At 68.8% G+C, this 56,656-nt stretch carries 54 protein-coding genes and 2 pseudogenes (2 of these 56 only partly in view); 31 read left to right on the forward strand and 25 right to left on the reverse strand.

The features are described 5' to 3' along the window. The 11 genes in view from OG844_RS10390 to OG844_RS10440 are tightly spaced (at most 45 nt apart) and all read left to right on the forward strand, a layout consistent with a single transcriptional unit that may run on beyond the window. Positions 1–177, forward strand: partial view of a DUF5947 family protein gene (locus OG844_RS10390; protein ID WP_406389600.1) — the 3' portion only. 474 nt of this gene lie to the left of the window's left edge; the window shows 177 of its 651 coding nt (coding positions 475–651); its start codon lies beyond the left edge, outside the window; it ends in the stop codon at positions 175–177. Next, positions 174–815: a DUF6084 family protein gene (locus OG844_RS10395; RefSeq protein WP_406389601.1), complete on the forward strand. Its 642-nt coding sequence runs from the start codon at positions 174–176 to the stop codon at positions 813–815. Before OG844_RS10390 ends, OG844_RS10395 begins: the two co-directional genes overlap by 4 nt. Continuing rightward, positions 812–2,215 carry a hypothetical protein gene (locus tag OG844_RS10400; protein ID WP_406389602.1) on the forward strand — a complete coding sequence of 468 codons (1,404 nt, stop codon included), beginning with the start codon at positions 812–814 and terminating at the stop codon, positions 2,213–2,215. The genes OG844_RS10395 and OG844_RS10400 overlap by 4 nt, the downstream gene beginning before the upstream one ends. After that, positions 2,212–2,331: a DUF6893 family small protein gene (locus OG844_RS10405; RefSeq protein ID WP_406389603.1), complete on the forward strand. Its 120-nt coding sequence runs from the start codon at positions 2,212–2,214 to the stop codon at positions 2,329–2,331. Before OG844_RS10400 ends, OG844_RS10405 begins: the two co-directional genes overlap by 4 nt. A 35-nt stretch (positions 2,332–2,366) precedes the next feature. Then, positions 2,367–2,579 carry a hypothetical protein gene (locus tag OG844_RS10410; RefSeq protein ID WP_406389604.1) on the forward strand — a complete coding sequence of 71 codons (213 nt, stop codon included), beginning with the start codon at positions 2,367–2,369 and terminating at the stop codon, positions 2,577–2,579. A gap of 7 nt (positions 2,580–2,586) precedes the next feature. Then, positions 2,587–3,117: a hydrogenase maturation protease gene (locus OG844_RS10415; RefSeq protein ID WP_406389605.1), complete on the forward strand. Its 531-nt coding sequence runs from the start codon at positions 2,587–2,589 to the stop codon at positions 3,115–3,117. Between the two features lie 2 nt (positions 3,118–3,119). After that, positions 3,120–5,678: a carbamoyltransferase HypF gene (hypF, locus tag OG844_RS10420; RefSeq protein ID WP_406389606.1), complete on the forward strand. Its 2,559-nt coding sequence runs from the start codon at positions 3,120–3,122 to the stop codon at positions 5,676–5,678. A gap of 45 nt (positions 5,679–5,723) precedes the next feature. After that, the gene (locus tag OG844_RS10425; protein WP_406389607.1) at positions 5,724–6,020 is read left to right on the forward strand and encodes a HypC/HybG/HupF family hydrogenase formation chaperone; all 297 of its coding nucleotides are present in this window, start codon (positions 5,724–5,726) and stop codon (positions 6,018–6,020) included. Beyond that, positions 6,017–7,120, forward strand: a complete 1,104-nt coding sequence (gene hypD, locus OG844_RS10430) for a hydrogenase formation protein HypD (protein ID WP_406389608.1) — start codon at positions 6,017–6,019, stop codon at positions 7,118–7,120. The genes OG844_RS10425 and hypD overlap by 4 nt, the downstream gene beginning before the upstream one ends. Continuing rightward, a complete protein-coding gene (gene hypE, locus OG844_RS10435) occupies positions 7,117–8,226 on the forward strand; it encodes a hydrogenase expression/formation protein HypE (protein WP_406389609.1) in 1,110 nt (369 codons plus the stop codon). Before hypD ends, hypE begins: the two co-directional genes overlap by 4 nt. Continuing rightward, a complete protein-coding gene (locus OG844_RS10440) occupies positions 8,227–8,949 on the forward strand; it encodes a DUF6390 family protein (protein ID WP_406389610.1) in 723 nt (240 codons plus the stop codon). It abuts the gene before it with no gap. Between the two features lie 949 nt (positions 8,950–9,898). Here the strand turns inward: OG844_RS10440 and OG844_RS10445 are convergent. The 6 genes and pseudogenes from OG844_RS10445 to OG844_RS10470 all read right to left on the reverse strand — a co-directional run bounded on the left by OG844_RS10445 (position 9,899) and on the right by OG844_RS10470 (position 12,785). Continuing rightward, entirely contained in the window at positions 9,899–10,267 is a 369-nt protein-coding gene (locus tag OG844_RS10445) for a DUF6193 family natural product biosynthesis protein (RefSeq protein WP_406389611.1), read from the reverse strand. A gap of 122 nt (positions 10,268–10,389) precedes the next feature. Next, positions 10,390–10,538, reverse strand: a pseudogene (locus tag OG844_RS10450) (transposase family protein); the annotation flags it as partial. Between the two features lie 3 nt (positions 10,539–10,541). Next, positions 10,542–11,066, reverse strand: coding sequence for a hypothetical protein (locus OG844_RS10455; protein ID WP_406389612.1), 525 nt, complete (start codon positions 11,064–11,066; stop codon positions 10,542–10,544). Between the two features lie 181 nt (positions 11,067–11,247). Beyond that, entirely contained in the window at positions 11,248–12,009 is a 762-nt protein-coding gene (locus OG844_RS10460; protein ID WP_406389613.1) for a PIG-L deacetylase family protein, read from the reverse strand. A 120-nt stretch (positions 12,010–12,129) separates the two neighbouring features. Further along, positions 12,130–12,543, reverse strand: coding sequence for a hypothetical protein (locus OG844_RS10465; protein ID WP_406389614.1), 414 nt, complete (start codon positions 12,541–12,543; stop codon positions 12,130–12,132). Beyond that, a complete protein-coding gene (locus tag OG844_RS10470) occupies positions 12,540–12,785 on the reverse strand; it encodes a hypothetical protein (RefSeq protein WP_406389615.1) in 246 nt (81 codons plus the stop codon). The genes OG844_RS10465 and OG844_RS10470 overlap by 4 nt, the downstream gene beginning before the upstream one ends. A 161-nt stretch (positions 12,786–12,946) precedes the next feature. Here OG844_RS10470 and OG844_RS10475 point away from each other — a divergent pair, with 161 nt between their 5' ends. From OG844_RS10475 to OG844_RS10485, 3 genes are all read left to right on the forward strand, one after another. Continuing rightward, positions 12,947–13,402, forward strand: a complete 456-nt coding sequence (locus OG844_RS10475; protein WP_406389616.1) for a hypothetical protein — start codon at positions 12,947–12,949, stop codon at positions 13,400–13,402. 8 nt (positions 13,403–13,410) lie between these two features. Continuing rightward, complete coding sequence (locus OG844_RS10480) at positions 13,411–14,928, forward strand: M48 family metalloprotease (protein WP_406389617.1); 1,518 nt, start codon at positions 13,411–13,413, stop codon at positions 14,926–14,928. A gap of 610 nt (positions 14,929–15,538) precedes the next feature. Beyond that, positions 15,539–16,147, forward strand: coding sequence for an IS5 family transposase (locus OG844_RS10485; RefSeq protein WP_406389618.1), 609 nt, complete (start codon positions 15,539–15,541; stop codon positions 16,145–16,147). Positions 16,148–16,896: 749 nt separating this feature from the next. On the opposite strand, the gene OG844_RS10490 is transcribed toward OG844_RS10485, so the two are convergent. Continuing rightward, positions 16,897–17,277, reverse strand: coding sequence for a hypothetical protein (locus tag OG844_RS10490; RefSeq protein ID WP_406389619.1), 381 nt, complete (start codon positions 17,275–17,277; stop codon positions 16,897–16,899). Positions 17,278–17,372: 95 nt separating this feature from the next. On the opposite strand from OG844_RS10490, the gene OG844_RS10495 reads away from it, so the two are divergent. Further along, positions 17,373–17,660 carry a hypothetical protein gene (locus OG844_RS10495; RefSeq protein WP_406389620.1) on the forward strand — a complete coding sequence of 96 codons (288 nt, stop codon included), beginning with the start codon at positions 17,373–17,375 and terminating at the stop codon, positions 17,658–17,660. Positions 17,661–17,847: 187 nt separating this feature from the next. Here the strand turns inward: OG844_RS10495 and OG844_RS10500 are convergent, their stop codons facing one another. Beyond that, positions 17,848–18,978: a PP2C family protein-serine/threonine phosphatase gene (locus OG844_RS10500; protein WP_406389621.1), complete on the reverse strand. Its 1,131-nt coding sequence runs from the start codon at positions 18,976–18,978 to the stop codon at positions 17,848–17,850. A gap of 493 nt (positions 18,979–19,471) precedes the next feature. Here OG844_RS10500 and OG844_RS10505 point away from each other — a divergent pair, with 493 nt between their 5' ends. Next, complete coding sequence (locus OG844_RS10505) at positions 19,472–20,077, forward strand: GPP34 family phosphoprotein (protein ID WP_406389622.1); 606 nt, start codon at positions 19,472–19,474, stop codon at positions 20,075–20,077. Positions 20,078–20,295: 218 nt separating this feature from the next. Here the strand turns inward: OG844_RS10505 and OG844_RS10510 are convergent, their stop codons facing one another. After that, a complete protein-coding gene (locus OG844_RS10510) occupies positions 20,296–21,042 on the reverse strand; it encodes a phosphotransferase family protein (protein WP_406389623.1) in 747 nt (248 codons plus the stop codon). A gap of 277 nt (positions 21,043–21,319) precedes the next feature. Between OG844_RS10510 and OG844_RS10515 the strand changes: the two genes are divergently transcribed. After that, positions 21,320–22,207 (forward strand): LLM class F420-dependent oxidoreductase, encoded by an 888-nt coding sequence (locus tag OG844_RS10515; protein ID WP_406389624.1) that lies wholly within the window; start codon positions 21,320–21,322, stop codon positions 22,205–22,207. Between the two features lie 363 nt (positions 22,208–22,570). Here the strand turns inward: OG844_RS10515 and OG844_RS10520 are convergent, their stop codons facing one another. The 3 genes from OG844_RS10520 to OG844_RS10530 form a co-directional block, all read right to left on the reverse strand. Further along, the gene (locus tag OG844_RS10520) at positions 22,571–22,879 is read right to left on the reverse strand and encodes a hypothetical protein (protein WP_406389625.1); all 309 of its coding nucleotides are present in this window, start codon (positions 22,877–22,879) and stop codon (positions 22,571–22,573) included. 274 nt (positions 22,880–23,153) lie between these two features. Next, a complete protein-coding gene (locus OG844_RS10525; protein ID WP_406389626.1) occupies positions 23,154–23,846 on the reverse strand; it encodes a response regulator in 693 nt (230 codons plus the stop codon). Next, complete coding sequence (locus OG844_RS10530; RefSeq protein ID WP_406396073.1) at positions 23,843–25,138, reverse strand: sensor histidine kinase; 1,296 nt, start codon at positions 25,136–25,138, stop codon at positions 23,843–23,845. The genes OG844_RS10525 and OG844_RS10530 overlap by 4 nt, the downstream gene beginning before the upstream one ends. 230 nt (positions 25,139–25,368) lie before the next feature. Between OG844_RS10530 and OG844_RS10535 the strand changes: the two genes are divergently transcribed. The 4 genes from OG844_RS10535 to OG844_RS10550 all read left to right on the forward strand — a co-directional run bounded on the left by OG844_RS10535 (position 25,369) and on the right by OG844_RS10550 (position 29,755). Beyond that, positions 25,369–26,076 carry an ABC transporter ATP-binding protein gene (locus OG844_RS10535; RefSeq protein WP_406389627.1) on the forward strand — a complete coding sequence of 236 codons (708 nt, stop codon included), beginning with the start codon at positions 25,369–25,371 and terminating at the stop codon, positions 26,074–26,076. After that, the gene (locus OG844_RS10540) at positions 26,073–28,430 is read left to right on the forward strand and encodes an ABC transporter permease (protein WP_406389628.1); all 2,358 of its coding nucleotides are present in this window, start codon (positions 26,073–26,075) and stop codon (positions 28,428–28,430) included. Before OG844_RS10535 ends, OG844_RS10540 begins: the two co-directional genes overlap by 4 nt. Positions 28,431–28,703: 273 nt before the next feature. Further along, a complete protein-coding gene (locus OG844_RS10545) occupies positions 28,704–29,252 on the forward strand; it encodes a GNAT family N-acetyltransferase (protein ID WP_406389629.1) in 549 nt (182 codons plus the stop codon). 158 nt (positions 29,253–29,410) lie between these two features. Then, the gene (locus OG844_RS10550; RefSeq protein WP_406389630.1) at positions 29,411–29,755 is read left to right on the forward strand and encodes a nuclear transport factor 2 family protein; all 345 of its coding nucleotides are present in this window, start codon (positions 29,411–29,413) and stop codon (positions 29,753–29,755) included. A 201-nt stretch (positions 29,756–29,956) separates the two neighbouring features. Here OG844_RS10550 and OG844_RS10555 read toward each other — a convergent pair whose 3' ends face one another. Next, positions 29,957–31,039, reverse strand: coding sequence for a hypothetical protein (locus tag OG844_RS10555; RefSeq protein ID WP_406389631.1), 1,083 nt, complete (start codon positions 31,037–31,039; stop codon positions 29,957–29,959). Between the two features lie 235 nt (positions 31,040–31,274). Then, entirely contained in the window at positions 31,275–31,580 is a 306-nt protein-coding gene (locus OG844_RS10560; protein ID WP_406396075.1) for a barstar family protein, read from the reverse strand. A 309-nt stretch (positions 31,581–31,889) separates the two neighbouring features. On the opposite strand from OG844_RS10560, the pseudogene OG844_RS10565 reads away from it, so the two are divergent. Beyond that, positions 31,890–32,431 (forward strand): annotated as a pseudogene (locus OG844_RS10565) (GNAT family N-acetyltransferase). Between the two features lie 440 nt (positions 32,432–32,871). Further along, positions 32,872–35,088, forward strand: a complete 2,217-nt coding sequence (locus tag OG844_RS10570) for an MMPL family transporter (RefSeq protein ID WP_406389632.1) — start codon at positions 32,872–32,874, stop codon at positions 35,086–35,088. Between the two features lie 170 nt (positions 35,089–35,258). Here the strand turns inward: OG844_RS10570 and OG844_RS10575 are convergent, their stop codons facing one another. The 3 genes from OG844_RS10575 to OG844_RS10585 form a co-directional block, all read right to left on the reverse strand. Then, positions 35,259–35,519, reverse strand: a complete 261-nt coding sequence (locus OG844_RS10575; RefSeq protein WP_406389633.1) for a hypothetical protein — start codon at positions 35,517–35,519, stop codon at positions 35,259–35,261. A gap of 603 nt (positions 35,520–36,122) precedes the next feature. Continuing rightward, on the reverse strand, positions 36,123–37,505 hold the full coding sequence (locus OG844_RS10580) for a lipase family protein (protein ID WP_406389634.1): 1,383 nt from the start codon (positions 37,503–37,505) through the stop codon (positions 36,123–36,125). Between the two features lie 21 nt (positions 37,506–37,526). After that, complete coding sequence (locus OG844_RS10585; protein ID WP_406389635.1) at positions 37,527–39,125, reverse strand: GMC oxidoreductase; 1,599 nt, start codon at positions 39,123–39,125, stop codon at positions 37,527–37,529. Positions 39,126–39,434: 309 nt separating this feature from the next. Here OG844_RS10585 and OG844_RS10590 point away from each other — a divergent pair, with 309 nt between their 5' ends. From OG844_RS10590 to OG844_RS10605, 4 genes are all read left to right on the forward strand, one after another. Then, positions 39,435–40,049: a TetR family transcriptional regulator gene (locus tag OG844_RS10590; RefSeq protein ID WP_406389636.1), complete on the forward strand. Its 615-nt coding sequence runs from the start codon at positions 39,435–39,437 to the stop codon at positions 40,047–40,049. A 270-nt stretch (positions 40,050–40,319) separates the two neighbouring features. Beyond that, complete coding sequence (locus tag OG844_RS10595) at positions 40,320–41,192, forward strand: FAD-dependent oxidoreductase (protein WP_406389637.1); 873 nt, start codon at positions 40,320–40,322, stop codon at positions 41,190–41,192. Continuing rightward, a complete protein-coding gene (locus OG844_RS10600; protein ID WP_406389638.1) occupies positions 41,192–41,773 on the forward strand; it encodes a hypothetical protein in 582 nt (193 codons plus the stop codon). The genes OG844_RS10595 and OG844_RS10600 overlap by 1 nt, the downstream gene beginning before the upstream one ends. 174 nt (positions 41,774–41,947) lie before the next feature. After that, positions 41,948–42,496, forward strand: coding sequence for a tellurite resistance TerB family protein (locus tag OG844_RS10605; RefSeq protein WP_406389639.1), 549 nt, complete (start codon positions 41,948–41,950; stop codon positions 42,494–42,496). A 415-nt stretch (positions 42,497–42,911) separates the two neighbouring features. Here the strand turns inward: OG844_RS10605 and OG844_RS10610 are convergent, their stop codons facing one another. From OG844_RS10610 to OG844_RS10620, 3 genes are all read right to left on the reverse strand, one after another. Continuing rightward, entirely contained in the window at positions 42,912–43,400 is a 489-nt protein-coding gene (locus OG844_RS10610; protein ID WP_406389640.1) for a hypothetical protein, read from the reverse strand. A gap of 206 nt (positions 43,401–43,606) precedes the next feature. After that, the gene (locus OG844_RS10615; RefSeq protein ID WP_406389641.1) at positions 43,607–43,900 is read right to left on the reverse strand and encodes a hypothetical protein; all 294 of its coding nucleotides are present in this window, start codon (positions 43,898–43,900) and stop codon (positions 43,607–43,609) included. Between the two features lie 335 nt (positions 43,901–44,235). After that, on the reverse strand, positions 44,236–44,526 hold the full coding sequence (locus OG844_RS10620) for a hypothetical protein (protein ID WP_406389642.1): 291 nt from the start codon (positions 44,524–44,526) through the stop codon (positions 44,236–44,238). Between the two features lie 62 nt (positions 44,527–44,588). Here OG844_RS10620 and OG844_RS10625 point away from each other — a divergent pair, with 62 nt between their 5' ends. Beyond that, positions 44,589–45,221 carry a TetR/AcrR family transcriptional regulator gene (locus OG844_RS10625; RefSeq protein ID WP_406389643.1) on the forward strand — a complete coding sequence of 211 codons (633 nt, stop codon included), beginning with the start codon at positions 44,589–44,591 and terminating at the stop codon, positions 45,219–45,221. Positions 45,222–45,336: 115 nt separating this feature from the next. Here the strand turns inward: OG844_RS10625 and OG844_RS10630 are convergent, their stop codons facing one another. Continuing rightward, entirely contained in the window at positions 45,337–46,167 is an 831-nt protein-coding gene (locus OG844_RS10630) for a class I SAM-dependent methyltransferase (protein WP_406389644.1), read from the reverse strand. Positions 46,168–46,349: 182 nt separating this feature from the next. Between OG844_RS10630 and OG844_RS10635 the strand changes: the two genes are divergently transcribed. After that, the gene (locus OG844_RS10635; RefSeq protein WP_406389645.1) at positions 46,350–47,045 is read left to right on the forward strand and encodes a winged helix-turn-helix transcriptional regulator; all 696 of its coding nucleotides are present in this window, start codon (positions 46,350–46,352) and stop codon (positions 47,043–47,045) included. A gap of 133 nt (positions 47,046–47,178) precedes the next feature. Here OG844_RS10635 and OG844_RS10640 read toward each other — a convergent pair whose 3' ends face one another. The 4 genes from OG844_RS10640 to OG844_RS10655 form a co-directional block, all read right to left on the reverse strand. Continuing rightward, on the reverse strand, positions 47,179–47,673 hold the full coding sequence (locus OG844_RS10640; RefSeq protein ID WP_406389646.1) for an SMI1/KNR4 family protein: 495 nt from the start codon (positions 47,671–47,673) through the stop codon (positions 47,179–47,181). A 422-nt stretch (positions 47,674–48,095) separates the two neighbouring features. Next, the gene (locus OG844_RS10645) at positions 48,096–48,725 is read right to left on the reverse strand and encodes a DUF6368 family protein (RefSeq protein ID WP_406389647.1); all 630 of its coding nucleotides are present in this window, start codon (positions 48,723–48,725) and stop codon (positions 48,096–48,098) included. A 244-nt stretch (positions 48,726–48,969) separates the two neighbouring features. After that, on the reverse strand, positions 48,970–51,144 hold the full coding sequence (locus OG844_RS10650; RefSeq protein WP_406389648.1) for a discoidin domain-containing protein: 2,175 nt from the start codon (positions 51,142–51,144) through the stop codon (positions 48,970–48,972). Positions 51,145–51,369: 225 nt separating this feature from the next. Then, entirely contained in the window at positions 51,370–53,559 is a 2,190-nt protein-coding gene (locus OG844_RS10655) for a discoidin domain-containing protein (protein ID WP_406389649.1), read from the reverse strand. A gap of 903 nt (positions 53,560–54,462) precedes the next feature. Between OG844_RS10655 and OG844_RS10660 the strand changes: the two genes are divergently transcribed. Together OG844_RS10660 and OG844_RS10665 are read left to right on the forward strand one after the other, a co-directional pair. Next, complete coding sequence (locus OG844_RS10660) at positions 54,463–55,344, forward strand: phosphotransferase enzyme family protein (protein WP_406389650.1); 882 nt, start codon at positions 54,463–54,465, stop codon at positions 55,342–55,344. Between the two features lie 182 nt (positions 55,345–55,526). Further along, positions 55,527–56,656, forward strand: partial view of an ABC transporter ATP-binding protein gene (locus OG844_RS10665; RefSeq protein WP_406396077.1) — the 5' portion only. It continues 637 nt past the right edge of the window; only the first 1,130 of its 1,767 coding nucleotides appear in the window; its start codon is at positions 55,527–55,529; its stop codon lies beyond the right edge, outside the window.

A 56,656-nucleotide genomic window follows, 5' to 3' on the forward strand; every position in this document is an offset into this window, starting at 1 on the left:
CAGGACGGCGGCGCATCGTGTCACCTCGTGCCGATCGACGCCTGTTACGAGTTGGTGGGCCGGCTCCGCACCCTGTGGCGGGGTTTCGACGGCGGCTCCGAGGCGCGTGCAGCGATGGACTCGTTCTTCGCGCAGGTGGCGGACCGCAGCCGGCCCGCCGGGATCGGGGCACCATGAGCGACTTCACGTTCTCCGTGCTGGGCCTCGCCGCCGATCCGTACGCGGCCGCGCCGCAGCTGACCGCGCGGCTACGGATCGAGGAGCGGACGGGTCTGCGGATCCATGCCGTCGCCCTGCACTGCCAGGTGCGCATCGAGCCGCAGCGGCGCCACTACGACGAGGCAGAACAGAGCGGCCTTCAGGGGTTGTTCGGTGGCCGGGAACGCTGGACGGACACCTTGAAGCCGTTCCAGTGGATGAGCTGTGACACGACGGTGCAGGGGTTCAGCGGCGCCACCGAGGTCGATCTCGCCCTGCCGTGTACGTACGACTTCGATGTGGTCGGCTCGCGTTATCTGCATGCGCTGGGCGAGGGTGCGGTACCGCTCGCCCTGATGTTCTCCGGCACGGTCTTCACCCGGGGAAGCGAGGGCTTCGGCGTCGAACGGGTGCCGTGGGACTGCGAGGCCCGGTATCAGATGCCGGTCGCGGTGTGGCGGCACATGGTGGCGTCGCACTTCCCGAACACCGGCTGGATCAGGCTGGACCACGACGTGCTCGCACGCTTCGCGGACTTCCGGGCCCGGCGCGGGCTGATCAGCTGGGACGAGACGGTCCAGGCCCTCCTGGCCGAGCACGACAAGGTGGTCCTGTGAGTCTTGACGAGGTGCGTACGATCGCCGACGCCGTGCTGTACGAGGGGTATCTCCTCTACCCGTACCGCGCCAGTTCGCACAAGAACCGCTCGCGCTGGCAGTTCGGCGTCCTCGGGCCGCCGCATGCCACGGCGGAGAGTTTCGGCGAGGAACCCGGGATGGAGATGCAGTGCCTGCTGGCACCGCAGGACGGGCCGGCGGACGTCACCGTACATCTGCGCTTCCTCCAGCTCCAGGTCCGCGAGGTGCGGAGCGCGGGTGAGGACGGGGCCGAGGTACCGGTGGACCGGCTCACCGTCGACGGGGTCTCCGTGATGTCCTGGGACGAGGCGGTGGAGCGGGAAGTCGTCCTGGCGGCGATGCCGTTGGACGAGCCGGCCGACTCCGTGCACGAGGTGGCGGGCGGCGAGGAATCCGAACCGATCACCGACGCGCGGGGCGCGGTGGTGGGCCGGATCGTGCGGCGGCGGCTGCCGCTGGCGGTCCGTATCCGTGCGAATGCCGTCATGGACGACGGCTGTGTACGCCTGACCGTGAGCGTCACCAATGAGCACCCGGAGCCGACCGACACCAAGGACGCCGCGATCCGGGCCTCGCTGATCGGCGCGCATCTGCTCCTGAGCGCGCACGACGCCGCGTTCGTCTCGCTGCTCGAACCGCCCGCCGAAGCGGCGGCGGCCGCCGGGCGGTGCCGGCAGCGCAGATGCTGGCCCGTGCTGGCCGGCCCGAAGGGAGCGACGGACACCCTGCTCGGTGCGCCGATCATCCTGTACGACTACCCGGAGGTCGCCGAGCAGAGCCCGGGCGCCCTGTTCGACTCGACCGAGATCGACGAGATCCTGACCCTCCGCGTGATGACCATGACGGAGGAGGAGAAGGCGGAGGCCCGCGCCACCGACCCCCGGGCCAGGGAGATCATCGACCGGTGCGACGGGATGTCACCCGCCGATCTCCAGCAGCTGCACGGCCTGCTGCGCGACCCGCACGCCCCCCGGCCAGCCGCTCTCGTGGGCCCGCCCGGCGATGTGCGGGACGTGGAGCCCGCGGACTTCGACACCGCGGGCGCGCCCTGGTGGGATCCGGCGGCCGACGCCTCGGTCCGGCCGGAGAGCGACGCGGTGGTCATCGACGGGGTGCGGGTGGCCAAGGGCAGCCTGGTCCGCGTCCATCCCTCCCGGCGGGCGGACGCACAGGACCTGTTCTTCGCCGGCCAGGTGGCCCGGGTGACCGCGGTGCTCGCGGACGTGGACGGCGGTACGCACATCGCCCTGGTCCTCGTCGACGACCCGGCGTCCGACCTGCACGACTGGTACGGCCGCTATTTCTACTTCGCGCCCGACGAGCTGACACCCCTGAGCGTCGACGAGTCGGCGCCGTACCGAGAGGAGAACCGATCGTGAAGAACCTGGGCATCATCACCGCCGTCGTGGGGGCGGCCGTGGGGGTCGTCGCCGTGGGGGTCGCGATCAGGTCGATCCCCGACATCCGCCGCTACCTGCACATCCGTTCGATGTGAGTCCCGACCCGATTGATATGAGCGAGGAGCACCCCATGGCGGACACACCGGAGAAGAACAGCCAGGTCGAGGAGGAGCCGCAGGAGGAACGGGGCCCGATGGGGTCCCGCGACACCGGATCGGACCAGCCCGAAGGCGGACCGGTCGACCGGCCGTCGGGCACCTCGGACGAGCAGTCCGACACCTCCGTACAGCCGAAGAAGGCCGAGCACCCGAAGGCGCCGCGCCTCCAGTCCGGTGGCGGCTGAGCCGAGCATGACGGACGCACCGCACACAGCCGCCCGGGTACTGGTGGCGGGCATCGGCAATCTCTTCCTGAGCGACGACGGCTTCGGCCCGGAGGCCGTACGGCGGCTGGCAGCCGAGGGCGGACTGCCCCCGCAGGTCCGGGTGGTGGACTACGGAATCCGCGGTATGCATCTCGCGTACGACCTGCTGGACGGGTACGACGCGCTGGTGCTGGTCGACGCGTACCCGGGTGGCGGCGCGCCCGGGGAGGTGACGGTGCTCCGCATCGGCCCGGAGGACCTCGGTACGGGTGAATTCGACGCCCATGGCATGAATCCGGTCGCTGTACTGGCAAATCTGGACCAATTGGGCGGTACTCTTCCGCTCACCTTCCTCGTCGGCTGTATGCCCGCCGGGGTCGAGGAGGGCATCGGGCTCAGCGAAGCCGTCGGCCGTGCGGTGCCCGAGGCGGTCCAGGCAGTGCACACCCTGGTCCGGCAGCTCGCCCCCGCCGTACCGACCGCGTCCGTGAAGAGCGCCGAACTCCGGAGATCCTGATCATGTGCCTAGGCATTCCTGGCCGCGTCGTGGAGATCGTGGACGGCTATGCGGGCCAGCTGGCCCTGGTGGATGTCGAGGGCGCCCGACGACGCGTCAACATCGGAATGCTCGACGATCCGCCCGGCCGCGACGACTGGGTCCTGCTCCACATGGGCTTCGCCGTCGAGCTCATCGACCGGGCGAAGGCCCGGGAGGCCCTGTCGGGCCTGGAGATGATGGGGCGCGGCCGGGCGGAGCGGGTGCGCCGCAGGTTCGAGGTGCGCGGCGTCGTGCAGGGCGTGGGTTTCCGGCCCTTCGTGTATGTCACCGCCTCGGAGCTGATGCTCAGCGGCACGGTGACGAACACCGGCGACGGGGTGCTCACCGAGGTCGAGGGACCGGCCGGCGCCGTGGAGGAGTTCGGCCGCAGGCTGCGGGCCGACGCCCCGCCGCTCGCGCTCGTCGAGGACGTACGGACGAGCGAGCTGCCGACGCGCGGTGGCGCGGGCTTCACCATCGAGCACTCCAGCACGGCCGACCGGGCCAGGACACTCGTCCCGCCCGACGTCGCCACCTGCCGTGACTGTCTCGACGAGCTGGCCGACCCGTCGGACCGGCGCTACCGCCACCCCTTCATCACCTGTACGCACTGCGGTCCCCGGTTCACGATCGTCACCGGCCTGCCGTACGACCGGTCCGCGACCACGATGGCGGACTTCGAGATGTGCGCGGCCTGCCGGACGGAGTACGAGGACCCGGGCGACCGGCGCTTCCACGCCCAGCCGGTCGCCTGTCCCGAATGCGGGCCCCGGCTCGAACTGGTCGGCTGCGAAGGGGTGACCCTGTCCCGTGACGAAGACGCGCTGCGCACCGCCCGCAAGCTCCTCGCCGACGGCGGGATCATCGCGGTCAAGGGACTCGGCGGGTACCACCTGGTGTGCGACGCCCGCAACGCGGCGGCCGTGACCGAACTGCGTCGGCGCAAGCGGCGCGGTGGCAAGCCGTTCGCGGTGATGGTCCCGGACCTCGACGTGGCGCGGCAGCTGGTGACCGTCACGGCGGACGAGGAAGAGCTTCTGACCGGTGGCCGACGCCCGATCGTGCTCCTGCCCCGGCGTCCCGCCGGGCCCGGCGCCGGTGCCGGGGTGTCCGACGCCGTGGCGCCCGGCTGTCCCGACCTCGGGCTGCTGCTTCCGTACACGCCTCTGCACGTTCTGCTCTTCGGGCTCGGTGACGACGACCCCGGCCCGGACGCACTGGTGATGACGTCGGCCAACCTCTCGGGCGAGCCCATCGTCACCGACGACGGCGACGCGCTGACCGTACTCGCGCCGCTGGTCGACGCCTGGCTGCGGCACGACCGGCGGATCCACGTGCCGTGCGACGACTCGGTCAGCCGCTACGTGGCGGACGCGGAGCTGCCGCTGCGCCGATCACGCGGGTACGCCCCGCTGCCGCTCGCGCTGCCCTTCGACGTACCGCCGACGCTCGCCGTGGGCGCGGACCTGAAGAACACCTGCGCCCTGGGCGAGGGCCGATATGCCTGGCTGAGCCAGCACATCGGCGACATGGACGACCTGTCCACGGTCGACGCCCTGACCCGCACGGAGAAGCACCTCGAGGAGCTCACCGGGGTGGAGCCGGCCCTGTTGGTCGCCGACCGCCATCCCGGCTACCACTCCGGCGACTGGGCCCGCAACCGTGCGGCCGGGCGGCCCGTGCGCACCGTGCAGCACCACCACGCGCACATCGCCTCGGTCATGGCGGAGCACGGCCTGGGCCGGGACGAGCAAGTGATCGGCGTCGCCTTCGACGGCACCGGCCACGGGGACGACGGCGCGGCCTGGGGCGGTGAGGTCCTGGTGGCGGGCTACGCGTCGTTCCGCAGGGCCGCGCACCTGGGATACGTGCCGCTGGCCGGGGGCGACGCGAGCGTGCTGCGGCCCTACCGGATGGCGCTCGCACATCTGCACGCGGCAGGCCTTCCGTGGGACGCGGACCTGCCCGCGGTCCTGGCCTGCCCGGCCGCCGAACGCGAGGTACTGGCCCACCAGTTCACGACCGGCTTCGGCTGTGTGCCGACATCGGGGATGGGGCGGCTCTTCGACGCGGTCGCCTCCCTGGCGGGTGTACGGCACGAGGTGGCGTACGAGGCGGAGGCGGCCATGGAACTGGAAGGACTGGCCCGGGGCGCGGCGGCGGACCCCCTGGCCGCGGCGAACGGCTACCGCTTCGCGATCCGGCCCGGCGCGGGCGAGGACCCCGCCGTCGCGGATCCGGGCCCGGTCGTGCGGGCCGTGGTGTCCGACGTACGGGCCGGGGCGTCCGCCGGGGAGATCGCCGCCCGCTTCCACGCCGCCGTCGCCGCCCTGGTCGTCGGCCTCGCGGACCTCTGCCGCACGAACACCGGTCTGGACACCGTGGCCCTGGGCGGTGGCGTCTTCCAGAACGCCGTACTGCTCGAAGCGTCCCAACACGGCCTGATGGAGCGCGGCTTCACCGTTCTGCGGCCGCGGCTGCTCCCTCCCAACGACGGTGGGATCGCCCTCGGCCAGCTCATGATCGCCGCAGCCCGCTGACGCCGCGGCTTCACGTACCCGAGAGACCCACAGAGAAGAGGGACCATGTGTCTGGCTGTTCCGGGGCGCGTCCTCAGTACCGCCGAAGTCGACGGCACCGTGATGGCCGAGGTGGACTTCGGCGGGGTGCGCAAGGAGGTGTGCCTCCAGTACATCCCCGATGTGACGGTCGGTGAATACGTCATCGTGCACGTCGGTTTCGCCATCCAGCGCCTCGACGAGCGGTCGGCCAAGGACACCCTGGCCAACTTCGACCGGCTCGGCATCCTCGCCGAGGAGTTCGGAGACCCTCTCGAAGTCGCAGCCCAGCAGAACACGTCCCCCGAAGGAGCCGGCCGGTGAAGTACCTCGACGAGTTCAGCGACCCCGACCTCGCGAAGAAGATCATCGATCAGATCCACGCCGTCACCACGCAGAAGTGGGCGATGATGGAGGTCTGCGGCGGCCAGACCCACTCGATCATTCGGCACGGGATCGACCAACTCCTGCCGGACGGAGTGGAGATGATCCACGGACCGGGCTGCCCCGTCTGCGTCACCCCTTTGGAGACGATCGACCGGGCACTGGCGATCGCCGCCCGCCCCGGGGTCATCTTCTGCTCGTTCGGTGACATGCTGCGTGTGCCCGGCAGCAGCCAGGACCTGTTCTCCGTCAAGAGCGCCGGCGGCGATGTACGGGTGGTGTACTCACCGCTCGACGCGCTGAAGCTGGCCCGCGAGAACCCGGACCGCGAGGTCGTCTTCTTCGGCATCGGCTTCGAGACCACGGCACCCGCGAACGCCATGACGGTGTATCAGGCCGAGCGCCTCGGAGTCCGCAACTTCTCGCTGCTGGTCTCCCATGTCCTGGTGCCCCCGGCGATCGCCGCGATCATGGAATCACCGACCTGCCGGGTTCAGGCGTTCCTCGCCGCGGGGCATGTGTGCAGCGTGATGGGGACGTCCGAGTACCCGCCGCTTGCCCGGAAGTACAAGGTTCCGATCGTGGTCACCGGCTTCGAACCGCTGGACATCCTGGAGGGCGTCCGCCGGACCGTCGTGCAGTTGGAGGCGGGCCGCCACGAGGTGGAGAACGCCTATCCCCGGGCCGTACGCGACGAGGGCAACGCGCCCGCCATGAAGATGCTCGCCGATGTCTTCGAGGTGACGGACCGGACCTGGCGCGGCATCGGGGAGATCCCCCGCAGCGGCTGGCGACTCGCCGCGAAGTACCGGGAGTTCGACGCTGAGCAGCGGTTCGACGTGACGGGGATTCACACCGCGGAGTCGTCGCTCTGCCGCTCGGGCGAGGTGCTCCAGGGGCTGATCAAGCCGCATCTGTGCGAGGCGTTCGGCAAGGAGTGCACGCCGAGGAACCCGTTGGGCGCGACGATGGTGTCCAGCGAGGGCGCGTGCGCCGCGTACTACACCCACCGCCGACTGGAACTGGTCGATGCGAAGTGACTGATGTGACCGACGTTGCGCCCGCAGTGACCGCGCCGCTCGACGGTGTGCCCGACCTCGACTTCGAGGGATGGGCCTGCCCCGTACCTCTGCGCGACATCCCGTCCGTCGTGATGGGTCACGGGGGCGGGGGTGCGATGTCCGGCGAGCTGATCGAGCACCTGTTTCTGCCCGCGTACGGTGCCGCGGCCTCCGCCGACCTCGGTGACTCGGCCGTCCTGACCGTGGGGTCCGGTACCCGACTCGCCTTCTCCACCGACTCGTTCGTGGTGAAGCCGATGTTCTTCCCCGGCGGATCGATCGGCGACCTCGCGGTGAACGGTACGGTCAACGACCTGGCCATGTCGGGGGCGACCCCGCTGTTCCTGTCGACCGCCTTCATTCTCGCGGAGGGCACCGCGCTGAGCGACCTCGGCCGGATCGCCCAGGACGTGGGCCGGGCCGCGGAAGCCGCCGGTGTACGACTGGTCACCGGGGACACCAAGGTCGTGGAGCGCGCCAGCGGTGACGGGGTCTACCTCAACACCTCGGGCATCGGCGTGGTCCCGCCGGGTGTCGACATCCACGCCCGCCGGGCGCGGCCCGGTGACGCCGTGCTCGTCAGCGGCGACATCGGCGTGCACGGGGTGGCTGTGATGAGCTGCCGGGAGGGGCTGGAGTTCGGTACGACGGTCGAGAGCGACACCGCCGCGCTGCACGGCCTGGTCACCGCGATGCTCTCCACCGGGAGCGACCTCCATGTGCTCCGGGACCCCACGCGCGGTGGTGTGGCGGCCTCGCTCAACGAGATCGCCCGCGCCTCGGACGTGGGCGTCGAGCTGGTCGAACGGCTGCTTCCCGTGCCGCCGACGGTGCGCGACGCGTGCAGTCTGCTCGGGCTCGACCCGCTCCAGGTGGCCAACGAGGGCAAGCTGATCGCGATCGTCCCGGCCGAGGACGCGGACCGGGTGCTGGAGGCGATGCGGGCCCATCCCCTGGGCCGGTCCGCATGCCGGATCGGCAGCTGCGTGCCGGACCACGCGGGAATGGTCGTCGCGAAGACGGGGCTGGGCGGGAGCCGGGTCATCGGGCTGCCTATCGGCGAACAACTACCGAGGATCTGCTGAGTGAGTGCCGAAGGCGCCCTGCTGTTCGCGCGATACGCCTACCCGCCCAACGAACTCGGCTACTGCGGGCCTGCCGACGCGGCGGCCCTCCTGAGCCGGGAGGCGACCGACGACATCGAGCGGCGGGCCCGGCAGTTCGAGGGGGCCTGGTGCTATCTCCAGTTCCTCGCGGAGACGGCCGGCATCCCCGACCCGCTGGACGTGCGGGTCGTCGAGGCCTACTGGATCGGCAATGAGCTCCTGGACCGGGCCGACCCCGCCGCCCTGGTGGAGCGCATGACCGACCGGTTCCGGGGCCAGCTGGGCGGCACCTGGCGCGAGGCCGGTGACCGGGCGCTGGCCCATCACAGCTTCCAGGTGTTCGAGGTGTATCCGTGGGCGTCGATGCTGCGGTCGAGCGGGCATCCGACGGCCCTGTCCGTGCTCGACCAGTGCCGCATCCGTACCGGAGTGGTGGTCGAAGCCGACAGCGACGTTGCGACCGTGCGGTCACGACCGCTGTGCTGGGAAGGCGCGTCGCTGACCGACGGAGCGTGGCGGGAGGAGACCGTCCGCTGCTCGGCAGGTGGAAGGACACTGATCGACGGGCTCTCCCCCGGTGACCGGGTGGCACTGCACTGGGACTGGGTGTGCGACGTACTCACCGATGGACAGGTGCGGCGCATCGAGGACCTCGAGGAACGCCGACGCACCGAGCTGCGTCAGCTCGTGTCCGTGCGCTGAATTCCGTGTGTGGGAGCCGGAGCGACGAGCCGAACTCCCACACGGGAATCGGCTCCTCCGCCATGTCACCGGCGTCGGCGCCGGTACGACCGACGTCGTGATCCACCCGCTCCCCTTCACCGGCTGCAGCGGGCCGTCGACGGCCAGGACCATCCGGCCGGAGGTGACGCCGGCGGTTCGCACAGCCCCGGCCGGCCCTTGAGGGCGTCCGAGTTCGCGAACCGAACCACCGCTTAGTGGTCTCCGTGACTCTCTTTGATCTTGTCCGTGCCTGGGGCCGCCTGCGAGAGAGGGGGAAACGTTCGCGCTCCTCAGGCCGTTCTCCGTAGGTTCTGCGCTGCGTGCGGTCCGCGATCGGATCTGAAGCCCGGGATCTTCCCCAAGGCCCCAGGCCTCCGAGTTGAAGATGAAGCGCAGCGAGTCCAAGGTCTCAGGCGGATGCACCGCCCGCAAGGCAGTCCGCTGACGGCCAGTCGTCGGACGGATCTGGGTGCCATCGACGCCATGTGCGTACACGGGCGCTGACGCTCTCGGCTCAGCCATCGAGCACACGGTCACCGGCAATCCAGTCGCCCGTGGAAGGCGCATGCTGCCTCGCCCGCCTCGATGCCGGTCGACACCTGCCCCTCGCCGATGCGGCCGATACCTTGATGGCCGCCATTGGGGCACCACGTGCACGCCGACGGCCACTTCCGCCCGGGCCGGGGCCACCACCGCCCGCAGGCGAGAACGCACGTACGATCTCCGGCGGAACAGGGAAGCCAGTCGCCAAACGGGGGGCACGCTGCGGGGCTCATCCTCACCCTGTGGTTCACCTGGTTCCTCGTCACATGGCTCGGCATACCGGACGCCTACCCCGCCCCAACGTGCCCGGCCAACATCCCGCCCTGGTGGCCAAGTTTCATCCCGGCATGATTCCGGTTGGGCGATCTTCTTGTCTCGATCTCTTTCAGAAGGAGTCCGCCCCGTGCCAGGGCCCCTCCACCGCGGCCCCGCAGTCGCTCGGGAGGTGTGCGACGACGAGCGCGGCAGCCTCCTGTGGTGTGGCCACCTCGCCGAGGAGTTCGGCGTAGCGGGCGCCGGCGCCATACACCAGGTATCCCTTTACTCCGCCGGCTATGCGGGGAAGGTCGTTGCTCCATGGAAAGTCTGTGTTCCGGTGAAAGTTCAGGCAGCCGTGACTCGGAAAGGGGAACAGCCGGCGCAGTCGCGGCTCTGCGGACGCGGCCTCGATCACTGCAGGATCCCCACGACGGGCTTCGGGGTGACGCTCCAACAACATGCGCCAGGTCTTCTCGACCACTGTTTCCGTACTCATGTCATTGATCATCGGCAGTGGCGCCTGCCAGGGCAACCCTCGGCCATGGCGGCGGGACGGTGTGCCACAGTTTGCGGGGCGCTGCCAGGTGTCGCGCCGAGTGCGTTGGGATTCGCCGATGAGGCGGCTGACGTCGACACCCTGAACAGCAGACCCGGTTGCCGCATGGTCAGGTTTGTTCGCCAGTACGCGGCAACCAGTGACATCCGGTCCTCGGCGCGGTGAACGGGGCTGTCCAGGACGGCACGAACGCCGTGACCACAGCAGCCACGAGTCACGGCCAGGCTGCCCGTTCGGTGCGATCGTGAGACTGCTGGTTCGGACCGGGAGGGTCAAAGCTCACCCCGTTCTCGTCGAGCGCGTTGAAGACGATCACGCGACCCGTCTCGAAGGCGAAGCTGATGTCGACCATTCCCTGAGCGACATCCCCGTATGTCCATTCGAGCAGTTCGGCTCCCTTGAGGGGCAGCCCACGCAGAACCTGGAGCCCGGGAAGAGGTTCGGGGCGCCACTGGAGGTCGAAGCCGGGCCACCGGACCGCATGGCTGGGGTCGATCATGTTCCACGTGAGGGAGACATCACCGAGCTTTTGATGGTTGATCTCGACCTGCTCGCCATCGAAGTCGAACAGCACCGGGCAGTCACAGAACCACTCGTCATCCCTGCGGTCCCAGACCATCCAGACTCTCGTGAGCGTCCGACCAGCAAGACCACACAGACGATTCCCATGCTCCTGCACGACGTCCCTACGGCTGTCCAACCATTCCGGCTGGTAGCCCGCGATGCCGAAATCGAACATGCCATCATCATGTCAGAGGCGCCCCTCGGACGGACCGGCTCGGTACCGTCCTGGCTGGAGCCGAGGTGACAGATCTCGGCAATGGGCTGGGTGCCCTCCACGAGTAATAGTCATTCGGCCTGCGCTCGACCGACCCTGGTTCAGAGATCTCGACGGCACATCGTCTCCGGGTGACCCCGAGTCAGTCCTGCCCGGCTTCCGTGAAGAGCTCCGGTGGTGCCTGGAGGTCGTGGGCTCGGAACAGGACGGCGTGCTCGACGCCCATGGCCTTGCCGCTCATCGCGGTGAACTTCGGGATGAAGTCCTCGGGGGCAGGGTGATCAGGGAGCGCGGCCAGGTACGCGGCATGCGCCGCGAGGGAGGCGATGCCGCGGCGCAGCGGCTCACCCGTGACCTCGACGGCGTGGGTCGCACCGATGCCGGCGAGCCCTGGGAGAACGAGCCAGCGCGCGGAGTGGGGTTCGAGGTCCTCCTCGTCGACCTGTTCCGGGAAGACCCACCGGTTGCCCGCGTCGCGCACGGCGTCGAGCGTCGCAAGCCCGGCCGCGCGGTGGTCGGCCTGGTCGAAGCCCCAGGGCGCCTCGATCTCGTAGCCGGTGCCGAGTACGACGTCGGGCTTGAACCGGCGGATCTCCCGGCAGATGTCACGGCGCAGGTCGAGGCCGTAGACGAGCACTCCGTCCGGATGTTCGAGGATGGTCAGGTGCTCGACGCCGACGACGGCGCAGGCAGCTCGCTGCTCGGCGACCCGCAGGCGTGCTGTCTCCTCGGGAGGGTTCGGCATGCCGGCCTCCCCGCGGGTGAGCAGGAGATAGCCGACCTCGATGCCACGCGCGGTCCAGCGGGCAACAGCCGCAGAGGTGCCGTACTCCATGTCGTCAGGGTGCGCGACCACACAGAGAACGCGCTGGAAGGACTCCTCTGGCAGGGCAGGCAATGTCATGTCGGCCATCCTTCCGCATTGAGGGCCGCCGTCCGCCGTGACGTGCCGAAGAGCCTCCGAACAGCGAGCAGCGTTCGATGGTCTGCCTGTGGCCGACGGATCAGTGGGCAACTCCGGCGTTCAATCCGGGGGTCCAGTTCTGAGCGACCCGGTGAACCAGCGCATGTGCTCAGGTGCACAGGCGACCACGAAGCCGAGGTTCCCGTCGTGACACTCGGCAATGCTCCAGAAGGGACGGATGACCCGGGAGTCGGATCGAGTCCGCTTGCGGATCTGGCGTACCTCGATGTGTTCGGCCGGCAGAGCGCGACGCGCGAGCGTCTTCACCTCGGTAGGCGATACATGCAGAGAATCTCTGGAGGCCGAGATGAAGATTACGGCTGGACTGCAGAACGGGCGGTCACCGAGGATGCATGCCTCGAAGAGAACCTCACCTCCCTCAGCGAAGGCGCGAGCCTCAGCCCTCGCCCGCCCTCTCCCACCGAAGCCAGGGACGAGTAAGCCCACGACCACGTCGATCAGGAACGCGATCACCTGGGCACCCACTCCTGGTTGGCGGTGCGCACCTCCGCACGCCGCTCGCTGAAACCAAGGACACACGGTTGGAGGCACGGGAAGCGGCTGCTCGTGCGCGGGTCGAAGATCTGCGGGAGGTGGCAGCCCGGGCGGCTGCCGTGCTGGAGGCCGCGGAGATCGAGCTGGACCGGCGGGTGATCGCGCGCAAAGAACTTGTAGAGGCCCTGGCCGTGTCCGCTGACGAGGCCACCGCGATCCACGGTCGAGTACCCACACCCTCACGAACGGCTAAATCGTCCCACCGGTAACGCCCTACCAGCACACTTCAACAAGATCGTGTGACGAGCTCCGGGCCTATCCCCCGCTCTATCCTGTCCCGCGAGGAGACCCGAACTGCGCTGTGTAAGGCTAGAGTTGACGCATGACTACGACAGTGCGCCAAGCTGTCCGCGACATCGTGACCGCTTTTGCCCCGCATGAACTCGTCGCACTCGATGGTTTGGAGCCGCTGAACGACGCACAGGTGACACGCCTATTCGCTCGCCGCGATGGGGGAGAGGATCCACTGGGCTTTGGCCTGACGGAGGTCACTGCTCTAGTCGTTCCCGTTGTCTGGCTAGTGGTGAACGAAGTGGCTACCCGCGGTGCGGACATGGCGGCTGACGGCCTGTTGGCTCGCATGCGGTCTGCTGCGGACAGAATGCTGAGGCGTTCATCGCCGCAGGTGGAAGCCATGCCGCCGCTTTCGTCGGAGCAGTTGGAAGCTGTGCACAGCAAAGTACTGGGGCGGGCTGCTGATGCCGGTATCGAGGGTCGGCAGGCACAGGCGCTCGCCGACGCGGTGGTCTCACGGCTCGCACGCGAGACCAGCACGTAGGCCGGCCCGTGCTCCCCTGGGACGACCGTTACGTGCTTGGACGGGGCACCACGCGGCGCTTCGCTCTGCTCGCGATCACTCTGATCGGGTCTAGCGTTTCCCAAATACACAATGCGTTGCTGGCAATCCGGTCCGAGTCGACGTTCCTAAGCTGTGCCCGCGCCACCGGAGCAGACCTCACCGCACCCGTTTCCGAACAGCGTCTTCACCTCGTAGCAAGTGACGATTTCCAGGACTGCAGGCTGGAAGCGGCGTCCTCAGCATTGCTGTCCGCGCTGGCTGTAACTGGGGCGGTGCTCTGCATCGCCCTTTCAACGTACTGGCTGCTGCCCCTCTGGCGTCGGCGACACCTCATTCCCGCCGATCAACTGTCGTCGCACCCTCAGCCTCTCCCGGCTTCTCCCTCCACCGGGCGAGTGTGGACCACACGGGAATGGCAGGGGAAGAACGCCCGACCAAATCAGCCATGCAGGGAGACCCTTTCACAGCACTTAGCGCGCCTGGCGAACCAAGCCGACCTCCGAAAAACCCCCGACTTTATCATCGACCCGCGCGCCCTGTCCTCTGGCGCTGTTGTTTTCGGTCGAGGCGGCAAATATGCGGTATGCCTGAACGTCGGCCTGGTAATTTCCCGTGAAACACGCCCGGAGCATTTCGAAGCCGTGGTGCTTCACGAACTTGCACACATCCGTAACGGCGATATCGACATAACTTACATCATAATTTCCCTCTGCCGAGTCATGCTCGCGGCCGTACTGGTTCCCTGCGCGATCTTCAACGCATGGCTCCTGTGGAAAGAGGAAGTGCTGGACGCCGGAGGTATCTACTGGGCGCAAGCTCAACCCAGCTTGGCAGCAACAGCACTCTCTGCCCTGCTTGTGGTGATTGTATATCTCGGTCGGGCTGACATACTGCGCCGCCGTGAACTTGTCGCTGATTTCGACGCCGTCGCCACAGGAGCCGATCTGAGTCTTTGGCGTTCCATGCAGATCACACCGGGGCGCGGCAAGCAAATCGACTACCGTTGGGGTCGGTGGAGAACCGCGGGACGCTGGTTCGCTGACCTGTGGCGTACGCATCCGACGTGGGAGCAAAGATATGGACGCCTTTCCCAGCCGGGTCCTGTCGATGATTTAAAAGGCCTGCAGTTTCTTCTGCTTTTCGGCACAATGCCACTGTTGACCTCTGAGGCGTGGACGGTAGGCCCTAATTGGCTGCACCGGGTGTCTTTCTATGCCCTTATGCTGCCTTTGTGTGCGAGCATGTGGCTAGCAATGACCTCCGATACCCCGGTGAACATTCCCCGGGGTGCAGTGAGAAAACCTCCGCGACCAGGTTTCGCCCTCGCCCTATTGATCTGGTACGCCACAATGTCGGTCAGTCAACGCTTGGTGTTGATCGCAGGAGTTTGCGCCGTACTGGCAATCTTGAATCCGGTCGCCTGGGTAAGTGACGACTCACTGACGGACCTCAACAATTTTCTGGACCGCTGGGACGAGCTCCCCTCCCAATACAGAGAGCCATAGATTATCTTCGCAGGAAAAGCATCCGTGTAGACTCCAGGGCTCCTGAGGCCCATCGGATCAGAACTCACGAAGCCAGCCGCCGAGCCCACACCGAACGGACCCTCAGAGCTCGTAACACGATCTTGTTGAAGTGTGCTGGTAGGGCGTTACCGGTGGGACGATTCAGCATCGTGCCCCGTTCCTGCAGGCAGGGGACGGCGACCGGAACGGCAATGCAGGCTATCGGCGGTTCCCTCTACCCATTGACCTGAGTGCCTATGCGCTGTTGTTGCTGGGCACGGACCCGTTCACGCTAGCCTGCTCACGTATGCGCACGTCTGGGCCGCTGGAGGAGTTCCTCAGAAGCCGTATCTCGACCGATGATGGAACGTGTGAGTCGAACGGGTTTCCCGCCGGGATGGTCTTCCGGTGGTAGGCGCATGAAGGCAGGGCCCCTTGGTAGCTCGGAGGTGGGAACCGAACCGAGCAGTTCCAGGAGGCCCTGTTGTCGCAGTTCTACGCGCTCGCGCCCGCGTCGTTCAACTCGGCTGCCCGATCGTGTGATTGTCTCGCGCACGTGTACGGGAACGCGGCTGATCACCCGGACCGGGTGCGCCGGTACCCGTCGGATATGACGGACGCGGAGTGGGCGGCGGTGCGGCCGTTGTTGCCGGTGCCGGCCTGGCTGGAGGGCAAGGGCGGGCAGCCCGAGGGCTACTGCCACCGCCAGATGTTGGACGCGATCCGTTACCTGGTCGCGGGCGGGATCTCCTGGCGGGCGATGCCCACGGACTTTCCTGCCCGGGGACGGGTCTATGCCTTCTTCCGCCGGTGGCGGGAGCACGGGCTGGTCGCGGAGTTCCATGACCGGCTGCGTGGGAAGGCCCGTGAACGCGAGGGGCGGGAGGCGGAGCCTTCGGCGGGGATCATCGACGCGCAGTCGGTTCGGGCTTCCGCTTCCGTGCCGGCTTCTTCGAGCGGGTACGACGGCGGGAAGAAGGTGCCGGGCCGTAAACGGCACATCGTGACTGACACGCTCGGCCTGCTGCTGGCCGTCGCGGTGACCGCTGCGAACGTGGGCGACCGGGACGCGGCCGTACCTCTGCTTCAGCGGCTGCGGTCGCTGCACCGGGAGATCACACTCGTCTGGGCCGATGGCGGTTACACCGGCGGCCTTGTCCCCTGGTGCCGTCAGAAACTCGGCCTCGCCCTGGAGGTCGTCGGCACTGAACATCCCTGACGCCTCCTGGAGCAGCCACCCGCGCTCAGCCAGACGCCTCGCTTTCGACCGCACGCCCTCCACCTCCGCCGGCGTCGGCTCCAGCCCCAGAACCACCGCGATCTCCTTGGCTCGTGCCGGCTCCTGGCCCGACCGGTTCGCCAACATCTCCAGGATCCGCTGGTAGTCCGGCGTGAGAACAGTCGCAGGAAGCCCATCGCGCCAGGACGGCACTGTCGTTCCCGGCAACGTCGCGGGCACGGGCACGGATTCTGCCTCTGCCTCCGTCGCGGCGGTGGCCTCGTCAGCGGACACGGCCAGGGCCTCTACAAGTTCTTCGCGCGCGATCACCCGCCGGTCCAGCTCGATCTCCGCGGCCTCCAGCACGGCAGCCGCCCGGGCTGCCACCTCCCGCAGATCTTCGACCCGCGCACGAGCAGCCGCTTCCCGTGCCTCCAACAACCCCAGCACCGACGCCACCGCAACCCCTTACTGACCAAGCGGAACGGAACGTCAGAACACTCCCTCACCCCGCCCGAAACCATGCCTGACCAGGGAGAATCAAAAGATCACGTTCGGTTGAGATACGGCTTCTAAACAACGACACACCGGCCGGTGGAAGCGACAGCCTCCCCGTCGACCATGGCGCCGTATCCGCACCCTCGCGCCGCAGCACGGTCACCACTGACGGCGACGGTAGTGGGCTTGGGCGCCGGGCGAGGTCGTGGTCTCGTCCTCGCCGGTGGCGTCCCATGAGGGTGTCTGTGTGCTCAGTCTGTCAGGAAGGCACCTTTGCAGCAGGCGCGGCAGACGAAGACGTAGCCCAACTGGCCGCCGAGGTTCATGGCGGTCTGAGTGGAGATCCCTTCCTCCAGATGTGCCGCGAATTCCGTCGCGCCGGCGCAGGAGGCGCATGTGGGCAGTCGGTCGTCCTCGAGGTAGGAGGGGCTGCCTCCGAGCGATCCGAGCACTTCGCGTTGCTTCCCGAATCGTTCTTCGGGTTCCCGCTTCCATCCCGAGCGGGCAAGGTCGTACGCGTCAGGCGGGAGTTCGTCGTGCTCGTCATTCACTTCGGGGTCGAGCGTAACGACGTGGGTGCGGATGGCTGAGGTGGTGGGCAGGAGCGTTACCCCCTTCTCGGGTACGGCCATTGGCTGCAGTTCCTCCCGGGGGAACAGGTAGACCCGGTTCGCGCCGGAAGTCGCGTCCCACGATTCGCAAGCGCCGGGGTCGGGAAGAAGACACGATGGCTGCTGTGGACTCGGCCACCGTCGGCCGGATGGCCGACAGCCTCTTCATCGAACGCGGGCTGCGCAGCCCAGGCTCCACCCGCTTCTGGGTACTGCTCGTACCGGCTGCGGTCATCGCGAGTGCGGGTGTGGTGGGCGACTCGACGGCCACCGTCATCGGTGCCATGATCGTGGCACCGCTGATGACACCGATCCTGGGGAGCGCTCTGGCCCTCGTCCTCGCCGACCGTGCACAGCTGCTGCGGTGTGTGCTGCTGACGCCGGGAGGCGCACTCCCAAATTGATGGCAAGTCAGGGGCCACAGAATGACAGGCCGCTCACCAATCCTGCTCACCGCGTCCCCTTCACCGTTGTGGAGAACCGCCATCACGCCGCATGAGCACGGACAGCACCCACAGACGCCCAGGCCGCTGGCGTCTGACTGCGGTTGGCCACTTCCGAGCAGCGGGGGGCCTCATCCGCTGACAACCCTCAAGACCTCTCACAAGGGTGCTCCTTCAGCGTGAGGGCGAGAACGGCCTGGTCGTCGTCACATTCCTTCGACCAGCGCTCCGTGTCGGACCGTACGAAGGACACGACGTCCGAGGGGTCCGGTGCTGCTCCTACGCCTCCGAAACGCTGCGCGAGGCGCTCAAGCACCGGGTAGAAGGCTCCCTGCGCGTTTCGTGCTTCGCTCACCCCGTCCGTATACACGACAACCACCTCACCGGGGTGCAGCGGATGCACCGTGGTCTCCGCTGCGCCGCCGGGAGACAGCCCACCCAGTCCCAGCGGCAGCGCGGGCGCGGTGACCAGTCGCCTTGCGCCCTCCGGGCCGATAACGACGGGCGCCGGGTGCCCACGGTCGACGATACGAACCTCCCCGCCCGAGGGCGGGAACTCCAGCACCAGCGCTGTGACGAAGAGTTCGGAGTCGTTCTCATCACCGACCGGAGCGTTGCGGGCGATGCTGAGTTCCAGCCGCTCCGCCAGGCTGCCCAGGTCCTGCCACTCGTGCGCGCAGACCCGGAAGCTGCCCAGGACCGCCGCAACCGTCTGTACCGCGCCCAGCCCCTTGCCCCGTACGTCGCCGATGATCGCCCGAACCCCGAAGGGCGTCACACATACGTCGTACAGGTCGCCGCCGACGAGCGTGCCGCCTTCGCCCGCCGCGTAGAACGCGGCAGCCCGTACCTGCCCGAGCCTGCGCGGCACCGGGCGGAGCAGGCCGCGCTGCATCGCTTCTGCGACCGAATTCGCGCGGATCAACTGCTGTCTGACCCGCTCCCTCTGCCACGCCAGGGCCGTGCTGGCGATCCCGATGAGCAGCGTGCCCACGTACAACGCAATGTGGTGCTGCTCATGAAAGTGACCGGGACGCCGGGCGGCGAAAAGCATCTGCAGCCCCAGACAGACAACCGCCGACAGCGCCGTCTCCCTCGGGCCGCGCGTCGCCGCGGCGAGCGGAGGGACCCCGATGAGCAGGAAACTCACGGGCTCCCGTCCACGCAGGATCAATTCGACGATCACGTCGGCCACCACTACGGCGAACGGCAGCCACCACACCCACCCCTGACGCGGCAACAGGGGCCGTCGGCCGTTCGGAGAACGCTTGCGAGGCATGAGGTGAACCCTAAGAGCCCGCGACACGATCTTGCTGAGATGACGTGGCCGGGCGTGACCGGTGTGGATTCGACCGTTCGGATGGCAGCATTCCGAGCGTCGTCGTCCCAGCTGCTTCCACCATCAGAACGGCGGAAGACACCACATGCCACCGAGGTCGTAGCCCCTCGAGGCACGCAACCGCGTCCGCGCACTGCGTCACGGGCGGGCGGCGCCCCGAGGAAGGGCTGGCGGATAGCTCATGCAGCACCGTATGACCGATACGGATGACGGTCCGGCCGCGGACACTGTTCCTGCGGAAGCTGCGCTGCGCCCGGCACACCAGCCGTTCTCGGTGAGCGCCCAAGGAAACTTCCGCAGCCTCGCGAAGGGGCATCGGTTGCGTGGGCGGGGGCGATACTGATCGTGACAGTCGCTCCACCGCCGGACCGGCCTCGGACACGTGCCGGGGCGCTGTGCGCACCTTTGTCGATGTCTCCGAGGGGAGCCGTTCATGACCACGGCGAAAGACCTTTTCATCATCACCATGGACCCGGGCTCGAAGCATGCCGTGGGCCAGGGTGACCTGTCGCTCGCACTCGCCGGAGCCGAGCTCATCGATCTCATCCGTGCGGAGGCAGTCGCCGTGGAAGGCGACCGCATCGTGCCGGGTGGACTGCCGACCATGGCAGATCGGCTCATGGGCGAGGCGGCGGCAGGGCTCACTCGGCAGGCGCCCTTCGAGCGGATCGAGGACTGGCTCTGGCGCCGGGGCCAAGACCTCTCGGCCGCGTACCAGGCCGCCCTGGAGGAGGACGGTGAACTGGCTCGGAAGCGAAGCGGCCGGTTGCCCTTCGGCTCGGAACGCGTGGAACCGGTCGATACGCCCGCGCGCCGTCGGGCAGCGGACCGCTGGAACGAGAAGGAACCCGTCCTTGCCGCCCTCGCCTCGGTCGTGGGCATCGGCGGCGACCAGTCCGACGATGAGCCCGGCCTCGACGACGAGGCGGTGACGACTGTGGTGGCCGTTGTCCACGACGCGGTGATGGAGTTGGAGGCCGTACGCCAGAGGCGGTCCATCGAGAACGCGGCATTCGCCAACCTCTGGCGAGGACCGTGAGTTCGAGTCTCGTTGATGTGGGCGCGCATCGAGCCACTGCCGTACGCCGGGATACGGTGGGAGTTTCTGCCCCAGCAGCTGGGCTTCCGGCTCGGGGACGACATGCTGGCGACGGCCGCGCACCGTCCTTTGTTGAGAGTAATGGCGGGCGATCGCTCCGGGGGGTGGCCCGCTCGATGCGTCATGACACACACGTAGCAGTCGGGCCCCGCGCGGCCTCACATACGGGATCTCAGCACGTCGATCTCACAGCCCGGCGCGAAGGGGTCGAAGCCGTGCTCGATCAGCCAGCGCACCGCCAACAGGCTTCGCAACGACCACCACCCGTGGATCACGTCGAGGTCGACGTCGGTGCCATAGCCGGCGATGACGTCGTCGAGGTGCTCCTCGTGTCCGAGTGTGAAGGTGGCGAGGTCGTACGAGGCGTCACCCTGGCCCGCCTCGGACCAGTCGATGATGCCTGTGACCTCGTCGCCGTCGACGAAGACGTGAGCAATCTGCAGATCGCCGTGCGTGAATGCCGGAGTCCACGGACGGAGCGCGGCATCGGCGACCTGGCGGTTGCGGCTGACCACGTCGGCGGGCAGGACGCCGTTCGTCACGAGCAACTCGCACTCGTCGTCGAGTTCCGCCGCCAGCGCGACGACGCTCCTGCCGGCCCGGCCCGGCAGGTGCGGCAGGGGCGCTTCGTGCAGCTTCCGGATGGCGGCACCCGCCGCGGCCCACGCCGCCGGCGACCCGGACGACGGCCCGCCGAGACGCCCGAGCGTCGTCCCTGGAAGGGCGGCGATCGCGAGCACCGGCGGCTTGCGCCACAGGACCTCCGGGGTCGGGACCGGCGCCAGGGCCATTGCCTCGACCTCGACGTCTATGCGCGCCTGGTCGGCGTCCACCTTCAAGAACACGTCGCCGACGCGCAGAGTCGCACGCTCGGAGTGGGCGACGACAACGTTGACCTCATCCATGAACGGCCAGTATCCCGGGGATGGTCGCCGACATCACCGGGTTCATCACGTGTGACTACGCGGCTGACCGCGCCCCGCTACCCGGCGGCCTCATGCACACACCCACCTCTGGCCAGGTCGAGCCCACCGCGCCATGCAGCTGCTGTCTGACCGGAGGGGAGCGCTGGGCGAACCATCTGTGAGGCGCTGTCGAGGACTGCACCGCTGCGCCGTATCCATACGGATGAATCCCTGCACAGCCCGGGAATAGCAGGCAGGGATACCTGTTGAGCACACCATGACTTCTGTGACGCGTGAGGCATTCGGACGAGTCGGCATCTGGAGCAGTGCCCTGCACGGGGCGCGGGGAGACGCAGGCGAGGGGGCGATCGCGGAGGCGGTCGCCGAGCTCGAAGAGCTGAGGTACGGCGCTCTCTGGATCGGGGGCAGCCCCTCCCCCGAGGACGCTGCGGCTGTCATCGCCGCCACCCGCACGGTCACGGTGGCCACCGGCATCCTGAGCATCTGGGACCACACCGCCGAGGAGGTGGCGGCGCGGATCGCGGCGCTCGACGCGAGCGGGCGCGGGCGATTCGTCCTCGGTCTGGGCGTCAGCCATGGCCCGATGGTGCCCCGGTACGCGAAGCCGTACAGCGCGATGGTGGCCTACCTCGATGCGCTGGACGCCGCCACCCCGCCCGTGGATTCGGGACGTCGGGTCCTGGCGGCGCTCGGCCCGAAGATGCTGAAGCTCGCGGCCGGCCGGTCGCTGGGCGCGCACCCCTATCTCGTCACCACCGAGCACACGGCGGAGGCACGTGAAGCACTCGGCCCCGACGCGCTGCTCGCTCCGGAGCTGTCGGTCGTGCTCGACACCGACCTCGACCGGGCCCGCACCACTGCGCGGAACATGTTGGGGATGTACCTCCAGCTGCCCAACTACACCGATAACCTGCTGCGCCTGGGGTTCACGCAGAGCGACTTCGAGAGCGGCGGCAGCGTCCGTCTCCTCGACGCCCTGTTCGCCCTCGGCGACGCCGAGCGTGTAAAGGCCCGGACACGGGAGTACCTCGACGCCGGAGCCGACCATGTCGCGCTCCAGGTGCTCACCGCCGACGAGGGCGGCGCCGGCCTGCCGCGGGCCGAATGGCGAGAGCTGGCAGGGGCCCTCGCCGACGAACTGTAGGGGACGGCTCGCGCGGCAGGCCGGTTCAGTCGAAGACTGATGACTGACCGCCTGCCCGCGGCGCCCTTGGCCATGGCGTCGAGCACGATGTTGGCGTCGCGCAGTCCCGACCGGGGTGATCTCCGGCATGATGTCGTGCGCCGCACAGAACGCGAGGGTGTCACGCGTGTCCCGTGGGGGGCCGGACGGATTGGCCATGACATGCAGTCGGTTGAGGACCATCGGCGGCGGTGGACGGCGAAGTGTTGACAATCAGGACTGCGCCGCCACCCCATGCGGCCCCAGACGGACACTCGACAACCCGTCCGGTCATCCGATGGATCTCGACCTTGTGCCGCAGCTCCAGGAACAGGAAGTACGTGGTCAGCGCCTGCGCGCGGGCCAGCCGGGTGCCGATTCCCGCAGCACCTTCCCGAAGTACCCGTCGGCGCCAGCCGGCTCCATATCCCACAGCGGTCGAACCGACCAGGCCCGCATCTGGTCCAGGTGCCCGACGTCCCCGCGGATGGTGCCGTCCGCAAGCCCCGCCGAAGCCCGCGCGAGGACGAACCCGGCGAGCACGTCGGTCTCGAACTGCTCCAGATCCTCCGCCGAGACCGGACCGCGGAATTCACGCAGGTCCCGTACGGCTGCCAGCCCCGACCCGAGCCTCCTCACCTTCACCCCGATCACAGATCGATCGGACGAGGTGAGAACGCTTCAAGAATCCTGAAGTTGCGTCACCGGCCTGAAGAGCACCCCAATGAGGCAGAACACCCTGGCCACGGGGACAAGGACTCAGTAGTGCTCGGAGGAACTCATGGGATGTCGCACACTGAGCCGCAGAGCAAGTCTCCGCTCTCAGTCGGGATCCCGAGAGTTGCTCGGTCGATCAGAGGAATCGTCGAAGTACGTGGCCCCGTGTTGCGCTTCCTGCAGCGGCCCTTCTCGCGGCCACGGTCTACGTCTACTCGGTGGGCTGCCGGGCGTTCTCGCCTCCGCCGGCGCTGACCAGCCCCGTCTCGTAGGCGACGATGACGGCCTGGACACGATCACGGAGTCCGAGCTTGGCAAGGATGCGGGCGACGTGCGTCTTGACGGTCGCTTCGGCCAGGTGGAGGTGGGCGGCGAGTTCGGCATTGCTCAGCCCTCGGGCCAGCAGGCCGAGTACTTCCAGTTCGCGCGGGGTCAGCGAGGCGAGGTCGCGGTGGAGGGCGGCCGTGTCGCTCCCGCGCTGGGTGAACCGCTTCACGAGGCGGCGGGTGATGGCGGGCGCGAGGAGAGCGTCCCCCGCACGGACCGTGCGGACGGCCGCGGTCAGCTGCTCGGGGGTGACGTCCTTGAGGAGGAAGCCGCTGGCTCCGGCGGACAACGCCGCGTAGACGTAGCGGTCGAGGTCGAAGGTGGTCAGGATGATGACGCGGGGTGTGTCGAGGTCGCCGGTGAGGATGCGGCGGGTGGCCTCCAAGCCGTCCATCTCGGGCATACGGATGTCCATCAGAACCACGTCGGGACGCGTGCGGCGGACCCCTTCGATCGCTTCGGTTCCGTTGGTCGCCTCGGCGACGACGTCGATTCCGTCGGCACCGAGGATCAACCGGAATCCGGTGCGGACCAGGGTCTGGTCGTCGGCGAGGAGTACGCGCAGCGGCTCGGTCATGGTGTCTCCAAGGGGATCAGGGCCTCGACACGGTACCCGCCGGTCGGACGCCGGCCGGTGTCCAGCGTTCCGTCGTAGACGGCGAGGCGCTCGCTCAGCCCGATGAGGCCCCGGCCGTTCCCCGTGGTCGCGCCCGCGCCGGGGCGCCCACCGGTGTCGGTGACCTCCATCCGTAGATGGCCCGGGCTGTATTCGACGGTCACGGCGGCCGTGGCGCCGGACGCGTGCTTCACCGTGTTGGTCAGGGCTTCCTGGACCACGCGGTAGGCGGCGAGTTCGACGCCGGGCGGCAGGGGGCGTGGCGGGCCGGTCACAGTCAGGTCGACGGGCAGGCCGGTGTCCCGGACCCGTCCGATCAGCGTTTCCAGCTGGTCCAAGCCGGGTTGCGGGGCGAGCTCCACCGCCGTACCCGCGATGTCCGCGTCCCCGCCTGTTCCCTCGTCCTCGCTGTCCATGGTGAGCAGGCCCATGACGTGACGCAGCTCGGTCATGGCCGCCCGCCCTCCTGCCTCGACGGCGAGCAACGCTTCGCCGGCCTGATCGGGGGAGGTCTCCATGATCTTGCGGGCTGCGCCCGCCTGGATGATCATCACGCTGACGTTGTGCGTGACGACGTCGTGCAGTTCGCGGGCGATCCTGGCCCGCTCGTGCTCGACGGCTCGGCGCAGTGCCTCGGCCTGTGCGCGTTCCAGGGCGGAGAGCCGGGTGCGGCCCTCGTCGGTTCGGAGTTTCCAGGTACGAAGGCCAACGGCGGCCACTGCCATGGGGACCAGGATCAGCAGGGCGATGTACTCGTTGGGGACGATGGGAGTCACCGAGTTCCCCGAGGTGCCGACCAGGACGACCGACACCGGCAGCGCAGCCAGGGTCGCCACCCGGTACGGGCTGTACACGGCGGCGCTGTAGACGGCGATGACGAACGCGTAGAAGGTCAGCCTCAGGACGCTCTGCGGTGTCGCCAGTGTCGCGGCCGTCACGATGCACAGTACGGCGAGCGGGTAGCGGCGGCGCAACACCAGGGCACCCGATGCGATGACCGCGAGGGTCACCATGAAGACCATCCCGCCGGGGCCGTTCGGACGCGGCACGACGCGCTCCACGCCGGGTGCGACCTCCCACACCACGACGTTGTCGGCGTTGTCGATGCCGTAGTAGACGGTGGCGATACCGAGCATCAGCGCCACCAGCACGTCGAACTGCCAGGCGCGCCTGGTGAGCCGCGGCGGCGGGCTGCCGGGAAGTCCGGCCTCGCGGACCGCCTGACGTGCGGCGTCCCACAGCCGATTCACCATCGTACGTACGTACATCACCTGCTCATTCTCGCCGCCGCCCGAACCTTCGGAGTCCGTCTCAGTGGTCGTTCCCGCCGCGTCGCATACATCGGGCGCCTACATCGCAGGGATGACGCTCCGGCAGATCATCCCGATGCGGTACGGCAATGGGTCCGGACGGGCGACGCACGGCGGCAGGGCGCGCTCCTAGCGTCCAAGGAGTCGTCCGCCCGTACCGAAGGAGCCCCTGAATGACCACGCCGGTGATCGAACTACGCGAGGTGAGCCGCCGCTACGACGACGGTCCCCCCGCTCTGCACGACGTGTCGCTGACCGTGCAGCCGGGCGAGGCCGTCGCGATCCTCGGGCCTTCCGGCAGCGGCAAGTCCACGCTCCTCAATCTGATCGCGGGTCTCGACCGGCCTGATACGGGGACCGTCACCGTGGACTCCGTGCGGGTGGACCGGCTGGGCGAGGCCGGATCGGCGCTCTACCGGCGGTCGAAGGTCGGCATGGTCTTCCAGTTCTTCAACCTGCTCGACGATCTGACCGTCACTGACAACGTCGTGCTGCCCGCGCGGCTCGCGGGCACGGCGCGTAGGGAGGCGGATCGCCGGGCGGCGGAACTCCTGGAAATCCTGGGCATCGACCGGCACTCCCGCGCCTACCCGGGGCGGCTGTCCGGCGGCGAGCGCCAGCGCGTCGCGGTGGCCAGGGCGCTGATGAACCGGCCGCCGCTGCTCCTGGCCGACGAGCCGACCGGGGCTCTGGACACGGCCACCGGACAGGACGTCAGCAGGCTGCTCACGGAGCTCAATGCCGACGGCCAGACCATTCTCGTGGTCACCCACGACTCCGCCTTGGCCCGATCCTGCACCAACCGTACGGTCCGCATCGCCGACGGCCGGGTCACCGAGGACGTCCGATCGCGCGCCGTCGCGCGGGAGATCGTCCGATGAGCGCGCTCGGCAAGGTGGTGCGCTCGGGGGTGGGACGACGCCGGGTGCAGACGCTGGTGATCGGGCTGGCCACGTTGATCGCGGTGGCCGCGTCCATCCTCGGCGGGTCGCTCCTGGCGGTGTCCGGCGCGCCCTTCGACGATGCCTTCGCCCGGCAGCACGGCGCGCACCTTTCCGTCCAGTACGACGCCGCCAAGGTGAGTAGCGGGCCGCTGTCGAAGTCCAAGGACGCCGAAGGGGTGAGCGGCGCAGCGGGGCCGTTCCGTACGGCGACGGTCACCCCGCGGGCGGGTCGGTCCGGCCCCGGGTGGCCGATGACCGTGGTGGGCCGGGGCGATCCCGGCCGGGATGTGGACGAGGTGACGCTGCTCGACGGGCGGTGGCCCACCCGCCCCGGCGAGATCGTCCTGTCCGCCGGAGCCGCGCTCATCCCGACCATGGGCATGAAGGTTGCCTTCCCCGCTCTGCCGGGAGACCCGACCCTGACGGTGGTCGGTCTGGCCCGCTCGATCACGCAGACCGCCGACGCCTGGGTGGTCCCGGCCCAGATGCCGGCACTCACCTCGCCCGGCAGCGGCGGCTACCAGATGCTCTACCGCTTCACCGAAGCCGGCACCGCGGCGCAGATCACCGCAGGCGGCACGGCCGTGGCGGAAGACCTCCCTCCGGGAGCGGCCGTCGGCCGGCAGTCCTGGCTCACCGTCAAGAAGGCCGCCGAGCGCGACACCGCCCTCTACGTCCCGTTCCTCATCGCGTTCGGTGCTCTGGGCCTGGTCATGTCGGTGCTCACGGTGGGCAATGTCGTCGCATCGGCCGTGGGCACCGGAACGCGCCGCATCGGCATCCTCAAGGCCCTCGGCTTCACCCCGGCCCAGGTCGTGCGGGCCTACGTGGCCCAGGCGCTGACCCCTGCCGCGGCCGGCACGGCACTCGGCGTCCTCGCCGGCCACCTGCTCGCCGTCCCCGTACTGGCCGAGACCGGGGAGGTCTACGGTGTCTCCTCGCCGGCCATCGCCCCCTGGGTCGACCTGACCGTGATCGCCGGGATTCTCGGCCTCGTGGGGGCGACCGCGTGGGCGAGTGCCTGGAGGGCCGGCCGGCTGCGCACGGTCGACGCGCTCGCCGTCGGGCATGCCGCGTCGACGGGGCGCGGCCGGTGGGCGGCACACATGGCCGGACGGCTGCCGCTGCCGCAGCCGGTCGCCCTGGGTCTGGCCCGACCGTTCGCGCGGCCCGCTCGCGCGCTGGCCATGGGCCTGGCGGTCCTGTTCGGCACCGTCGCCGTCACCTTCACCGTGGGGATGGGCGCCTCGCTCGGCGAGGTGATGAAGGCGAAGGCCCACGACGTCGCCGATGTCACCGTGGCAGCGCCCCTGACGGAGTTCGGCCCCCGGAGCCCCGGCCTCGAGAAGCAGCACAGGGCCGATCCCGCCGCAGTCTCCGCGGCCATCGAGTCCGGCGCCGGAACCGGTAAGTACTACAGCGCGGCGACGGTGCGGGCGACCATGTCAGGTGTGACCGGCACCATCGACGTGATCGCCTTCACCGGCGACGCCTCCTGGGGCGGCTACACGATGGTCTCGGGCCGCTGGATCGACAAGCCCGGAGAGGCCGTGGTACCCACCCAGTTCCTGGCCTCCTCCGGCGTCCGGATCGGTGAGGACGCCACCCTGAACGGCATCGGCGGCCTGGACGAGCCGGTCACGGTCCGGATCGTCGGTGAGGTCCTTGACCCCCGTAACGACGGCATGCAGGTCTTCACCGACGCCGCGACCCTCGCGGCCGCGCATCCCGACCTGACGGAGACGAGCCATCACATCGCGGTCACGCCGAGCACCGACGTCACCGGCTACGTCGACGCGCTGAACAAGGACCTGGCATCGCTGGGAGTCAGTGCGCGAGCCGGAGGACTCGGCGCCGGCAGCGACATGGTCGTCACGCTCAACGCGCTGTCCGCGATCCTCACGTCGATGCTCGTCGCCGTCGCGGCACTCGGTGTGCTGAACGGCGTGCTGCTCGACACCCGCGAACGCGTCCGGGAGATCGGTGTCCACAAGGCGCTCGGCATGACCCCCCGGCAGACCATCGCGATGGTCCTCACCTCGGTCGCCCTGACGGGACTTGTCGCCGGCGCTCTGGGCGTGCCGCTCGGCGTGGCCCTGCACCGCTGGGTCCTCCCCGCGATGGGCGACGGCGCGGGGCTCCGCCTCCCCGACTCGGTCATCGCCGTCTACCACATGGCCGAACTGCTCCCGCTCACGCTCGGCGGCCTGCTCATTGCCGCGCTGGGCGCCCTCCTGCCTGCCGGCTGGGCCGCGGGGGCCCGGACCGCCACGGCCCTGCGCACCGAATAGTCCCGTGGGCGATCCGGTCGGAAGCTCCTGGGCCACGCCCCCCACCACAACCAGCGGTGGGGGTCGGGCCGCAGCGATGCGGAGCGGCCGGTGCGCGTCGACGACTCGGCCGCGGAGGTGATCGACGGCTGCCTGGTCGAGCACCGGTCTGGCAGATCGGGGTACCACCGCGCCCGCCCGACCCCGTGTGTCCGTTCCCGGTCACCCACCGAGCAGGGGTCCCCCGAGCACGCGCGCGCCTCACCCTCACGACTGTGCGATAGGTTGCCCGCCATGACTGGACTCGGCCCCGTCGCCTGGCCTCCTGCCCCGATACGGACCGAACGGCTCGTGCTCCGCGAGTCCGAGGCCCGAGACCGTGCGGCGTTCATCGAACTGTTCGCTTCGCAGGAGGCACACACCTACCTCGGTGGCCCTCGACCGCGCGATGAGCTCGAACGCGCGGTGCCGGAGGTACCCGGGCGGCGCCACGGCCTATTCGTGATCGATCTCGACGGAGCGATGATCGGCATGGTCACGCTCGATCGGCGCGACGCAGAACGTCCGGGGCACGTCCGCCAGGACGGAGGGGATGCCGAGCTCGGTTACACATTCCTGCCGGAAGCCTGGGGACACGGGTACGCCGCCGAGGCGTGTACGGCGGCACTCGCCTGGTTAGCCGACGCCCTACCCGGCGAGCCGGTGGTGCTCTGCACCCAGACCGCCAACGGCCGCTCGATGCGCCTCGCGGCCAAGTTGGGCTTCACCGAGGTGGAGAGGTTCGAGGAGTACGGCGCCGAGCAGTGGTTCGGCGTGTGGCCCTCAGTCACACCGTCCGGTTGAACGGGGCGCACGATGTGCCCCAGGGAGTCAGGAACGCCGGCCTCCATAGAAGACGGCCGGTGTCCCGTGATGCGGTGACACGCAGTGAAGACTCGAATGAGTGAGGGTCGGAGCCCCGGCCCTGTCCACGGTGTTCCCTGGTCACCCACGCACCGTACGTGCACGACCTGGAGGCTCCCGTGATCGACCCGGCCCAGCTGACCGACCCCGCAGTCCGCGCCTTCGTCTCTGCCGTCAACGCCGGGGACCACGATGCCTTCAAGGCGCTCCTCGCCCCCGGCGCGACCATGTCCGACGACGGCTCGGACCGCAATCTCACTGAATGGGCGGACAGAGAGATCTTCTCTTCCGGCGGCCACATGGCGGTCGCGTCCGAGTCCGACGGCGGTCGCGGCCTGATCGTCGACTATCGGAACGACACCTGGGGCGAGATGCGCACCGCCTGGCGGTTCGATGTGACGACCGACGGCAGCATCAGCCGGTTCGAAACGGGCCAAGCCTGAGAGGTCGCCACACCCTCGCAGCGGATACGTAGCCGACGGCAGGAGTTCGTCCTGCGCGCCGCCAGGCGCACGTGCCCGGTCCTGATGTGCCTGTGGTGAGTCTCTGCCCGCTTGGCCCCGAACCTGGCTTCGCACGCGAGCAGGCGCAGGCGCAGGCGCAGGCGCAGGCGCAGGCGCAGGCGGGGCATCACGCCCTGCTCATCATTTCCTCTCGAGTTCCTGCGAGCTGGAACCGGCCGAGGTACGGGCGAACCAGGTCCGGGTCTCATCCGCGGTCAGGACGCGGGTCAGTACAGCCGTGCCCGGGAGATGTGGGAAGAACCGGTCGGCGTTCCAACTGCGCTCGTACATCGGCTCGTCGAGCACGAGCAGGCGGCGTCCCTCCACCACGGGGATGTCGTCGGGCAGCCCTTCGTTCCAGATTCGCGCTCCGTCCGGGGCGAGGAATTCGAAGGTCCCGGTCGCAACGGCCTCGGTGCGGCCCCGGGCGGGCTCGGGGTCCGTGGCCAGACGTACGCTCTCCGCCGAAGGCCTGGTGCCGGGTACATGGCCACCGCCCACAAGGACATGGGCGAGCAGCGTGTGCAACTGGAAGTTGTCCCCGATGCCGCCGACGCGCACCTCAAAACCCGTCCTGGTCGGCCCGTGCAGCACAAGCAGGAGCTCGTCGTCCAGAACCGCCAGCGCGTAGGACAGGCACTTGAGATCGTGCCGCTGCAGGGCCTCCAAGTCGCGGCAGGCGGGGAGGATCGCGGATGCGTACCGACGACGCACGTCAACGCTGCGGCACAGCACGGCCAGCGCGGGTGGCTGCCACTCTTCGGCCGAGCACCAGGCCAGCGCCAGCCGCGTGGCTTCGTCCGCGTCGCCGCCCAGGCGTGCCAGTAGGGCGTCGTCGATGATCTTCTCGTCCGGCTCCGGCAGGTCGTCCTCGTCCCCGTCTGCGGTCCAGCGGCGGGCGAACTCCAGGGCGTCGAGCAGGTCCTTGTGAACGCTACTGAGGATCGGCTCCGCGCAGACTGCCGGGTCGGCCGCGCGCTCTACGCAGAAGCCGGCCGCCATCGCCAGCGTCGGCCGCGGTCCTGTGGGTGGGAACGCTGGGAGCAGTGCCGCCAATCGGGGCCCCGCCGGCATCAGTTCAGCATCCGAAGCCGACTGCACGTCGCGCAACACGGCAGTGAACGCACGACCGGTGCGGTCGCCATCGCGAGCGGCGACCGCATCCTCGAGCTCGGACACGGCGGCGGCAAGTCGCGCGCCCTTCTGCTTCCTCTTGAAGATCACCGACACACCCTAGGCCCCAGGCATGGCCTGCGTCATCGGGCCAGGACCTCGGTATTTCCCGGACCGCCCCTTTGCCGGCGCATTCAGATTCTGCTCGGTCGCATCGGGTAAACGCCGCTCGTCAGGATCAGCGACGGAAGGCAGCTGGTGCTTGTCCTGTCCGTTACGCCATGGGCTGTCCGTACCCGGGAGAGTGCCCGTTGACCGGACCTGGGCGGGCGTGTTCACCGCGCCGCTATGACGAGACCGGCCCGTCCCAGCACATGCGCAGTTGTGCCTGCAGGACCGAAACGGATGCTGGATCACAGGACATGACCACTACGAGCCTGCTGAGATCAATACCCTGGGGCCTCTGTGTCGAGGACCATCGCTGTCCTGCTCGCAGCAAGGTCCTGAAGAGCAACCGCCGCCCGGCGGCATCGTCCGACAGTGCCTCGTCCGCGGCCTCGATGATCAGTACGTAGTGGTCCGCGGGCAGCCAATTCAGGTCGCGCAGACAGTCGGAGAGGGCATCCCAGTTCCACCCGAAGTAGTCCGGCAGCCGCGTCCGTCGGAGAACACCTGGAAGACGGAGTCCGTGTCACGCATCTCCCGGCCGTCAAGCCGCGCCACGAACGTCCTTCCAGTCACGGGGAGCAGCAAATCGACGGGCAGGGAGCCTTGCTCCGCGACGACATGGACCCAGGGCGCAATGTGCACTGCCATCCCCCAGTGGTCCAGAGCTTCCGACGCCGTCGGAGCCGGTGCCGGCAGTGAGGAATTCCAGTTGCCGTCAGGACGGCTGGGCCTTGTGTCGAAAGCATCCGGTGAGGGTGGTGGAGCAGCGCTCGGGCTGGTCCAGAATGCTCGGATGGTCATGCTTGAGACTCCCCGCCTGCTCCTGCGTCGCCGGCGGGAGGAGGATGTTGTCCCCCTCGCCGCCGTCAACGCTGACCCCGAGGTCATGCGGTGGATCGGTGACGGCAGCGTCCGTGACGAACGACAGACCCGCAGCGGGATCGAAGCCATGGAGCGCGGGTGGGAGGTACGGGGCTTCGGCCTGTTCGCCGTGGAGATCCGCTTCACGCACGAGCTGGCCGGGTTCACCGGCCTCTCGGTTCCGACTTCCTGCCGGAGGTGCTGCCGGCGGTCGAGGTCGGCTGGCGGCTGGGGCGGGCACACTGGGGACGGGGTCTGGCCACCGAGGCCGCTGCGGCAGCGGTTCAGTTCGGGTTCGAGGACTGCGCACTGAAGCGGATCGTCAGCATCGCCCAGGTGGGCAACGATGCGTCCGAACGGATCATGGCCAAACTGGGGATGCGCCCCTTCCATGAGACTGTCGATCCAAGTTGCGGGCGACGAGTACGGGTCTTCGAGCTGACGACGGAGAGGTACGCCGCAGCCACTCGTTGAGACGGGCGACGAGAGCGGTGCCCCGCAGCGGCCCGCCATCTTCGACTCCGTCGAAACCTCCGCGCACGACGTCGTCGAAGCCGCCCGGCGCGATGACTGGCAGGCACCCCTCTGTTTGGGGCACGCCCGGTCGCTTCGAGCAGCGTGCCCCGATCTCGCCCGACACCGTGACGACCGAGCGCCTCATGGACAGGTCCCACGCCCTCACCGGCGCCTGACAACACCAACGCTTCGAACTCAGCCCCACGTCCGGGCCTCAACAGGCCGACCGCTACAGCGAACTGGTCGAAACCGGCATTTCCACCGGCTCGAGCCGTCCGGAACGGCACCAGGGGTGGGGCTAACCACAGGATGAGCCGGTTGCGTGCACCAGTGCACTCGCGGCCCGGGCCGAGGAAGGTGATCAAGCAAGAAGTCACTGTTCCTGGGAAGGGAACCGCGTGCGTAGCGAGCATCAACCGATCACGGTCCGGACAGCCAGGTGGTTCGCCACGCATCCCTGGCGGGCGATCGTGGGGTGGCTGCTCTTCGTGGCCCTGTGCCTCGGTGCGGGCATGGCCGTGGGTACCAACAAGGGAACGTTCGAGGACTTCTGGGTCGGTGAGGCAGGGCGGGCCGAGGCGATGGCCGCGCGCGGTGGTCTCACGCCCGCTCCGGAGGAGCAGGTGCTCATCACGGCTCCGGACGAGGGCGGCCGTCTCGACGAATCCGCTGCCCGCGCCGCAGCGGGTGAGATACGGCGACGGATGGCCTCACTGCCGTCCGTCGTCCGGGTCGCCGATCCCGTGCGGGCCGGCAATGGTGCCGCGCTGCGGGTGGCCGTCACCCTCCGCGGGGACAAGGAGACCGCGAAGGACGACGTCGAGGGTCTCCTCGAACAGACGGAGGCGGTACAGGGGGCGCACAAGGATCTGCGGATCGAGCAGACCGGCAGCGCTTCGATATCGACCGCGGTCAACGACAAGATGGGCCAGGACCTCCAACGGACCGAAGCCATCAGCCTGCCCGTCACCTTCCTCATCCTGTTCGTCGTCTTCGGCGCGGTGCTCGCGGCCGGGATCCCGGTCGTGCTCGCGCTGACCGCTTTCGCGGGAGCCGTCGGTCTCTACGGTCTGGCGTCCTGGGTGTTCCCGGACGCGGGTGGCGCGGCGATCAGCGTGATCTTCATGCTGGGCATGGCCGTGGGCGTCGACTACTCGCTCTTCTACCTCAAGCGGGCCCGCGAGGAGCGCGAGCGTGCGGGCGGAGGGCTCAGTCATGTGGCTGCTGTCGAGGTTGCCGCGGCCACCTCGGGGCGGGCAGTCGTGGACTCCGGGCTGGCAGTCGTGCTCGCGCTCGGTGGTCTCTACCTGGTGGACGACGTGATCTTCTCGTCCATCGCCACCGGCGCGATCCTGGTGACTCTGGTCGCGGTGGCCGGCTCTCTGACCGTACTTCCGGCGCTGCTCGCCATGCTCGGGCACCGGATGGACGGGCGGCGGACCCGTCGCAGGCCGGACGGGGACCGGAACGGGAGCAGCGGTGAGGGCGGGAGCGGAAACAAGGCTTGGACCGCCCTCCTTGGACCGGTGGTGCGCCGCCCACTCGCCGCTTTGCTCCTCGGCACCGCCGCGACAGCCGCGCTCGCCCTGCCGGCGCTGAACATGAAGCTCGGCACTGAGGGCAAGGAGACCTTCCCCGACAGTCTGGTGGCGGTGTCCACGTACGACCGGCTGACGGCCGCGTACCCGTCGCAAGGGCCCTCGCACCTCGTCGTGGTGCGGGCCGACGACCCTGCAGCCCTGCTGCGGGCACTGGCCGACCGGACCAGGCGCGACGGTCTCTTCGCTCAGGACCGGGTGCCGGAGCTGACCGTGGCCGAGGACGGGCGTACGGCCATGCTGAAGGTTCCCGTTCCGTACGCCCAGAACTCGGCAGAGGCGACGCGCTCCTTGGAGCGGCTGCGTACTGAGCTGATACCGGACACCGTGAGCGGGGCGGCAACGGGTGGGGAAGTCGCGGTCTCCGGGGAGATCGCCGGCGGGGTGGACTACGCGGCGCACCAGGAGGGCCGGCTGCCCTGGGTGATCGCCTTCGTGTCGCTGACCACCCTCGCCATCATGTTCGCCGCGTTCCGATCCGTTGTCCTCGCGGTCCTGGGCGTGGCGCTCAATCTGGCTACGGTGACGGTCTCCTGGGGTGTACTGACCCTGGTCTTCCAAGGGACATGGGCAGAGGGCGCGCTCGGGTTCGAATCGCTCGGCTTCGTCGGATCGCGGACGCCGCTCATGGTCCTCGCGATCCTGGTGGGGCTCTCCACCGACTACCAGATCTTCGTGGTGAGCAGGATCCGGGAGGCGGTACGCAAGGGGGTGCCCACCCGGCAGGCAGTGGTCGACGGCATTGCGGGATCGGCGAGTGTGGTCACCAGCGCGGCCGTCATCATGGTCTCGGTCTTCCTCAGCTTCCTCTTCATCGACCGGATCGAGATGAAGCAGATCGCGGTCGGCCTCACGGTCGCGGTCCTGTTCGACGCGGTGGTGCTGCGTGTGCTGGTCCTACCGTCCGCGCTGGCGCTGCTCGGCAACCGCTCCTGGTGGCCGGCCCGACCGGCGGCCGACGAGGAACCCCTGGCAGACGGGCCTGTGACTCAACCGCTGCCTGGTGCTGCGACCTGACATGATCACCCGATTGGTTCCGCCCCGTCGTGGCACACATGGGACGGCGCATCGGCCTCGCGGTCTCGCGGTCTCGCCACGGCGCGTATCGAAGGAGACCTGGCCGGCAGGGTGTGGTCCCCGCACATGTGCGGTGGACTGGTGGCCACGCCCTGCCTGCGCGTGTCGTTTCAGATGAGGGCGGCGTGGATGCTCACGAGAGCTTCCTCGAGCGTGTCGGCAGTGTTCTCGTGGCCGGAGAATCCGTCGTCCTCGACGGGGTCGATGCTCCAGCCCCAGCCGCTTTCCGTGTGACCGTCGATCGTCGCCGCGTGTTCGCCCTTGGTGATGGTGATCGACAGGTTCCCTGCGGGGAAGGTCTGGATGTCGATGCTGGCGACGCCGCCGAGGGCGTGCCGGATGGCGTCGCGGGCTTCTTGCTCGGTGATCACGGGCTGCTCCTGAATGGTGAGGACGGCTGTGCGGCCGTCGGTTCGGGTCGGCTCGGGCCGAGGGCTTGTGGGGGCACGGCTCGATGATGGTGCCGTCGGCGGAGGACCCGACACGAGCGGCATCCTGAGATCATGCGGGTGATCAGGGATCACATCGCGGAGAGACGCGAAAATTCCATCCATCCGGGAGCTCGGCAGATGTCGGCTCGCTTCTCCACCAGCGAGCCGGTCGCCGACCGGGGCGGGCAGTTCGGGGAAGCTGGGCTGATCAACCGCGGACCTCGGCCTTCACGCCCGTGACCTGAGTCGAAGGTCCCGTGTCTGTTTCTGGTGGAATGGGCGCCCTGGACCATCTGCTGCACCTGGACCGCACACTCGATGAACTGGACCCGCCGCGGTGGACGTCTCCTGCCGCTGACGCGATGGCGCGCCCTGCTCGGCACCCGCTGACGCGAGCCGACCATGCGGCGTCCCTGCCGGCTCCTGCACGGCCAGGAGCGGCCCCCTGAAAGGCAGTCGGGTCTGTCTGTACGCCGGACTCAGCGCATACGCGCGTCCACCGGAGCGACGCTCCGGTGGACGCGGTGGCCGGTGCTGGAGGGGTCAGGGCTGAATGGGCATCGTCCAGCAGTTGGAGGTGGCAGCCTTGCCGGCGAGGCGGTCGGTCAGCCAGGAGATCGCGTCACCCTGGTCGGTGATGAGCGGTACGAGATGGTTGGTGAGGATCTTGTCGCCCAGGTTCGGCAGGACGATGGCGTCGTAGGTGACGGTGGCGCCCTTGTTGCACCAGTCGAGGGCGAGCTGCCGGACCTGGGAGTGGGGAACGATGTCGTCCTGGGTGCCGGTGGCCAGACGTACCGGCCCGGACGGCTTCAGCGTCCCGATGCGCTGCTTGTCCAGGGCCGCCTTCGCGCGGGGTTCCGCGGCGATGATGTCCCCCATCGACTTGCCGCTGGTGGTCCACTTGCTGCTCTTGGTGAAGCCGTACCCGAACAGCGCGTCACCGACGCACATGGTCGACGCGTCCGCCAGAGCAGCCTTGCCGGTGGCACTGATGTTCGCCTCGACGACCGCGCGCAGGTCGGGGTCGGCCTGGGCGAAGCCGCTGATCGACCAGGCCAGCGCACCGGCGAGCGCACTGCCGTCGATGCCCTTCATGACCGAGGTCAGATCCGCCGGGGGTGCACCGGCGTAGGTTCCGGCGAGCGGGACGTCGGGCGCGTAGGAGGGTTGGAGTTCCGCGGCGGCGGCGCCGGCACCGCCGCCCTGGCTGTAGCCGTACAGGCCGGTCCTGGAGGCCGGGGTGATCGATGCGCCGGGTACGGCGCGGGCTGCGCGGGCTGCGTCGAGCAGGGCGTGGGCCTGGTCGAGGCGGTTGACGTAGGTGTGCAGGCGGTCGGTGGCGCCGAGGCCGACGTAGTCCGTGACGACGACTGCCGCCCCGGTGGAAAGGAGACGGTAGATCGCCAGGGCCTCGTAGCCCACGGAGACGGTGTCGCCGTTGAGGGTGAGCGGGTTCTGCAGGGCGAAGGACGGCGCGCACTGGTCGCCCTGGCCCATGGTGCCCGAGGCCACCGCGACCAGGGGGCGTGGGCCGGTTCCCTTCCATGCGGCCGAGGGTTCGATGTACGCACCGGTCACGGCGACGGGCAGTCCGGCCGAGTCGGTGGACTTGTACATCAGGCGGGTTGCGGTGCCCGGCATCGCGCGGCCGTCCAGGCCGGGGATGCTCAGCCCGAGCGGCATGGCTTCGGTGCGGATCAACGCACCGTTGGCAGAGGGGAGTTCGGTCGGCGGGGTGTAGAAGGCGGGGATGGTGACGCCGCGGGAGACGACGGGTTCCGGTACGGCGGCGGAGGCCGGTACCGCGGACAGGCCGGCGCAGATGGTGCCGGCGGCGACAACGCCGGCCAGGAGGCCTGGTCCGGCCTTGTTGCTACGGGCGGGGGTGAGGGTGGAACGGGAACGGGTTCTCTTGCGGCTCATGGTGTGCTCCTCGTTCATCGGTCAGATGATCGTGTCGATGTCGTGCTCGGTGATCGCGTCCATGGCCCGTTCGGCCACGGCGGCGATGGTCATGGACGGGTTGCAGGCGCCGGTCGTACCGGGGATCAGGGCGCCGTCGAGGACGTAGAGACCGCGCTGGCCCAGGACGCGGCCTTCCAGGTCGCAGACCGCGCCCATCGGGGCGCCGCCCAGCGGGTGCCAGGTGCTGTTGACCAGGGCGTTCGTGTCCGTGAGGACGCCGAGCCCCTTGGACACCTTGGTGACGCGCCGATGGATGTTGCGGTGACTGGCGGCGTCGCCGCCCGAGGGCCAGTGCAGTGACACGGAGTCGGTGGCGGCGTCGTAGCGGAACCGGCCGCGGTCCGCACTCACCCCGAAGCCGACGAGCATGGTCGTCCGTGCGTCGGTACCGAGCGGCGGGAGCGACGCCTGGATGATCGTGTTCGCGGTCCCGGGGTCGTCCCACTCCTTGCTGCCGTAGACGACCGGACCTCCCTGCTCGGCCCCGAAGTCCTCCTGGAGGTTCGTCCAGGCGTAGATGCGGTCGCCGTTGGTTCCCCACCCCTCACCAAGGCCGTCGGGCAGATCGGGGATGGCGCCGGTGGCCCCGGCACGGACGAGGAGTCTGCTGGTGTTGAGGCTGCCGGCCGCCATGACGAGGGCTCGTGCGGAGAGGACCTTCTGCTCCAGCACGGTTCCCGCGTCGTCGGTGCGGTCGACATGCACTTCCCACCGGCCGTCCGCCGACCGCGCCATGGAGGTGACCTTGTGGTGGGTCTCGACGGTCACCTTCCCGGTCTCCTCGGCCTGTCGGAGGTAGGTCACGTCGACGGAGTGCTTGCCGCCGTTGTTGACGCCGAGCGCGCAGTCCCCGTTCGTGTAGGACGGCCGCATCTCACCCCGCAGCTCGGCCAGGGCGTAGTCCCAGTCGATCGGCATGGGGATCTTCTCCACGCCGTACCCGGCACGGCGGACCCGCTCGGCGAAGACCCGCGCCGCGTAGTAGTGAGGTGAACCGACCAGTGCGTCGGGCGCGGTCGCCGCCCGGAGCATGCCCGCGACCCGCGGGTAGTGGATCTCGTTCATGCGCCGGTAGTCGAGCTCCTGGGGCAGCCAGGTGTTGAAGACCGCCTCGGAAGGCTGCAGCGTCATCCCCTGGTAGACGAGGGAGCCGCCGCCGACCCCGGCCGCGCAGACGCCCAGGATGTTCTGCCCGAGCACCGGCTCCAGGAGGCCCACGTAGGGCGCGAAGTCCAGAGGTGCGCCGATCAGTTGCGCGAGCGGCCGGGCGGCCGCCGGGAGAGTTCCGTACCAGAGCGCCCGCTTGTCGAGACCGGACACCCGGGGGAAGGTCTCCGCGTTCGGCCCCGTGGGCCAGCGGCGTCCGCGCTCCAGTACGGTCACCGGCACGCCGGCCCGAGCCAGCCGCAGCGCGGCGACGCCGCCGCCGAAGCCCGAGCCGATGACAACGACCCTGTGCTCCTCCCTGGCGAGTCTCACCCGTGCCGGCGCGGCCACTGCGGAGGACGGCGACAGGACGCTCGCGGCCGCGAGTCCGGCAGCGCCGGTGAGCAGGGCGCGCCTGCTGGGAGTGGGCATGGGCAGCTCCTTTTGTGCGGGGAAAGGCAGGTGGGTGCTGTCGGAACGATGTGGCCGACCAAGTTGCCGGGCGTTGCCGATCCTTGGCGGTCGACTACGCCCGACAAGCTCAAAACGTCCTGTGCATGACAAACGCGGCATGCATCAGCACTGTTACTCGCTGGTCACTTACGGCAGCGTAGGTCCGGGTGTCACTCAGTGACAAGACGTCTGCATGCGCCACTTCTGAAAGGCTCGCTATGCTGCGGTTTCGGGACGAGAGCCGGGGGTGCGAGGGTGCACGAAGCGCCATCAGCGGTACGTGAGCAGATGATTCGAGCAGAAGTCAGGCCGTCGCTCGCCGAACGACGCAAGGCTGCTCTTCGCTTCGAGATCGCCGCCGAGGCCGTCCGCCTCTTCTCCTCACAAGGCGTCACCGGCACGACGGGCGAGCAGATCGCCCGGGCCGTCGGTATCTCCTCCCGCACCCTGTGGCGCCACTTCCCCACCAAGGAGAGCTGCGTGCTGCCGCTGCTCTCCGCAGGGCTCGAGTTCGCCATCCACGAGCTGCGCCAGTGGCCGGCGGACACGAGCCTGCTGGACTTCGTCACGCGGTCCCTGCGTGACGGCGAACTGCCTGACGTGACCCCCGTCATCCTCGATCTGATCCGTATGACGTCCACCGACCCGGCGCTGCGCTCCGTCTGGCTCCAGGCCCACGACGACGCCCTGCCCGTCCTCGGTCAACTCCTCGCCGACCGGACGGGCGTCGCCGCCGACGACCTCCGGATCCGGGTTCACGCGGCGACGTTCAACGGCGCGCTCCGAGCGGCTTCGGAGGACTTCGCCCGCCAGTACGCGGAGGAACCCGGCGCGTCGGGCAGCGAGATCGCCACGTGCCTGCTCGCCGCCCTGCGCGCGGCCTCGGAGGGCCTCCCCTACTGACGCCTGCCCCAGGTGCCGCAAGCCCGGCCTCCCGACGAGGAAGACCCGGAAGAGCTCTCCGGCTTCAGCCGCGCACACCGCTGGGCCCCCAGGCGACTGTTCGCCGCCCAAGACAGTTTCGACCGCATCGAGTCCTGGGGTGTCGTCATGCTGGTTCGGCTTCTGAATCCTGCGGCATCGAAGGGCGCCCTGGGCATGGAGGTCCGCGACCGGGATGATGGGCGAGCTGGACACGGCGATCGCCCACGGGGAGTGACAGCTGATGCGAGCGTGCGTGGTCGGGGCCGGCCCGGGGGAATCGTCACCGCCAAGGTGCTGCTGGAGAACGGCTTCGACGTCACGGTCTTCGACAAGTACCAGCAGGTCGGCGGGATCTGGTCATCGGAGGGCTGCTACGACGGGCTGGCGAACCAGTCCGCGCTCCGCCTCTTCGAGTTCGCGGACCTGCCCAACCGCTTGCACTTCGCCGGCGCGGTGGACACGCAACGCTACCTGGAGGACTACGCCCGGACTTTCGGTGTACTGGACTGCGTCCGGCCCCGCACCGAGGTGATCTCCATCCGGCCGGTGGAGGGCTCCGGGCGTGTGGGCTCCTCCGGCTGGTCGGTCGACTCCCGGCCTGCCGGGGACGAGGCGGCGGACCTCCATCGCGAGACATTCGACTACGTCGTCGTCGCCAGTGGGGCTCATCATCATGCCCAACTGCCCGAGCTGCCTGGGCGTGAGTCGTTCCGTGGGACCGTACTGCACTCCAACGAAGTGCGGGCCGGAACCTTCGCCGGACGGCGCGTGGTCGTCGTGGGCGGCGGCAAGTCCGCGGTGGACCTGGTCACCCGTGCCGCACCCGAGGCGGCCTCGGCCACGATCGTGCAGCGCAAGGTGAACTGGATGATCCTGAGCGGCTTCTGCTCGGCCTGGTCGGCTACAAGTGGATCCTGTTCACCCGGCTCGGCGAGGCGCTCCTGCCCCGCTATCACAATCCCGCCTGCGTCTCCCCGATCGACCGCATCGACCAGCGGGTCAAGCGTGCTCTGTGGTGGCTCATCACCCGCGACATGCTGTTTTCCACCGGGCTGTACCGGCTGCCGAGGCATCTGCGGCCCACTCACGCGCTCCCGTTCCATCTGGCCCATGCGGGAGTGATGCCACGCGGCTACACACGGGCCGTTCGGCGCGGCCTGATCGCCTCCAAGGTCAGCGCCGTCGAGGCATACACCGACGAGGGGCTGCGCCTGGCAACCGGCGAGGAAGTGGCGGCGGATGTCATCGTGTTCGCCACGGGCCACCACAGAGTCTTCCCGTTCCTGGACCCGAGCGTGCGCGTGCACGATGCCGACGGGCGGCTGCGGCTCTACCGGGGCATCGTGCCACCCGGCACCGACCGGCTGGGGTTCGTCGGCTTCCGGCAGGTCTTCAACAACATCATGGGCGTGGAACTCACCGCGCACTGGCTGACCGGCCATTTCCGGGCGACGCTGCGCACCGCCCCGGATGAGCAGAGGATGCGGGAGGACACCGACGCCCGCCTGGCCTGGCAGGAGCAGGTACTACCAGGCTCCGGCGGCTACGACTTCGGCCCCTATGACATCCACTGCGCGGATGAACTCCTGCACGACATGGGGTTGCCGTCCCGCCGCGCCGGCAACCTGCTGGTCGAATACCTGCTTCCCGGCGGAGTGGCACACCGCTACGCGGGCCTGAACCGATCGAGTCCGGCGCCATAGACGCAGCCCATCGAGCGGCACGGTGCTTGGCGAGCCCCGCGTCCCTGCCGAGAATTGCCCCGCAAGAGCGCGGGCTGCTATTTTGCGGAACCTTTGCCTGGCGGCAGCCGTTGGTCCGGTGAACGCGCGAGCAGCTGCGCGACCGATGACGCACGGAACAGTGAGGTGACGTCCATGGCTATGTGGGACCGGCTCAAGGACCAGGCCAAGACTCTGCAGCAGGCCCAGGGCGGCCGCGGGTCAACCCACAGCCCGAGCCGCGGCGGAGGGTCCGGCGGTGGTCCACGCGCCCAGTTGGTGAGTGTGCTGAAGACGCAGCTCGGCTCCCTCAAGACCGAGCTGAAGAGTGGTGCGTACCGGGACGCGAGCATGGCCATGTGTGCGCTGGTCGCTGCTGCGGACGGACGTGTGGACCCGGCCGAGCGGCAGCACGTCGAGTCGTTGATCCTCAGCAATGAAGTGCTGCAGAACTTCCCTCCGGAGCAGTTGCGCCAGCGCTTCAACAAGCATGCGGACCAGCTGACTCACCACTTCCAGCAGGGCAAGGCCGAGGCGATGCAGGAAATCGCCAAGACCGCGAAGAAGCCGACCGAGGCGAGGGCGGTGATCCAGACCGGCATCGTTGTCGCCGGGGCTGACGGAGATTTCTCCCACGCCGAACACATGATCATCCGGGAGGCCTGCACAGCGCTGGGACTGTCTCCCGCCGAGTTCCAGCTCTGAGCGGCTCAGGCGTCCTCGCCGCGGCCGGAAGTCGATTGCTCGGGCTGAACCAGTAGGCGACCATCGCCGGGTGAACTACGCCGAGGGCCAGGTACGGGCGCGAGTTGCGCATTTCACCGCTCTTGGTCGAGCGGGATGACGGCACCGGCGATGGTCTCATCAGCCTCGAGGCACTCCTCGCGGCCACCGGCTTGACGCCGGCACGGAGTGCCTCGGTGAGTTGAGCGTCCTACGACACGTTCGCGCGCGGAGCCTGGCGGTGAGAGCGGCACCCGTGCCCCTTCCGAGAAAGACGCAAGTGCACTCCGGCGACCGGGTGAGCCTCAGATTGCGTGATACGACTGATCTGAGCCAGCCCGCGCCATGGGGCGGCGCCCGCCTCCATCAGCTCGACGCAAGCGGACGGTTCGGCCACTCACGTGTCGTACAGACCGTCCCAGGGAGCGGCAAACCCGAGGCCGTCGGGGTGGAGCTCGGCCCAGTCGTCTTCCCCTTCGCCCTCTTCGTGGCGCTCGGTGATCAAGCCGAAGACGACGCCGTCCACAGTCAGATGGAAGGGGCGGATCGCGATGTCCCCGTACTCGAGTCGGGGAAGGCGGTCGAGCAGCTCCGCCAGCCGTGTCTCCGCTCGGGCCAGGACGGAATCCTGCCCGTGCGGACGCCGTTGCTGCTCGGCCCAGGTTCCGGCGCACCAGATGTCCGAGTGGACATGCTGTCCCTCAGAACTGAACCGGTGCAGCACGGCATAGAGGCGCTTTCGATCCTCCCGTCCTTCGCCGAGGCTGATCCTTTGGGGGAACGCATAGGTGACCGAAGCGAGGAACTGGCCTCCCGCATACTGCCCGATCGTCTCGGTGCGGTAGTCGGGCTCGTGGGCGATCGGAACGATCTCGGGGACGGCCATGGCGACACGATAGTTCGAGTCGCTGACAGCTCGGAGAGCTGGACCTGCTCGTTGGGACCGGACAGACCCTCAGGGCCGGCGGCCTCCCCGCCGCCCGCCCCTCGCGCACACTCTTCGCTCCCCCACCCACACCCAGGCGCGCAGACCACCCACCGCCGGACTGTGGGCGCGAGCACCACGAAGCAGGCGGGTGGCCGATCGGGGCGTCAGATGATGAAGACGCTCCCAGCAGTCTCGGAGTTGTATGTCCTGCCCGGATAGAGGAGTTCCTCCACCGGCCCGGTGCACTTGGGGCCGGAGTGCACCTCAGCGATGGCATCGGTGTGGTTGGTCACCGACGACGGGTACCAGGTGATCGAGTAGCAGCCGGACGGGTCCTTGTACTCGCCACCATTGATGATCAGCACGCCTTCGGCCGCGTACGCGGAACTTGGGACCGTGAGGGCCAGCGCTGCGGCGGCCGCGAGCGCCCCCAGGGTTGTAGCCATACGTCGCTTCATGCCTGTCAATCCTTTCGATGCCGCGAGCCGCCTCTGCCACGACCCACTGTCATCACGCAAAGTATCGACAATCCAACAACTGGTGAATATCTGAAACGCCTCACGGATGCCGACTACTCGCGTACGAAGTTGGCGTCGAGAGCTCGCTGTCCCTCTTGATGACCTGCCGACGCGATCGGTGTGGGCACCCTAGGTCCTGCAGCCGTCGGTGGCGAACGCGCTCGGTCGCTTCTTACCTCGTGCTCGGGTCCCCGGTCAGAACCGCGTGGGCGGCCACCGAACTGACTCTCGCCGGCGTGGTGAACGCGCCGGTGACGGGGTGCGACCGCGAGGTGTCAGGCACCGATCCAGGTGTCCACCATCTCCAGGCGCTGAACCGACGGCTCGGGCGGACGAAAGCCCAGCGCCGCGGTGACCACCCGGTCCACGACCGGGTGCAGACGCTCCTCGGCGAACCACTTCCAGTCGGCCTCCGACTCCCAGACATCCGTGTACCTCAGCCCACCGGCTGTGCGCTGGACGAGGTGAGCCACCAGCCCGGGCGGCTTCTCCGGCCCCAGACCTTCCTTGATGCGTGCGTAGGTGGCGGCGTCGATCGGCACCTCGAAGGTGAACGCGTACGTCACAGGACCACATCCCTCATATTCAACCGAAGCCATTTCGGATGAATACGACTAGCATCGACCGCGTGGACGAACAGGTCAAGAGGCAGTACGACACGAGCCGTCGGCGGGCGGCAGCGCAGGCGACCCGGCAGGCGATCCTCGACGCGGCGACGCAGCTGTTCGCCGAACGCGGTTACGCAGCAACCACGATGGCGCAGCTCGCCGAGCGCGCGGGCGTCGCGGTCGACACCGTCTACACAGTGGCGGGCCGCAAGCCTGCGCTGTTCCTGCAGCTGGTGGAGTCCGCCATCTCGGGCACCGGTGACACCGTTCCGGCGGCCGAGCGGGCCTACGTACGCGAGATGCGCGCCGAGCCGGACGCGGCACGCAAGCTGCGCCGATACGCGCGGGCCGTCAGAGAGATGCACGCCCGGCTGGCACCACTGCTGCGCGTCGCCCGTGCGGGGCCGCCGGAGGCTGCGGAGGTCTGGCAGGGCATCGCCCGGCGCCGTGCGGAGAACATGCGGCTGTTGGCCCAGGACCTCGCCGCGACGGGGCAGCTACGCCGCGGGCTCGATCTGGAGGAAGTGGCCGATGTCATCTGGGCCACCAATTCGCCCGAGTTCTATTGCCTGCTGGTCGAGGACCGCGACTGGCCGCCCGAGCGGTTCGAGCGTTGGCTCGCTGACGGTTGGTGTCGACTGCTGCTCGCCTGAGCTCAGCCACGGGGCCCGCCGCGATACCGCCCGTAGCGACAAGCAGACAAGGCCGGCCGGGCCCTACGGGCTGCACGGTGCCGGCTTCACCCTGTGCGTGCTCGTCTCGCCACAGTCAGGAGTCGCCCCTGCGGGCCGTGACCACCAGGTACTCCCACTCCATGTCGCCTGCGCCCGCCCTCTCGGCGAGACCGTCCAGACCGGCGTCCAGCGCGGCGACGCGGCCGGGGTCGTCAGCGATGTTCCGATAGGCGGCAATGGTCGGGCCGTAGTTGGCCTTGAAGTACTCACGGAAGTCCGCCGGCTTTTCGAAACGGCCGATCCGTACAGTCCGCCGATGTGCCTCGACGTCGGTCACCCGGTCGCCGAGAAGACCGCGGACGTGTTCCGCCCGGCCCCACAGCGGCGGGGGCTGCGCACCGGGCGGAGGCGGGGGTGCGAACGGCTTCATCGTGGCGAACATCTGGCCGATGAATCCTTCCGGAGTCCAGTTGAGCAGGCCGATCGTCCCGCGAGGGCGGCAGACACGGATCAGCTCGTCGGCGCTGACCTGGTGATGCGGGGCGAACATGATCCCCACGCATGACATGACGGTGTCGAACTCTCCGTCGGGGAACGGGAGAGCCTCCGCGTCGGCCTCACGCCACTCCACCTCCGCGCCCCGCTCGGCGGCGAGCTTGCGCCCGGCCTCGAACAGCTCGGGCGTGAGGTCGCAGGCCACGACGCTCGCCCCTGCCAGGGCCGCGGGAATCGCGGCGTTGCCCGACCCGGCCGCGATGTCCAGGACGCGCTGACCGCTGCGGATGCCGCATGCCCGGACCAGATCGGGTCCGAGGTCAGGGATGAGCTGGGTGGCCACGGCCGGGTAGTCGCCCAGTGCCCACATCTTGCGGTGCTTCGTCTTGAGTGCGCGGTCGGCCTCTACTGCGTCGATTGCTTCGGTCATGAGAGCTCGCCTCCGGATTCCCCTGGCCTTGCCGGGATCGTCACCGCCTCCGTAGGACCAAGGCTAGGAAGATACGTGTGCCTGTTCCAGTACGGGATCTGTACCGGAGCCCGCTCCGTCGGTGTCCGTAGCTTCGTCCCCGGGCGGTGGCCGAGCTCCCACCAGGGTCCTAGCCTGTACCTATGGGGTCTTCGTACTACCAGTTCTGTCCGGTCGCCAAAGCGATGGAACTGCTCGACGAACGCTGGACGCTGCTCATCGTGCGCGAACTGGTGACGGGGACCGAGCACTTCAACGAGTTGCGGCGCGGTGTGCCTCGGATGTCGCCCACGCTGTTGTCCAAGCGACTGCAGCAGCTCGTGCGCGCAGGAATCGTGGAAAGACGGTCCGAGGGCCATCAGGTGCGCTACGTCCTGACCCCGGCGGGACATGAGCTCCGGCCGGTGGTCGAGGCACTGAGTGTCTGGGGCATTCGGTGGATCGGTGAGCTCGGTGACGCGGATCTCGATCCCAAGCTGCTGATGTGGGACATGCACCGGCGTATCGACCACGGTGTCGTTCCGGCCGGGCGCACCGTGGTCCGGTTCGTGTTCTCGGACGTCGCCGCGAACGCCCGCCACTGGTGGCTGGTGATCACAGCGGCCGAAGCCGACGTCTGCGATGTGGATCCGGGCTTCGATGTGGCGGTCACCGTCTCCGCGAGCCTGCGTCACATGATCGAGATCTGGCGCGGCGATCTGGGATGGCCCGCCGCTCTGCGTTCCGGGGCCGTGGCGGTACAGGGACCGGAGACGCTGCGGCGAGCGGTTCCCGACTGGTTCACCCTGCCGCCCTTCGCTGCTGTACCGCGGCCTGCTCAGCCGGTCGGGCCGCAGTAGGCATCCGGCGCCGTGCCGCCGAGGGGAAACCTGTCCAGGAGTTCCTGAACCCGCGGGCCGTGGCCCGCGTTGGTACCTGTTCCGTCAAGAGCCGGCCCGACCCGGCTCGATGAGTTCGCGTGTGAACTCGAGATCAAAAGCGGTCGGAGTCCGTGAGGCCCTCGACGAACGAACGGAAGTCACGGGCCAGGACGAGCTCCGCGCCGAGGTCGGTCTCGAACCATGCGACCGCGGGGTCTCCGTGCCGCCCGCAGATGCGGTAGTCGAGCCCGACCCAGCAGTGTCCATCGCCGGAGAGCAGCACAAGTGGTGTCGGCATGCCCCATTCCTCGACCAGGTACGGGGTGTCGAGCAACGAGGTCAGCCCGTCGCCGCGCCCGATGCCCATGAGGTAGTCGAAGGGAACGTGGTCTTCGCTCCACGACGTCGGCCGACCGGTGGGGAACGCATCCTGATCAGCACCCACGATGCCGCCGTTCTGGACCCGCAGAAGATCCAGCAGGGCCGACGGCAGGGTCACGCCGAGCACCTGCTCAGCTTCTCGCACCATCTCGTCCGTCAGAGGCTGCTGGACGCCGTAGTCATCGTCGGCCCAGAACGTCGCTGTGACCTCATCGAATCGCCCCATGACACGCAGCCTACGACTCAGCCCCACGCAGGACGTCGGCCGGCTCGAAGGCAGCGCGCCGGGTGGCCCGGCCCCGCTGCCGTCAGGAGTCTGACGTACTGACGGCACTCCGTGAGCGACCCGCGAGCGCCCAGGTGGACGAGCCGTGGGGTGTCGTACCGGTGGGAGAAGCCGCCGGTCCTCGGCACGGTATCCGGCAACGAACGGAATTGTTCCTTCCGGGACGGCGTTCGGGGATCATCTCAAGGTCGGCCCGCCACAGCGGCCGGTACACCCTGCGGTCGCGCTCCTGTATACCCGTCCGTGACTGTTCAGCAGGTCCACGGCGCCATCCTGTTCGATCAGGCAGCCATTCGGAATGCCCACATGGTCGGTCGGAGGTGACGCGGCCCCTTCAACGAGTTCGGACCGATCCAGCTGGGCTACTTGACCAGCCGGAAGGCCGGGTGTCCGACCCAGGCACGAAGGAAATCGGCCGTTCCCAGCGTCATGTAGTCGTGCGCTGTCCCCAATACCCCCGGAAGGCCGGCGACCACCAACTCCTGTCCGTCCAGCAGCTCGACGTTGGCCACGCCCCCGATCACGTCCATGACAGCGGCGGTCAGCAGGGCCGTGGCCACGTGGTCGATGTCGCGATTGCAGCATGCGCTGACATTGACGGCATGGGTCGGCCTGAAGCCGAGGACGGCCTCCACCTCGGGTTGGTCCGCGTGCTCAGCCTCGAAGACGCCCTCGTCGCCGACACCAGGCCCCATCAGGTAGACCAGGAAAGGCCGACGCCGGTCTTCACGCTGCGGGTTGAATCCGACGAGGGCCTTGAGCTCCTCGTCCGAAGAGGTCTTCCCGAGGAGTGAAAGCGGGAACTGCTTTCGCCAGTCCTCCATTCTCCCGTCCTCGACGCCGAGCCGCTCTGCAGGCACGTTGACGTCGAAGAACCCGGGCCGCTTCTCGTCGAAGCGGGAGGAGAGCCCCACCATCAACGTACGGAACTCCCGCAGCGCAGCAGCGGAGAGCGGCTCCGCCAACTCGATCACCAACGTCGGACCAGACATGCTGGGAGCCTAGATCGATCGGCCCCGCGACCGCTCAGCATTCTTCCCACACCCGATCCGGCCAGACCGAACGCGGCGTCGCCGATCCGTCGGACGCATGCGGTCGGATCACCGGGTGCTCTCTCAGGATGACCTCGTATCGGTCTCGAGCAGTGGAGCGCGTAGGCGTGAGGGCAGGGTCCGGCCGCCCCGTGGTGGCGACGGTCGGGCCCTACCGGTCATACGGCGGCGCTCTGCGGTGTGATCAGCTGTAGACGCCGAACTCGTGCAGCGAGTAGCCCCACGCCGTACCGCGTGCCTTCAGCTGGAGACGCACGTGCCGGGCGGTGGTGGGGGCGTCGATCGTGTCGATGTCCCCGTTGCCCGCCGCGGTCGTGTGGATCGTGCGCCAGTTGGTGCCGTCGTCGGAGACCTGCACGTCATAGGACTTGGCGTAGGCGGGGTCCCAGACCAGCTGAATCTTGCGGAACGCGGTCGGAGCCCCGAGGTCGACCTGGATCCACTGGGGGTCGCTCCAGTCGCTGGCCCAGCGTGTCTCCGTCTTCCCGTCCGTCGCAAGGGAGGCCGGGCACGGGCAGTCGCCGTAGGAAGCCTGGGAGGAGGAGGCGGTGGTGGTCTTGTGCAACGCGACGTTGGTGCCGTCGACGGGGGGTGCGACGACCTTGACCGACTTCGTGTCGATCCCGGCGTTGCCGCGACCGTCCTCGGCCTGGATGTACACCTTCCACACGCCGAGCTTCTCCGGCGCGGTGACGGCGAATGTGCCGTTTCCGGTGGACCGCCACTGGGCCTCGACGAGCCGCTTGTCGCCGCTGGCGTAGTTGCCGCTGAGGAAGATCTTGTACGTCACGGGGTCGCCATCCGGGTCCCGTACGTCCGCACGGACGGTGAACTCCTTGCCTGCCGGGGCTGCGGATGCCGGGGCGACGCCCATGTTGGTGATGACGGGCGGTGTGTTGTCGCCGCTCGTCGATCCGGCGTAGGCCTTCTTCACCGCGTAGTACGACAGGCGCTTCAGGCCGTCGGGCACCAGGTTGAACCAGACGCCGCCGAAGTCGTGCTCCAGACCGTAGTGGAACAGCGTGGCACCGAGCGCCACTCCCTGGTGTCCGGTGACGCAGCCCCACGCCTTGGTGTAACCGTCGGCCTTCTGTACGTCCGTGGGCTCGTCGGGAACGCCGTTGGCGTCGTCCGGGACCTCCCACTCGCCGGCCGGTCCGCCCTCGGTGATGATGTAGGGCTTGGTGTAGCCGCCCTGCTCCCAGGCGCCGCGGACGCCGCAGATGTCGCCGTAGGAGTTCATCGAGTAGAGGTCGAGGTCGGGGGCGTTGCGCTTGTAGTAGGGCCAGGCGCCCGTCCACGCGTCGGTGGAGGTGACCGGGTGGTCCTTGTCGATGGAGTGGATCTTCTTGGCGACGTCGTTGACGAACGAGGTGTAGGCGTTGCGCTGGTTCTCCAGCTCGGTGCCGCTGTAGCAGTTCTGGAGGCCGAGCACCGATTCGTTGCCGACGTTCCACATCAGGACACCGGGGTGGCTCTTGTAGGCCTCGACCCACTTGGCGAACTCGGTGAGCGAGTTGCTCTTGTACGCGGTGTCGGTCACGTAGTTGACGCAGCCGCCGCTTCCGGGACCGCCACCGGGCTGGAGCCAGAAGCCGCTGACGACCCGGATGCCGTTGGCGGCCGCCTCGTCGAGCAGGGGCTTGCTGGTTCCGTCGGTGCCCCAGGTCCGGATGGTGTTGACGCCCATCGACTTCAGGTCGGGCATGTAGCGGGCCGCGTCAGCGACGGACGGCCCCCAGGTGAGCCCCTTGACCTGGTAGGGCTTGCCGCCGACGGTGAGCTGCCAGTTGCCCTGCGAGCCTGTCACCGCGACCGCGCCCCCGGTGGCGGGCGGCGGACCGTCGCCGTTGCCGTAGACCTGGAACTCCCACAACGAGTAGCCGTAGCCACCGGTGCGAGCGGTACCGAGCATCCGGACGTAGCGGCCGGAACCGGAGACGGCTACGTCGTCGGTGCCGCCGTCACTTCCGGTGACCGTCTTGAGGGCGCGCCAGTCGGTGCCGTTGTCGGAGGCCTGGAGTTCGTAGTTCTTGGCGTGCGCCGCTTCCCAGGTGAGTACGACTCGGCTCAGGTCCTGCTTGCTGCCGAGGTCGACCTGGATCCACTGGGGGTCGCTCCACCGGCTGGCCCACCGGGTCCCGGTGAGGTTGCCGTCCACCGCTGCGGACGCCCCGAACGCCTCGCCCTCCTGGGACGAGGCCGTGGCGGGCCTGCCCTGGGACAGCAAGGTCTCGGCGGCCTGGGCCGGAGGGGAGGCGGTGAGGGTGAGCGACGACGCGATCAGCGCGCCGAGGGCTACGAGGGGCACGCCGACGCGGCGGCGTGCCGGCGTCGGGTGTGAGAAGAGTTTTGGCACATCGACTCCTGACAGGTCGGGGGTTCCGGGTGGCGGGACGTGCGTACGAAGATCCCTGAGCCACCCGGAGAGTGGGGAGTACTGCCCGTCCGTTCGACGGGGCGGGACAGCTGGTTGCTGGCGCGCGTCCGTGCGCCCCTCCGGGCCGGGTCGCGGGGACGGACCCCGGCCCGGAGGGCGTTGTGTCCGGTCCGCTCCGATGGACCGGGGCGGACCAAGGGGTCATCAGGGGTAGGACACCACCGTCGACGGGACCGTCGATGTGCCCGAGGTGGGCGATCCGGTGTCGTTGATGACGTGGTTGTAGTGGCCGTTGCCGCCCAGGGACACCACCAGCAGGCTGTGGAACCTGACACCGGGCTTCACCGGGGCCTTGAAGCCGTGGTCCTGGCGGATCGTCGGGTCGACGTTGTAGTTGGAGTAGCTCCCCATGCCCCAGCCCTCGTGGGTGTTCACGGAGTCGTCGACCCGGTAGGCGGCGTAGCCCTTGGTGTCGCCGTTCTGGATGGCGGCCTGGTTGGGGGCGTCGTACGCCTTCTCGTTCTGGTAGAAGATCGTCTTGCCCCTCTCCCCGTACCACTCGACGTCGTACTTGTTGAAGTGCTCGACGAACAGGCCGGTCGCCAGCACGTCGTCGCCGTTGACCCGTACGCCGTAGTCGGCGCGGTTGGTCTCCCAGCCCACGCCCTCACCGTGGTCGGCACGCCAGACCCAGGTGTGGTCGATGATCACGTCGTCGCTGTTGACGAGGATGCTGGTCGTCGCCTTGCCGGGGCCTGCGCCACCGACGCGGACGTAGACGTCCTGGACGGTGGTGGGGTTGGCGGCGTGGTCGGCAGAGGCGCCCTGTCCGCCGATCTCCAGCAGGGTCGACGAGTTGACCGGTCCGGCGTCGATGAGGAAGCCGGCGAGCTTCACCCCGTCGACGTCGGCGACCTTCATGGCGGTCACACCGTTGTCGGGGATGATCGTGGCGAGCCCGAGACCCAGGACGACGGTGTCGGCCCGGTTCACGTTGATGGTCCGGTCGACGTGGTAGATGCCGGGGGTGAAGAGCAGGTTGAGTCCCTGCTCCAGAGCGGCGTTGATCGTCGCGGCGGTCGCGCCGGGCTTGACGACGTAGAACTTGCTGAGCGGGATGGACGTCCCCTGCGGGGTGCCGTTGGCCCAGGTGGTGCCGCGCGCGTTGGTCCGCTTGGCCGGGGCGAAGACCTTGAACTCGTTGCCGTCCATGTAGAGGAAGGGCTTCTCACGCGAACTCGGGGTCGTCTCCAGCGTGGTGTACCGGGGCTCGGGGAAGCTGTTGGCGGGAGCGCCCTCGACGCCCGAGAAGGTCATGTTCCAGACGCCGTTGGTCCAGCCGCCGATGCTGCTGTCGCGGGTGTACCACTGCTGCTGGGAGTACGGGCCGACCTGGCCGTCGATCTTGCTGTCGGCGATGTAGCCGCCGCTGGCCCAGCCGTATCCGTTCGGGGCGAGGTTCAGGTCGCCCTTCACGTGCATCCGGCGGAACGAGGCCGCCTGGGAGACGGCCCAGCGGTTGGTGCCGCTGACCGGGTTGAGGGCGAGGTTCTCGGCCGAACGCCAGAAGTTCTGGGTGGCGTTGCCGTTGAACCAGCCGGCGTCCACGGTGACATCACCGTTGAAGGTGGTGTCGTCCGGCTTCAGGCCGAGACCCGCGATCTGGGTGTAGAAGCCGATCTGGGCGTTGATGTTGTCGTACGTGCCCGGCTTGAAGAAGAAGGCATGCCGACCACTGCCGAACTGCGCCGACTCCTGCTCGCTGAAGACCTGGTCCAGCTTGGCCTGGATGCCGGGCGTGGACGGGTCGAAGACGTGTACGTTCGGGCCGAGGTCTCCCCCGCCGGGAATGACCGGTCCCGTACCGCCGTCGGTGCTGCCGAAGACCTTGAACTCCCAGAGGGAGTAGCCGTATCCGGTGGCGCGTGCGGTTCCGAGCATGCGGACGAAGCGCGCGGTCCCCGAGACGTCGACCGTCTCGGTGCCGCCGGCTCCGGTGGTGGTGGAGTAGGCGGTCGACCAGTCGGTGCCGTTGGAGGACAGCTCGATGCGGTACGTCTTCGCGTAGGCAGCCTCCCAGCTCAGCTCGACCCGGTCGAGGGCGGCGGGGGTGCCGAGGTCGACGCTCAGCCACTGGGGGTCGGAAGCGGCGCTCGACCAGCGGGTGCCGGGATCACCGTCGACGGCGCTGCCGGCCGGCGTGCCGTAGTGCTCCTGGCTGGATGCTGTCGTCTGCCTGCCCTGGGACAACAGCACGGGCGCCGCGTCGGCCTCCGTGGCGGGTGTCAGAGCAAGCAGAGCCGCGGCCAGCGCAGTGACCACTGCACCGACGAGCCCTTTACGGACAGTTCTGGGCGGCGGCGCCGCTATGGGGTGTATGCCAACTGCGGGCATCAGGGTGCTCCTTGAAGAAAACGAACCGGCGGGAGAGCGCTCTCCGGAACCTTCCCGCGACCCACCTGCGAGGTCAAGAACCCTGACGCGACTTTTCTTTTACCTTTTATTAAGACGGGCTACTTACCTCACCCGCGCGCTGCGGACCGCGGCCTCCGGCCACGCCACGAGTCCGGGGCTCCGCTGTCACGTCGGGCGGCCGCCGGGACCTTCGGGGCATCCGCGTCAGAGATGACAACGATCCCCGTCACGAGGGTCGGCATCCCGCACCGCAACCCGTCGGCACGACGGCGCGGGCAGATCAAGCCATCTCGTCGGCCGCTCAACCACGGGAACGCGTCGAGCGGTTCAAGAATCCTTTCTCCTGACTCCGCCCCAGGCCACGCGGCCGGATCGGAGGCCTTCGGTCACGGCCGGACCGGTCGCCCAGATTGACCGGATCCCGGCACCGGACCCGCCCGGTTGTCAGTGGCGTACCCGAGGGTTTCGTCCACAGAACCCATCCACGCCTCACCGAGGAGACCGCACCCTTGACTCCCTCACGCAATCCCCCGCCCGGGTTGCGGATACGCCACCGTCCCCTTGACGAGTGAATCGAACGGGCAGGGGTCAGACCCTCAGGCCGACCGCACTTGACCGTTGCCCCTTGTATCGAACATGCGACCGCACAGTCGCCCGGTCCATCCCGTATCGACCCCGTGATCAGCGACGTTGTCCGGGTGCCCTACCCAACCGCACGACCGAGGAGAGATCCGTGAATCCCGTCCGTCTTCTTCCCGCCGCCCACCCAGCGTTCGAAATTCCTCCCGCTCAGCCCGTCAAGCCCGTGCTGCTCCGACGTCCGACGGACGCACGCCGCGCTCCGTTCGCCTCCACCTCACGACCGTCACCGAGGTGGGGTGCATGAGCGACGCGAAGTCTCTTCCCTCGGCTCTGCGCGGCTGGGCCGAGCGTGAGATCGGGGATGTCGAAAGCGTCCGGGACGCCTCTCACGCGCGGGCGAACTCGCAGGTCTGGGAGCTCGTGCGTGCCGATGGCTGCCGGTTCTCCCTGAAGGTCTCCGCGGAGGCTCGGATGTACGAGCGGGAGACGTTCGCCCTGCGGCACGCAACGCCCGCACTGGGTGCCGGCCGAGCCCCTCAACTGCGTTCGTCGAGCGCGGATCACCTGGCGCTCCTGACGACCGCCCTGCCCGGCAGGGCGGTGGAGGACCTTCCACTCACGGCGGAAGAGGAGTACGAGGCGCACCGGCAGGGCGGATTCCTCCTGGCCCGGCTTCATGCGGCCGGCGACGTGACCGGCCACTGGCGCGCAGAAGCCGAGGGGGCGCTGCTCGCCGTGGCCGAGGGCGCTGACAAGCACCTGGACGAGGCCGGCGACCGGCTGGCACCGGCGGAACGCGAGCTCGTGCGTGATCTGGCGGCCCAGCTGCGCATGGTCGGGCCGCTCCCGCTCGGGTTCATCCACGGTGACGCCTGGCCGGGGAACCTGCTCTGGTCGGGGCACGCCGCGTGGGTCGACTTCGACCGGTCCCGATTCGCGCCCCTCGTCCAGGAGTTCGTCCCTCTGGCCTGCGGGGTGTGGCCCGACAGACCGCGGCTGCGCACCGCCTGCATGAGCGGGTACGGGCGCGAGCTGACGCCGGAGGAGCGTCATGTGTTGACGTGCCTGGCCGCGCTGGACTCGGTGAGTGCCGTCAGTTGGGGCGAGGCCCACGGCGATCCGCGTGTCACTGCGCGTGGGCGGCGCACCTTGGACCGGCTGTTCACGGGGGTGTTCGTGTGAAGCTGCCATACATCGGCACCCGTCAGCCGGCGCCCGCCGTGCCGGACTCGCCGACCGCACCGTCGGAACCAGCCGCCGTTCCCGCCGCACGCACGGCGGAGCCGCAGCCCTCGGCTCCACCCGAACTCGACTACAACGGGCGCAAGCACCGCCGCGCTATGGACGATGCCACGTTGTGGGACATGGCGCGCCGGATCCCGACGGCCCTCGCCCAGGCGGCCCGGTTGGCCTGGTCCGTCGACCGGCGCATGACCGTCACGATCCTCGTGTGTCAGTTGCTGTCCGGTCTCGGCACCGCCGTCATGCTCATCGCGGTGTCCGAGGCGCTGCCCGAACTCACAACCTCCGACGCCCGAACAGGGCTACGGGAGGCCTGGCCGGCACTGACCGTCGCGGTCGTCGCGATGGCGACGGGCGCAGGAATGTGGATCCTCGCGGACTGGGCCACACGGCGCCTGAACCCGAAGATCGCCTCCTCTGCCGATCTCACGCTGGTAGACCTCCATATGAAGGCCGAACTCTCCGCGTACGACACGGAAGGATTCACGGACAGGAGCCAGGCCGCGGAGATCGGCGCCCTGCGCGCGGTCGACCTCGCGGACGACGCCAAGACGCTCACCAACGGGTTTGTCCAGCTGGTGTCCGCCGCGACCGTGCTCACCTCGCTCCACCCGCTGCTCCTGGGCGTGCTGCTGCTGTCGGTCATCCCTCGAGGGGTGGGCGGAGTGATCGCCGCGCGCATCGACTACCGCGTCCATGACCGCACCATCTCCGCCCGCAATGTGCGCGGCATGATGCGCTGGTGGCTCACCACCTCCGAGCTCGCCGACGAACTGCGCGCCAACACCATGCGCCCCTACCTGCACTCCTGGTACCGGGCCATGTGTGACCGGGTCGAAGGACGCGAACTCGAGGGAGCACGCCCGTACCTGCTCGTGACGCTCCTCGCAGCATCCCTCGCGGGCTTGTTCACCCTGGGAATGTGGGCGTCCCTGGCCGCGCTCGCCCTCTCGGGAGCCATGTCCACGGCGGTCGCCGGTACGGCCATCGTCGCCTCGCAGACAGCCGGGCGCGCCCTCAACTCGATCGTGCGGTACGGCGCGGTGATGTTCCACCACGGCCTCTACCTCAGCGACTATTACACCTTCATGGACGAGGTCCGATCCATGACCACTGCACGCGGCACAGCCCGGGCCGAGGCGCCGCAGCAGATCCGCCTGTGCGAAGCCGGTTTCACGTACCCCGGCAAGGACACCCCGGCCCTGCACCCGATCACCCTCACCATCAACCGCGGGGAGGTCGTCGCCCTGGT

Source organism: Streptomyces sp. NBC_00887 (assembly GCF_045207585.1).

What these genes read in the sequence shown, in the direction of transcription:
- OG844_RS10640 (WP_406389646.1), bottom strand. Translation starts at nt 47,673, where the DNA reads ATGGGGCGATTCGATGAGGTCACAGCGACGTTCTGGGCCGACGATGAC.
- OG844_RS10425 (WP_406389607.1), top strand. Translation starts at nt 5,724, where the DNA reads ATGTGTCTGGCTGTTCCGGGGCGCGTCCTCAGTACCGCCGAAGTCGAC.
- OG844_RS10655 (WP_406389649.1), bottom strand. Translation starts at nt 53,559, where the DNA reads ATGCCCGCAGTTGGCATACACCCCATAGCGGCGCCGCCGCCCAGAACT.
- OG844_RS10580 (WP_406389634.1), bottom strand. Translation starts at nt 37,505, where the DNA reads ATGAGCCGCAAGAGAACCCGTTCCCGTTCCACCCTCACCCCCGCCCGT.
- OG844_RS10605 (WP_406389639.1), top strand. Translation starts at nt 41,948, where the DNA reads ATGGCTATGTGGGACCGGCTCAAGGACCAGGCCAAGACTCTGCAGCAG.
- OG844_RS10585 (WP_406389635.1), bottom strand. Translation starts at nt 39,125, where the DNA reads ATGCCCACTCCCAGCAGGCGCGCCCTGCTCACCGGCGCTGCCGGACTC.
- OG844_RS10455 (WP_406389612.1), bottom strand. Translation starts at nt 11,066, where the DNA reads ATGTTCGATTTCGGCATCGCGGGCTACCAGCCGGAATGGTTGGACAGC.
- OG844_RS10475 (WP_406389616.1), top strand. Translation starts at nt 12,947, where the DNA reads ATGACTACGACAGTGCGCCAAGCTGTCCGCGACATCGTGACCGCTTTT.
- OG844_RS10445 (WP_406389611.1), bottom strand. Translation starts at nt 10,267, where the DNA reads ATGAGTACGGAAACAGTGGTCGAGAAGACCTGGCGCATGTTGTTGGAG.
- OG844_RS10545 (WP_406389629.1), top strand. Translation starts at nt 28,704, where the DNA reads ATGACTGGACTCGGCCCCGTCGCCTGGCCTCCTGCCCCGATACGGACC.
- OG844_RS10515 (WP_406389624.1), top strand. Translation starts at nt 21,320, where the DNA reads ATGACTTCTGTGACGCGTGAGGCATTCGGACGAGTCGGCATCTGGAGC.
- OG844_RS10615 (WP_406389641.1), bottom strand. Translation starts at nt 43,900, where the DNA reads ATGAAGCGACGTATGGCTACAACCCTGGGGGCGCTCGCGGCCGCCGCA.
- OG844_RS10530 (WP_406396073.1), bottom strand. Translation starts at nt 25,138, where the DNA reads ATGGTGAATCGGCTGTGGGACGCCGCACGTCAGGCGGTCCGCGAGGCC.
- OG844_RS10535 (WP_406389627.1), top strand. Translation starts at nt 25,369, where the DNA reads ATGACCACGCCGGTGATCGAACTACGCGAGGTGAGCCGCCGCTACGAC.
- OG844_RS10485 (WP_406389618.1), top strand. Translation starts at nt 15,539, where the DNA reads ATGACGGACGCGGAGTGGGCGGCGGTGCGGCCGTTGTTGCCGGTGCCG.
- OG844_RS10460 (WP_406389613.1), bottom strand. Translation starts at nt 12,009, where the DNA reads ATGACATTGCCTGCCCTGCCAGAGGAGTCCTTCCAGCGCGTTCTCTGT.
- OG844_RS10540 (WP_406389628.1), top strand. Translation starts at nt 26,073, where the DNA reads ATGAGCGCGCTCGGCAAGGTGGTGCGCTCGGGGGTGGGACGACGCCGG.
- OG844_RS10500 (WP_406389621.1), bottom strand. Translation starts at nt 18,978, where the DNA reads ATGCCTCGCAAGCGTTCTCCGAACGGCCGACGGCCCCTGTTGCCGCGT.
- OG844_RS10415 (WP_406389605.1), top strand. Translation starts at nt 2,587, where the DNA reads ATGACGGACGCACCGCACACAGCCGCCCGGGTACTGGTGGCGGGCATC.
- OG844_RS10645 (WP_406389647.1), bottom strand. Translation starts at nt 48,725, where the DNA reads ATGTCTGGTCCGACGTTGGTGATCGAGTTGGCGGAGCCGCTCTCCGCT.
- hypF (WP_406389606.1), top strand. Translation starts at nt 3,120, where the DNA reads ATGTGCCTAGGCATTCCTGGCCGCGTCGTGGAGATCGTGGACGGCTAT.
- OG844_RS10600 (WP_406389638.1), top strand. Translation starts at nt 41,192, where the DNA reads ATGCCACGCGGCTACACACGGGCCGTTCGGCGCGGCCTGATCGCCTCC.
- OG844_RS10505 (WP_406389622.1), top strand. Translation starts at nt 19,472, where the DNA reads ATGACCACGGCGAAAGACCTTTTCATCATCACCATGGACCCGGGCTCG.
- OG844_RS10395 (WP_406389601.1), top strand. Translation starts at nt 174, where the DNA reads ATGAGCGACTTCACGTTCTCCGTGCTGGGCCTCGCCGCCGATCCGTAC.
- OG844_RS10635 (WP_406389645.1), top strand. Translation starts at nt 46,350, where the DNA reads ATGGGGTCTTCGTACTACCAGTTCTGTCCGGTCGCCAAAGCGATGGAA.
- OG844_RS10410 (WP_406389604.1), top strand. Translation starts at nt 2,367, where the DNA reads ATGGCGGACACACCGGAGAAGAACAGCCAGGTCGAGGAGGAGCCGCAG.
- OG844_RS10590 (WP_406389636.1), top strand. Translation starts at nt 39,435, where the DNA reads ATGATTCGAGCAGAAGTCAGGCCGTCGCTCGCCGAACGACGCAAGGCT.
- OG844_RS10490 (WP_406389619.1), bottom strand. Translation starts at nt 17,277, where the DNA reads ATGGCCGTACCCGAGAAGGGGGTAACGCTCCTGCCCACCACCTCAGCC.
- OG844_RS10510 (WP_406389623.1), bottom strand. Translation starts at nt 21,042, where the DNA reads ATGGATGAGGTCAACGTTGTCGTCGCCCACTCCGAGCGTGCGACTCTG.
- OG844_RS10660 (WP_406389650.1), top strand. Translation starts at nt 54,463, where the DNA reads ATGAGCGACGCGAAGTCTCTTCCCTCGGCTCTGCGCGGCTGGGCCGAG.
- OG844_RS10630 (WP_406389644.1), bottom strand. Translation starts at nt 46,167, where the DNA reads ATGACCGAAGCAATCGACGCAGTAGAGGCCGACCGCGCACTCAAGACG.
- OG844_RS10525 (WP_406389626.1), bottom strand. Translation starts at nt 23,846, where the DNA reads ATGACCGAGCCGCTGCGCGTACTCCTCGCCGACGACCAGACCCTGGTC.
- OG844_RS10495 (WP_406389620.1), top strand. Translation starts at nt 17,373, where the DNA reads ATGGCTGCTGTGGACTCGGCCACCGTCGGCCGGATGGCCGACAGCCTC.
- OG844_RS10610 (WP_406389640.1), bottom strand. Translation starts at nt 43,400, where the DNA reads ATGGCCGTCCCCGAGATCGTTCCGATCGCCCACGAGCCCGACTACCGC.